Below are 57,465 nucleotides of genomic sequence, written 5' to 3' on the forward strand. Positions count from 1 at the left end.
GGCCGGTCCCTGGGCCGGTCAGACGCTTGCGGATCTGGGCGCGGGCGTGATCAAGGTCGAGGCGCCGGAGGGTGACGATACCCGGCGCTGGGGGCCGCCATTCATCGACCGTGACGGCGACAGGTCTGCCGCCTATTTCCACGCCTGCAATCGCGGCAAGCGATCGGTCATCGCCGATTTCCGCACCGCTGAGGGACAGGCCTTCGTTCGCGATCTGGTACGCGACGCCGACATCGTGATCGAGAATTTCAAGGTCGGCGGGCTGGCCAAGTACGGGCTGGACTACGCGGGCCTGCGCGCGGTCAACCCGCGGATCATCTACTGTTCGATCACCGGGTTCGGGCAGGACGGCCCCTACGCCCACCGCGCCGGCTATGACTACATCATCCAGGGCATGGGCGGCCTGATGAGCGTGACGGGCGATCCCGCAGGACAGCCGCAGAAGGTGGGTGTCGCGGTCGCAGACATCTTCACCGGCGTCTATGCGGCGACCGCGATCCTCGCGGCCGTCCACCAGCGGGCCACGACCGGCGTCGGCCAGCAGATCGACATGGCGCTTCTGGACGTCACCGTCGCCGTCATGGCGAACCAGGCGATGAACTACCTTGCCACCGGCAAGACCCCCGGCCGGATCGGCAACGCGCACCAGAACCTCGTGCCCTACGCGGTCTTCGACTGCGCGGATGGCTGGATCATCCTGGCGACAGGGAACGACGCGCAGTATCGCCGGCTGTGTGCCATCCTCGGCGTCGCGGACCTGGGAGAGATGCCGGAGTACCGGACGAATGCCGACCGCATCGCCAACCGCGTCGCACTGACCGAACGGTTGACGGCGCGCACACGGCTCTGGAAGAAGGCCGACCTCTTGGCCGCTTGCGAGGCAGAGGGCGTGCCCGCAGGGCCGATCAATGACCTGTCGGAGGTCTTCGCCGATCCGCAGGTCGTCGCGCGCGGGATGAAGATCGAACGCGACGGTGTGCCCGGCGTGCGCGCGCCCTTCCGCTTTTCCGGCGCCGACCTGGCGCTGGACCGGCCGTCGCCCAAGCTTGGCGAACACGATGCCGAGGTGAAACGCGGCCGCGGCTGAAAGCGGCGGAAGCGGGGGGCCGTCTGCCCCCCGCACCCCCCGAGAGTACTTGGACCAGACTGAAAGGGTCAAAGACCGAGGTCTGCGAGGCGCCGGTCGATCTCGGCCCAGTTCTCGATATGCAGGCGGACCGGTAGAGTCACCACGTCGCGACGGAAATCGTCGGGCAACCGGACTGCATCCTTCTCCGTGGTCACAAGCTGGAGGCCGCGCGCCTGCGCTTCGGCGGAGAGCCGGTGCAGGAGCGGCGGGCTGAAGCTCTGGTGATCCTCGAGCGCCTCGGCCCGCACGATCTCGGCGCCGAGCGCGCGCAGGGTGGCGAAGAACTTTTCCGGGTGGCCTATGCCTGCGAAGGCAAGGACGCGAAGGCCGTCCCAGTCCATGCCCGTGGGGAGCGGGCGAAGCTCTCCAGTCACCGGCGGGGCGTGCAACAGGCCACCCCAGCGCCCGAGGAACCCGACCCGGGCCGCGGCAGGGCCGATCGAGAGGACGAGGTCGGCGCGGGCAAGGCCGACCGGCACGGGTTCGCGCAAGGGGCCCGCGGGCAGGCAACGGCCGTTGCCGAACCCCCGTTCCGCGTCCACCACCACGATCGACAGGTCCTTGGCCAGCGCAGGGTTCTGGAAGCCGTCGTCGAGGATGACTGCCTGAGCCCCCGCAGCCACGGCCGCGCGCGCGCCGGCGGCGCGGTCCCTTGCGACCCAGGTCGGAACAAAGGCCGCGAGGAGCAGCGGTTCGTCGCCGGTATCTGCGGCGGTGTGGAGACGTTCGTCGACGCGCACGGGGCCTGCCAGCCGTCCGCCATGGCCGCGGCTGACCACATGCGCGGCGATACCGCGTTCGGCCAGTCTTTGGGCCAGCGCGATTACGGTCGGCGTCTTGCCGGTTCCGCCGACGTTAAGATTGCCCACGCACAGGACCGGCACCCCGACCTGTTCGGGCCGTCCCCTTGCCAGCCGGAGCGCCGTGAACGCGGCATAGATCCGTCCGACGGGGCCGAGCGCGCGGGCGCGCCAGCCGGGGTGATCGGGATCGGTGAACCAGAAGGCAGGTGCTCCCATCAGGCCGCCTCCGTCGTCCGGTCGCGGCGGGAGGCGAGCGTCTCGAGGATCGCCTGGGCGACACGGTCGGTGACCTCGGCGCCGCCCGAACTGACAGCCCAGGCATTGTGCGCCAGAAGGGCCGCGCGGTCGGGGGCCATCAGTTCCGATATCGTCGACGCCAGCGCCTCGGGCGTGGCGGCGCAGCGCGTCGCGCGCGCCTCGGCCAGACGGCCGTAGGCATCAGGGTAGGGATTCAGGTGCGGGCCATGCATGATTGCCGAACCCAAGGCGGCGGCCTCGAACGGATTGCGCCCGGCGCCGCCCGGCAGAAGCGTGCCGCCCATGAAGGTCACCGGTGCCAGCCTGTACCACAGGCCCATCTCGCCTTCGGTATCCGCGATGTAGGCCTGAACCTCCGGATCGGGTTCCTCGTCCGCGGACCGGCGCGCGACCACCCACCCCTCGCGCGAGAGCCGTTCGGAGAGCGCGGGCCCGCGCGAGGGGTTGGCCGGCGCGATGATGAGGAGCATGCGGTGCGAAAGCCGCATCGCATGGGCATGCGCCGCGATCACCGCTTCTTCCTCGGCCTCGGGACAGGCGGCGGCGAACCAGACCGGCCGCGCCTGCAGAAGCTGCGCCAGCACCTCGCGTTCCGCCTCGTTGCAGGTGAGCGGTTCGCTCGTCTCCTCGATCCGGCCGGCGATCTCGATGCGCCCGACGGGGGCGCCAAGGCGTTGCAGCCCCCGGGCGCTGTCGGGATCCTGGGCGAGAAGCCGCGAGAAACGCCCCAGCAGCGATGCGGTCATTCCACGCCGCAGACGTGCGCCGAGCGAAAGCCTGGCCGGGGCAGAGGCATCGACCAGAAGCAGGGGCACCCCGCGCCCGTGCGCCGCGACCACAAGGGCGGCGGGCAGGTCCGACCCGGCGAGGACGGCGACATCGGGTGCCCAGTGGTCAAGGAACCGGTCCGCCTCGGCCGGGGCCTCCGGCGGCAGCGCATCGGCCCTGGTCGCCTTGGGAAATCCGGCCAGGGCCGGCGGCGCGGCCTCCGTCGTCACCAGCAGGTGCAGCGATTTCTGTTCCCGCACGAGGCGCTGCGCCAGTTGCGCGAGGCTCGCGAGCGAAGCGGAGCGGCCGGCATGGAGCCAGACCAGCGCGCCCTTTGGGCGGGCCTCACGATCGGGCCGCGCCTCGGGCTGGGACCGCCGCGCGGCCAGAAGGTAGGCCCAGAGCAGGAGGGAACGCCCCATTGCGCGGCCTCAGGAACCGAGTTCCTCGGTCGGGCCGGCGGACAGTTCCTCATCGCGAAGGCGATGGATATGCGCGATGAAATAACGCATGTGCGCGTCGTCCACCGTGCGCTGCGCCTCGGCCTTCCAGGCGTCGTAGGCACTGGCGTAGTCGGGAAAGATGCCGACGACATGGATCTTCGAGACATCGCGGAAGACACTTTTCGTCGGCGTCACGAGTTCCCCGCCAAATACGAGGTGAAGGCGCTGGGTCATCCCGGACTCCCTTGAGGTCGGTCGGCGGTCAACCTAGTGCATGCGCCGGGGGGGCTCAAGCCAAGCCGTCACCGGGGATGGTTGGATTTCCCCGCGGTTTGTCGGAATATGCCCGCCAGTCATGGCGATCCCCGTGACCAAGAGGGCCCTGATGGCGCGACGCAAGACCATAGCAGATGTTGCCGTAGAGGCGGGCGTCAGCGTCGCGACCGTCGACCGCGTGCTGAACGGGCGCGAGGCGGTGCGGGAAATCACCGCGCGCCGGGTCTATGAGGCCGCCCACAGGATCGGCTACCATGCCGCGCCGCTGATCGGTCAGAGGATGCAGACCCGGCTGCCCGCGATGCGCTTCGGCTTCGTGCTGCACAAGGAAAAGCAGACCTTCTATCAGAACTTCGCCAGCGAGATCGCGAATGCCGTGCGGGGGGCGCAGACAGTCCGGGGCGAACACCTCATCGAATTCGCGGCATCGCAGGCACCCTCCGATTTCGCCGCGCTCATGCGCGGGATGATCGGGCGCGTGGATGCGATTGCTGCAACCGCCGTCACCCACCACGAGGTCACCGAGGCGGTCCAGGAACTCAAGGCGGCGGGCATACCGTGTTTTGCGCTGCTGAACGACTTCGCCCAGGGGGTGAGGCAGAACTACGTCGGGCTGAACAACCTGAAGGTGGGGCGCATCGCCGCCTCCATGCTTGTCACCGCGATCCACCGTCCGGGCAAGATCGCGGTCTTCGTCGGCGGCTATCGCTGGCACGGGCATGAGTTGCGCGAAACCGGACTGCGCAGCTATTTCCGCGAAAGCGCGCCGCAGTTCACGATCCTCGACACGCTGGTGAACCTGGAGACGCGTCAACTGACCTACGAGGCGACGCTCGACCTCCTGGCACGTCACCCGGACCTGCGCGGCATCTACTGCGCCGGCGGCGGGATGGAGGGCGCGATCGCCGCCCTGCGCGAGGTGCGGAAACCTGGCGACGTCGCGCTTGTCGTCAATGAACTGACGCCGGAATCGCGCAGCGCGCTTCTCGACCGCTACGTGACGCTGGTGATCTCGACCCCGCTTGGCGACCTGTGCCGGGACGTCGTGGCGCTCATGGCCGACGCCGTGGCGAACGGGATGTCGAACATCGCCGGGCAGCATTTCCTGCCGCCCGACCTTTTCATCCCCGAATCCGTGTGAGCGGCCTCAGCGCCCCTTCCAGACCGGATCGCGCTTTTCGGCGAAGGCGCGCGCGCCCTCAAGCTGGTCTTCGGAGGAATAAAGCCGGTCCACCGTCGGCATCTGCCGCTTGGTAATGCGGTTGAGCGCGTCCTGAAAACGCATGTTCTCCGCCTCGCGCACGACCTCCTTGATCGCCGCATAGACAAGCGGCGGGCCGGATTCGAGCAGCCGCGCAAGCTCCCAGGCCTTGTCCAGAAGCGACTCGCGGGTCGTGATCTCCTTCACGATCCCCCAGCGGTGCGCCTCTTCGGCATCGAACCAGCGCCCGGTCAGAAGCAGGTCCATGGCGACGTGGTAGGGTATGCGCTTGGGCAGCTTGATCGAGGCTGCGTCGGCCACCGTGCCCGAGCGGATTTCCGGCAGCGCGAAGGTCGCGTTGTCCGAACAGAGGATGAGGTCAGCCGACAGCGCCAGTTCCAGCCCGCCGCCGCAGCAGATGCCGTTGACCGCGGCAATCACCGGCTTGTTGAGGTTGGGCAGTTCCTGCAGCCCGCCGAACCCGCCCACGCCGTAATCGCCGTCGACCGCATCGCCCGCCGCCGCCGCCTTCAGGTCCCATCCGGGGCAGAAGAACTTGTCCCCTTCGGCCCGGATGACCGCCACGCGCAGGCTGTCGTCGTCGCGGAAGTCGCGAAAGGTCAGCCCCATGATCCGGCTGGTGACGAGGTCGATCGCATTGGCCTTCGGCCGGTCGAGAGTGACCTCGAGAATGCCGCCTTCGCGCCGGGTCCGGATCGGCCCCTCCGTCCGCATCTGCATGTCCGCCATCAGAACGCCTCCCTTATCAATGCATCTACCGCGACCGCCCCGGTTTCGCGCACGAGGATCGGGTTGATCTCGATTTCTTCCAGCTCCGGCCGCGCGGTCATCAGCGCGCCAAGCCCGACCGCGATATCGGCCACCGCCTCCATGTCGGCCCGCGCCCGCCCGCGATAGCCGTCCAGAAGCGGCCAGAGCCGCAGGCCCCGCATCGCGGCCAGGATCTCCTCCCGGCCCGCGGGCAGGACCAGCGTCACGGTATCGGCCATGATCTCGGCCGTCACGCCGCCAAGGCCCAGCGTCAGCGTCACGCCGTAGACCGGATCGCGCCTGAGGCCGAGCAGGATTTCGGCCACCGTTCCGGTGACCATCTCCTCGGCTAGATAGCCCTGCGCGCCTGGCATCTCTGCCTGACCGTCCAGCGTCGCCAGGCCCAGACGGACAGCCCCCGCCTCGGTCTTGTGGGCAAATCCAAGCCCCTTGAGCGCCAGCGGCGGCCTCAACCCTTCCGCCTTCTGCCGCACTTCGTCGAGCGTGCGGCCGAGAACGCCCTTGGGGATCGCGACCCCGGCAACCTGCAGAAGTCGCTTGCCCTCGGCCTCGTCCAGCATCCGTGCCTCGCGCGGCGCGACGGCCGCCAGCGGGCGCCACCCCGGCGCACACGCCGGCGTCATCGCGGCCTTCAGCGCGCCCAGCGCGGTCTCCAGCCCCATTAGCGGCGCCACCCCCGCCTCGATCATCGCGATCGCCCGGCCCTCGTCAAAGTTCTCTGGCAGCGAGGCGACCGGAAAGGCCGGCTTTCCGGTGATCCGCCCGGCCGCGACGATGGCATCGAGCGCGGGCTGGAACGAGGACGGGTCACAACGGTCCGGCCGGGGCGGGTCGATGACGTAGATGCCGGCGTCATAACCCTCCAGCATGGTGGAAAAGACCGCCTCGGTCCGCGGCCCGTCCCCCCAGATGAAGGTGTGATAATCAAGGGGATTGGCGATGGTGACGATGGGCCCCAGGATATCGCCCAGCCGCCGGCGCTGGTCGTCGGTCGGCGGCTCGAACACATGGCCGAAGGGCGCGGCCAGATCGGCGACAAGCCCCGCCTCGCCCCCGGAACAGGAACAGGAACAGATCCGCGAACCGATCTTCGGGCCGTGAACGTGAAAGATCTTGAGCGTCTCGAGCAGTTCGGACAGCGTGTCGACCTCGGCCACGCCCGCCTGCCGCAGGAAGGCCGAGGACGCCGCACCACCCCCCGCAAGCGAGGCGGTGTGTGAGGCCGCCGCCGTCCGCGAGGCTTCGGTCTTGCCGGACTTGACGCAGACAATCCCCTTGCCCGCCGCGCGCGCCGCCTCGGCAAGGGCCGCAAAGGCGGGAGCGTCGTCGATCCCCTCGACATACATGCCGATGGCGGTCACGCGGTCGTCGGCCAGTAGCGCACCGGCAAGCTCCGCCAGGCCGATCTGCGCCGCGTTGCCAAGGCAGGCGACATAGGCCACCGGCAGCCCGCGCGCCTGCATGGTCAGGTTGATCACGATGTTGGAGGACTGCGACAGCAGCGCCACGCCCCGCTCCACCCGCCGGCCGCCATGCTGGTCGGGCCAGAGCAGGGCCCCGTCGAGGTAGTTGATGACGCCGTAGCAGTTGGGGCCGAGAATCGGCATGTTCCCCGCCGCCGCCACAAGCCGCGACTGCAGCTCCGGCTCACCGGCCTCGGTCCAGCCGGAGGCGAAGCAGATCGCACCACCCGCCCCGCGCGCCGCAAGGTCGGCCACCACATCGATGCTCGCGTACCGGTTCACGCCGATGAAGGTGGCATCCGGCGCCTCGGGAAGATCCGCGACAGAGGGATAGGCCCGCAGCCCGCCGATTTCGGCCTTCGTCGGATGAACCGGCCAGACTGGCCCCTCGAAGCCCATCTTCCGGCACTGCTCGATAACATTCGCCGCCCAGCCGGAGCCGAGAACGGCGATGCTTCGGGGCCGCAGAAGCCGACCAAGATCGCGGCTCATGCCCGGCGTCCTTGCAGGCGGCGCTCGCCGGGGGCGCTGCCCCCGGACCCCCGGGATACTTGGAAAAAGAAGAAGAAGGGCACGCTTCGCCCCCGCAGGGACGAAGCGCCTTCTCCTTTTACGGTCATCGGCGTCCCCGCCTGTACCGTGAACCGAACATTGCGCATGAAGGTTAACATTCTCTTGCTTCTTCTTTTTCCAAGTATCCTCGGGGGGAGCTCCGGGCCTGCCCGGAGCCGGGGGGCAGACAGCCCCCCGCCTTACGCTCCGAACGGACGCAGGAGTTCCCGGCTGATGATGTGGCGCTGGATCTCGGACGTGCCTTCCCAGATCCGCTCCACCCGCGCGTCGCGCCAGATACGTTCGAGCGGGAGTTCGTCCATCAGTCCCATTCCGCCGTGAATCTGGATCGCCTCGTCGGCGATCATCGCCAGAACCTCGGTCGCTTTCAGCTTCGCCATCGACATGTCGGCCTCGGTCACCGACCTCTGGTCATACTTCCATGCCGCCTCGCGCGTCAGCAGTTCGGCGGCCTTCAGTTCCATCGCCATGTCCGCCAGCTTGAAGGAAATGCCCTGGAACTTGCCGATCTTCTGGCCGAACTGCTCGCGTTCGGCCGCGTAAGCAATCGCGTGCGCGAGCGCCCTCTCGGCCCGGCCGAGGCAGGTCGAGGCAACCTGGAGGCGGGTCGCGCCGAGCCAGGCGTTGGCAACCTCGAAGCCCTTGTGCACCTCGCCGAGGATCTGACGCCGGTTCAGCCGGCAGTCGTCGAACTCCAGCACCGCATTCGTATAGCCGCGGTGGGAAACGTTGCGATACCCCTCCCGGACCGTGAACCCCCTGGTACCCTTGTCGACGAAGAAGGCGGTGATCTTCTTTTTCGGGCCGCGCGGTGTCTGCTCCTCCCCCGTGGCCATGAAGACGATGGCGAAGCCCGCGATGTCGGCGTGGCTGATGAAGTGCTTCGTCCCGTTCAGGATCCAGTCATCGCCGTCCTGCCGCGCGCTGGCCTTCATGCCGCGAAGGTCCGACCCCGCGCCGGGTTCGGTCATCGCGAGGCAATCCCAGGTTTCTCCGCGGATGCAGGGGTAAAGGTACTGCTCGCGCTGTTCATCGTTCCCGGCCAGAAGGATGTTGGAGGGGCGCGCGACGCAGGTCCAGTGCAGCGCGTAATTGGCCCGGCCCAGTTCCTTTTCGTAAAGAAGCCAGGTGAGCGTATCGAGACCGGCACCGCCGACCTCTTCGGGCATGTTGGCGGCGTAAAGGCCCGCGGCCATCGCCTTGGCCTGCAGTTCCCTGATCAGCTCGATCGGCAGATGGCCCGTCCGCTCAATCGTCTGCTCGTGCGGGTAAAGCTCGTTCTCGACGAAGGCGCGCGTCGTGTCGACGATCATCTGCTGTTCTTCGGTCAGACCGAAATGCATGGCATGTCCTTCCAGCATGGGGCGATTTGCACTGGTTAGCAGGGATTGCACCCGGTTTTCGTGCAGATTATGACATCAATCATGCCGATCTGGATGAAAAACACCGACCGGAGCTGCCAGGTTCTGCTGTGGCTGTTCGAGCGTTTCTCGATGCATTGCCTGGCCAATGTCGTCGAACCGCTGCGCGCGGCCAACACCATCGCCCGACGCCAGGTCTTCGACTGGCGGTTCGTCACCCTGGACGGCCGGGGTGTCGCCTCCTCTTCCGGTCTGCCGGTGCTGCCACATGCCGCAATTGCCGAAGCGGAGCGCGCGGACCTGCTGTTCGTCCTGCCAAGCTATGACGCGCGGAGCCACGCCACACCGCGCTGCCTTGCGGCCCTGCGCGAAGCGGCACAACGTCACGAGGTCGTGGCCGGCATGGACATGGGAAGCTGGCTGATGGCGCGGGCGGGCCTGCTGAAGGGGCGTCGGGCGACAATTCACTGGGACGAGATCGACGCCTTCGCCGAGACCTTTCCGGATGTCGAGGTCGAGCATCGGCGTTATGTCATCGACGGCAACCTGATGTCCTCGGGCGGCGCGATGACGGCCTTCGACCTGACCACGCGGCTGATCGGGGATCTCTTGGGCGAGGGCATGCGGCTCGAGGTGGCGGCCTTGTTCATGTCCGCGGACGTCGAGCGTCCGGATGAGCCGCTGCGCCATCGCCCGCGCGGGCGCCTTGTCGAATCGGCGATCGCACTGATGCGGTCGCATGTCGAGGAACCTCTGGCCTTGCCGGAGATCGCACGGCGGCTGGGCGTCGGCCTGCGCGAACTGGAGGCACGGTTCGATGCAGAACTGGGTGCGGGACCGCGCAACGTGTACCGGAGCCTCAGGCTCTCGACCGCGCGCAGATATGTCGAGCAATCCGCCTACCCCGTATCCGAGATCGCCTTGCGCTGCGGGTATCGTGACGCTTCGGCCATGACGCGGGCCTTTCGTGCCGAATTCGGGGTGACGCCCCGCAGCCTGCGCAGGGGTTGAGCATTTCTCTCGGTGTCACAACCAGATGTTGACAGGGACTGGGGGCTGCTGAACAAGATGCAGTCCGGGAATTGGCGCATGCCATCGGGACATTTGAAGCAGGATTACGCGCGGATGAGCGACCCATTGACCAGACTGGCCATCGTCTACGGCACCGACAAGTTCGGCTATCATGACTACACGCCGAATTATCACAAGCTCTTCGCGCATCTGCGGGACAGCCCTGTCAGGATGATGGAAATCGGCGTCGGCGGGTACGGCGACAGCGACCGGGGCGGGCAATCGCTCGAGGTCTGGCGCGACTACTTCCCGCAAGGCGAGATCACGGGCATCGACATTCAGAAGAAGGTGATGGACCTCGGGCCGAGGGTCCGGATCCTGCAAGGCAGTCAGGTTGACGAGGCGTTCCTGCGCACGGTCGAGGCGGAGAGGGGCCCTTTCGACATCATCCTGGACGACGGCAGTCACCGCAACGAACACGTGGTCGAGAGCTTCCGGATCCTGTTTCCGACCCTGAAGGCGGGTGGCATCTATGCCGTGGAGGATGTGCAGACCTCGTTCTTCCCGCGGTTCGGCGGGTCGATCACCCTTGATGCGCCGAACAGCGTCGGTCTGTTCGCGCGGCTGATGCGCAGCCTCGACGGGGATCATCCAGAGGTCGCGGACATCGTCGCCATCGAACGATTTCACAACATCGTCGTGGCGCACAAGCGCAGCGCCGGGGGGCAGGAACCCGACATGTTTGCCTCGCCCATCTTCGAGGCCGTGGCCGGGCCATCGGCGAAAGTCCTGGTCGTCGGGGACACCGGCTTCGACGCCGGCTGCCTTCCGTTCGCGACGGGAAGCGTTGCCCATGTCGCCACGCTCACGGCTGGCGCGCCCGCGCTCGATGGCTTTGACGTCGTGATCCTTTCGGTGTCGGGTGACGGGGCCGAGGCCGTTGCGGCCATCGAGACGGCACTTGCGGGCATGCGGGACGATTCGGTTCTGGCGGTCCGATGCACGGGCGGTCTGTCCGGGTTCGGGGCAGAGGGCGCTGTCATGGACTACGCCGCGCGGCGCTTCGTCGAGGTCGACCATCGCGAGATTGCGGTGAACTTCCCGACCTACGACTGTGCACCGATCGCGAAATCGATCTATGCCATCGAAAGGTTCAGGGGCGGTCTGATCTTCCGCAAGGCCGCGAACGATTATCCCTCTAACGTCGCCTTCGATCCCGATCATCCCGGCGCCGCACGCGCGCTTGCGTTGATGGAGGCTGTCCTGGATGGCGAGGCGAAGGAAGGCGGGCTTGTCACCTACGCCGACATGATCATCCGACTCCGATCAAGGGAAAGCGCCTCAGCGCTCATCGAGCGCCTGACGGCAATCGGGGCGACCTCACGCAGGTATTTCCTGATGGCGATCGCCCAGGCCAAGGGGGCGCGCGACCACGAAGAGGCGCTCCGGATATCCGAGAAGGCCCTCGAACACTTTCCGAACGATCCGCAGTTCGTCACCTGGCTGGCCGACGCGCTTGTCGGGCTACACGATCTTGACCGGGCAGAGCGCGAACTCCGCTCGCTGCTTGAAATCGACCCGCGTGCGCGCACAGCCGTTGCGGGACTGACGCGTGTCCTGTCGATCAAGGGCGCGCTGGAAGAGGCCGCCACGCTCACGCGGAAGACGATGTCGCTGTTTCCCGCGGCGGGGCGGGTCGCCCGCTTCCGCTTCCTGGCCAGCCTGCTTCGGCGCATGAACGACCCGGAGGGTGCCGAAGCCGCCATGGCTGCCGCGCTTGAATGGGAGGAAAAGGCCGCTTCGAAAGCCGCCGCGGCGAAGCCCGCCTGAGGGAACCGACCGTCGCCCCGATCGCTCAGCCCCGAAGGGCCGAAGCGTCGGGCGTGTCCGGAACCGGTGTGAATATCGCGGTGGCTGTGTCGCAGGCGTAGTGGCCCAGGTAGGCTTCCGCGTTCCGGGCCAGGTCCGCGACCGCGTCGATCACCCGGTCGGCCTCTGCATCCGTGAAGAGATAGCTGAAGTTGAGCCGGACGAACCCTGGCTTCGCGATCTCGTCCCCCGACAGGATGGCCGCACGCAGCGCACCGGAGGCGTCGGCATCGATGCCGAGCAGGCGGTGAACATAGGGCCCGGCACAGGCGCAGCCGCCGCGAGCCTGGATCCCGTGCAGGTCCGAGAGCATGCGCGTCGCGAGTTGCTGGTGGATGTATCCGCCGCGACCGTCTCGGATGCGGAAGGAAAAGATCGGCAGCCGGGGGGCTTCGGGATTGCCCAGAATCTCCAGTCGCCCCTCGGCGCGCCATCGCGCCATGGCGCGGTCACGCAGCGCGGCGTTGCGCCGGTCGATGAACGTCTGGCCGATCGCGTCCTTGAGGATGAAGCAAAGCGCGGCGCGGATATCCCCGATGACGTTCGGCGTTCCCGCCTCTTCCCGCGCCTCGACGCTGGTGGAGTAGTCGTGGAACGCGGGCGATACGAAGCGCACGGTGCCCCCGCCGGGAAGGGTGGGAACCGTGGAGGCCACGGCATCCTTGCGCATCAGCAGGAGACCCGACGCCGCCGGGCCGCCGGCGAACTTGTGCGGCGAGGTGACGATGGCGTCGATCGCGGCATCAGGCGCCGGGGTCATGCGGATGGGCAGGTAGGGGCCTGCCCCGGCATAATCCCAGACGACCTTCGCGCCCGCCTGCCTGAGCTGGCGGCTGATCCCCTCGACATCGGTCAGGATGCCGGTCACGTTCGATGCCGCCGAAAAGCTTCCCACCACCAGGCGCCGGCCCGAAGCTGCGGCAAGGGCGTCTGCAAGGGCCCTCCGATCCGGCCCACCGGCAGGGTCTTCGGGAATCTCCACGACCTCCGCCCCGCTTTCGCGCCAGGGCAGGATGTTGGAATGATGCTCATAGGGGCCGAGGATGACCAGCGGCACCTCGCCACGCCGCACCGCCGCGTCGATACCGAGCAGGTGGACAAGCCGGTTCAGGCCGGATGTCGCGCCTGAACCGGTAAAGATCACCGCCGTCTCCTCGCCCGCGCCGCACATGGCGCGGATGATGCCGCGCGCCTCACGGCGCATCCGTGTCATCACGCCGCCGCAGTGCGACGCCTCGGTGTGGCTGTTCGAATACCAGGGCAGGACTTCTTCCATGATGAAGTCCTCGACCGGCCGGACGGCGCGGCCCGAAGCCACGTAATCGGCGTAAAGAAGCGGGCGCGGCCCGAACGGTCCGTCGATGCGCGCGTCGCGCCCGATCTCCGCGGCATGGATGCGCCCGGCTACGTCATCGGAACCGAGGGCGGCGCGAAAGCGGTCGAAGGCGGAAAGGGTCATGGTCGGTCGTGATCTCCATCGGGTGCAGGTTCAATGATGATTGGACAATTGGCATGTTTCATCACATATATTACTCAACAATGTTTCATATTTGGGTCATATGATCTACAAAGCCAGAAAATCGATGCGATCGACAAGGCCATCCTCGATTGTGTCCAGGCCGACGGCACGCTGTCGCAGCGCGAGGTGGCGGATCGCATCGGGTTGTCGCAGAACGCCTGCTGGCGCCGGATGCAGCGGCTTGCGCAGAGCGGCATCCTCCAGGGGGCGGCGGCGCGGGTGAATGCGCGCGCACTTGGCCTCGACCTGACAGTGATGGTCTTCGTCAAGACGCGCAATCATTCGCCGGACTGGTCGAAACGGTTCCGCCAGAAGGTCGAGGCGATCCCGGAGATCACCGAGTTTCACCGCATCGGCGGCGAATGGGATTACTTCCTGAAGGTGGTGACGACCTCGATGTCCGGCTATGACACGGTCTATCAGCAACTGATCACCGTGGGCGATCTTGAGACCGTCACCGGCCACTTCTCGATGGAGACCATCCTTGAGGGGCGCCCGCTGCGGGTGCGCATTTCGGCCTGACAACCCCGCCCGTTCGTCACGGATTGCCGCGATCCTCCATTGTCCGGACGGGCCGCAGCGTCTACATCGCAAGGCATGAAACGTCTGATGAATGTCTTTCGCCCCAAACCGCGCGTCGCCGTCCTTCGCCTGCAAGGTGTCATCACCGCGGGCGGACGGGGCGGGCTGTCGGATCATGCCCTGGCCCCGGTGATCGAGCGCGCCTTTCGCAGGGGCAAGCCGAAGGCCGTCGCGCTGATCATCAACTCTCCCGGCGGGTCGCCTGTGCAGTCCGCCCTGATCGCGGCGCGCATCCGCCGCCTGGCAGAGGAGCGCAAGATCCCGGTTCACGCCTTTGTCGAGGATGTGGCCGCGTCGGGCGGCTACTGGCTGGCGACGGCGGCGGATGACATCTGGCTTGATGCCAATTCGGTCGCGGGCTCGATCGGCGTGATTTCGGCGGGGTTCGGCTTTGCGGAGCTGCTGGCCCGGCACGGGGTCGAACGGCGGGTGCATACGGCGGGCGCCTCGAAAAGCTTCCTCGACCCGTTCCGCCCGGAAAAGCCGGAGGATGTCGAACGCCTGCACGCGATCCTTGGCCCCATACACGAGTCCTTCAAGCAGCAGGTCGCCGCCCGTCGGGGCAGCCGGCTTGCCGCCGACCGCGACCTGTTCACCGGCGACGTATGGGTCGGGCAGGGCGCGGTCGACGTGGGCCTTGCCGACGGCATTTCGCACCCGGTGCCGAAGCTCAAGTCGCTTTACGGAGACAAGGTCCGGCTGATGCCCTATGGTGTCAGGAGATCGATCTTCCAGCGGTTCACGGGCCGCCTGATCGGCGCGGCAGTGGACGAGATCGAGGAACGCGCGCTGTGGTCGCGCTACGGGCTTTGAGGGCATGGTCAAGATCGTCACCCTCTTTCTGATCGCGATGGCCATTCTCGCCGTCTTCGGCCGACTCAGGGTGCCACGCATCGGCTCGCGAAGCTCCGAAGTGCGGCGCTGCCGCACCTGCGGAAGGCCGCTGATCGGCAAGTCGGACTGCGACTGCGGCAGGGGTGCCTCATGACAGTGATCGCGGGACGCGCGCTCGTGACAGGCGGTGCCCGCCGCCTTGGACGCGAGATGGTCCTGTATCTGGCCGGTCGCGGCCTCGACGTCGCCATCCATTACGCAGGGTCCGAAAGCGCGGCCAAGGAAACCGCGCGGGAGGCGCGTGCGCTGGGTGTGCGGGCGGAAACCCTTCAGGCGGACCTGCTGGACGAGGCGCAGAGCCAGGCGCTGGTCCCCCGCGCGACCCAGACGCTGGACGGGCCGCTTACGGTCCTGGTCAACAACGCGTCGATCTTCGAATACGACAACATCCGCACCGCGACCCGGCAAAGCTGGGACCGGCACTTCGAATCCAACCTGCGCGCGCCCTTCGTCCTGACACAGGCCTTTGCCGCCCAGGCACCCGGCGCCCTGCGCGGGCCCGGCGGCGCGCGGTCGCAGGCGCTGGTGGTCAACATGCTGGATCAGCGCGTGCGCAAGCTGACACCGGAATTCATGAGCTACACCCTGGCCAAGATGGGGCTTTGGGCTTTCACCCAGACTGCGGCACGGGCGCTTGCGCCGGATGTGCGGGTGAACGCGATCGGTCCGGGGTCGACGCTTCGGGGCGAACGGCAGAGCGCGGAACAGTTCGAGGCACAGCGCGCGGCGTCGGTTCTGGAGCGCGGCGCCAACCCTGACGACATCTGCGGCGCGCTTGGATATTTCCTCGACTCACCGTCCGTGACCGGCCAGCTTCTTTGCGTCGACGGCGGCCAGCACCTGGGCTGGAGGACCGCCGATATCCTCGGAATTCAGCCCTGAAGCAGCATCTGTGACAGCCCGCACCCTTGACTTGTCCACGTCTGCATCGGCAGTCACAAGGTTGTTACGATTCTCTCAATATTTTCAGATGTTTGCAGCACATGAAGTTTTTTATTCAATGATTTCATAGCCTTGCATAACTGCCTAAAAAACAGGCAATTCCCGGAACGGGGCAAAATCAAAGGAGAATTTCCGCGTGCCCGAAAACTTTCACCAGACTTATCCACAGAAACCGTGGACAGGTTTCCTCTTGCGCGCATCTGCGTAACATTGCAGCCGCAGACCGGAATCAGCCGCAGATGACAGAGCATCCACCCCCCCCCGCCGACGGGCCGCTGAAAGGCCATGCCGTGGTCCAGTCCTATCTGCGGACGCTGACCGCGCAGCCGGGCGTCTACCGGATGCTCGACGCGGAAGGGCGGGTTCTTTACGTCGGCAAGGCGCGCAACCTCAAGGCGCGGGTGTCCAATTATGCGCGGCCTTCGGGGCATTCGGCGCGGATCGCGCGAATGATCCATGCCACCGCCTCGATGATGTTCCTGACCACCCGGACAGAGACGGAGGCGCTGCTGCTGGAGCAGAACCTGATCAAGCAGCTGAAGCCCCACTTCAACGTGCTTCTCAGGGATGACAAGTCGTTCCCGAATATCCTGGTTTCCAAGGAATCCGGCTTTCCGCAGATCAAGAAGCACCGGGGCGCGAAGAAGGAAAAGGGCAGCTACTACGGCCCGTTCGCCAGCGCCGGCGCGGTGAACCGCACGCTGAACCAGTTGCAGAAGGTGTTCCTGCTCAGGAACTGCTCCGACGCGATGTTCGCCAGCCGCACGCGGCCCTGCCTGCTGTTCCAAATCAAGCGCTGCGCGGCGCCCTGCGTGGGCCGGATCGACGAAGCGGGCTATGGCGCGCTGGTCGCGGATGCCGAACGGTTCCTGCAAGGCAAGTCCACGCAGGTCCAGGCAAAGCTGGCCGAGGAGATGACGGCCGCCGCCGATGCGATGGAATTCGAGCGGGCCGCCGCGCTGCGCGACCGCATCCGCGCACTGACACAGGTGCAGTCGTCGCAGGGCATCAACCCGCGCGGCGTGGCGGAGGCCGATGTCATCGCGCTGCACATGGAGGGCGGCCAGGCCTGCGTGCAGGTCTTCTTCATCCGCGCCAACCAGAGCTGGGGCAACCGCGACTTCTATCCCAGGACCGGGTCAGGCGCGGAAGAGGCGGAAGTGCTGGAGGCCTTCCTCGGCCAGTTCTACGCCGACAAGGAGCCGCCCCGGCTCCTCCTGCTCTCGCATCCGATCGAGGATGCGGACCTGATGACGGAACTGCTGTCGGACCGCGCGGGCCGCAAGGTGGAGATCAGCGTGCCCCAGCGCGGGGAAAAGGCGGAACTGGTCGAAAACGCACTGCGCAATGCGCGCGAAAGCCTCGGCCGCAAGATGAGCGAGAGCGCCGCGCAGTCGAAGCTGCTCGAAGGGCTTGCGGAGACTTTCGACCTCGACACCCCGCCGCGCCGGATCGAGGTCTACGACAACTCCCACATCATGGGCACCAATGCGGTCGGCGGCATGATCGTCTCCGGCCCCGAGGGGTTCGAGAAAGGCCAGTACCGGAAGTTCAACATCAAGGGTGCGGATCTGACCCCCGGCGACGACTTCGGGATGATGAAGGAGGTTCTGACCCGGCGCTTCCAGCGGCTTCTGAAGGAAGACCCCGACCGGGAGACCGGCGCCTGGCCGGACCTGATCCTGATCGACGGCGGCGCCGGGCAGGTTTCGGCCGTAATGGGGATCATGGAGGAGATGGGGGTCGAAGACGTGCCGATGATCGGCGTGGCCAAGGGCATCGACCGCGACGCGGGGAAGGAGGAGTTCCACCGCCCGGGTCGGACCCCATTCGCCCTGCCGCACAATTCGCCCGTCCTCTACTTCGTCCAGAGGCTCAGGGACGAGGCGCACCGCTGGGCCATCGGCGCGCACCGCGCCAAAAGGGCGAAGACCGTCGGCGCCACGCCGCTCGACGAGGTCCCCGGGGTCGGCGCGACGCGAAAGCGCGCGCTGTTGCAGCACTTCGGATCGGCCAAGGCGGTCAGCCGCGCCGGCCTCGACGACCTGAAGGCCGTCGAGGGGATATCGGAAAAGGTTGCGCAGACCGTCTACGACTTCTTCCACGCAGGCGGGTGAGGCGCCTTAGCCCTTGTGGTGCTCGCAGGTCACCGCCGGGTTGAAGGGCACGTCGACCCCGTTGGGATTCTCGCGGAACAGCCAGACATGCTGGTCGAAATGCGGCATGAAACCGTGTGCCTCGTCCCCGGCTGTCGCGGGATCGTCGGACATGTGATCCCAGTGTCGGCCGTTGAACATGGGCGGGCCATTGCCGCCCGCGTCCATCCAGGCCTTCTCGAACACGAGGTTCTCGATCCCGACAAGCGCAAGCGATCCGTCCGCTTGCGGCTCATAGAGCAGGATCGCGGGCGCTGCGAAATCGGTATGCATGCCGACGCCGTCCACCCGTTCGCCCCCCTGCGCGATCCCGAGAAGGTCGGGCCGCAGATAGTGAATCCCCATCGCGCCCCATTCGGGCGGCAGCCCCTCATGCCCAGCGTCGATGCAGTGACCGGACGGATCGGGGATGAACCCGTCAGCCAGGGCGGCATTCACGTCCATGTACTTCTCGGTCGCCGCCCTCAGGGCATCAAGGTCATAGTCGTCGGCGTCGGCGGCCAGGGGCAGCCAGGCGGCACCCGCCAGCACCGCCGCAATCATCACGCGCTTCGTCATGGTTCCCTCCCATCAGGCCGGAACACGTGCCGTGATCCGGCGGCGGGATACTACCACCGATCGCGGGGTTTCGGTCGGGCCAAGGTGCCGGCCGGGGCAGGGAATCCACTCGTTTCGAGGGGTGCCGCGCTACCGGGACGGGAGGAGCGATCACGCCTGCACGCGCAGGCGGCGTGGTGCGCCTAGTGCAGGTGCCCGCGGAACTCCGCGACGACTCGCTCATAGACGTCGCGCTTGAACGGGACGATGCCGGCAATCAACTCGTCAGCGGTGATCCAGCGCCACTCGGAGAACTCCGGATGCTCGGTCGCGATGTCGATCTGGTCGTCGCGGCCCAGATAGCGGAACAGGAACCAACGCTGCTTCTGCCCGCGGTACTTGCCGCCCCAGACCTTGCCCAGAAGCTCGGGCGGCAGATCGTAGGTCAGCCAGTCGCTGCTGCGCGCGACAAGGCTCACCAGCTCGGGCGCGATCCCCGTCTCTTCCCGAAGTTCGCGCAGCGCCGCAGCGCGCGGCCTTTCGCACTTGTCGATGCCCCCTTGCGGCATCTGCCAGGCGGCAACCGGGCTGTCGAACCTTTGTCCGGCAAAGATCCGTCCCTCCGCATTGATCAGCATCACCCCCACGCAGGGGCGGTAGGGAAGATCTTCCGCCTTCACCGGCTACTTCGCCTCGGCGATGGCTGACAGGCCCTTGAGGATGTCGATGGCATAGGCCAGCTGATAGTCTTCCTGCCGCAGCTTCGCCGCCTGCTCCGCGCGCGCCTGTTCTTCCTCCAGCACGCGCTTCTCGTCCTCGGTGACGGAATCGTTCGTCAGGCTTCCGCGCAGGGTGGCCTCGGTGCGGGCGCGATCGGCCGCGCTTGCGTCTTCCTCGGGCTCCTGCGGGGCGACCTTGGGCTGCTCGACCAGGATGTCGGGCGCGATGCCCAGCGCCTGGATCGAGCGCCCCGAGGGGGTGTAGTAGCGCGCCGTGGTCAGGCGCATGGCGCCGTTGCCACGCAGCGGAATTATCGTCTGGACCGACCCCTTGCCGAAGCTCTTGGTGCCGACGACGATGGCGCGGTGGTGATCCTGAAGCGCCCCCGTCACGATCTCGGACGCCGAGGCGGAGCCGCCATTGATCAGCACGACGATAGGCTTGCCCTCGGCCAGGTCGCCCGGCTCGGCGTTGAAGCGTTCGCTGTCTTCCGGGTTGCGGCCGCGCGTCGACACGATTTCTCCCTTGTCGAGGAAGGCGTCCGAAACCTCGATCGCCTGGGTCAGCAAGCCGCCGGGGTTGTTGCGCATGTCGATGACGAAGCCGTTGACCTTGTCCATGCCGCCGGCATCGCTGACCGCCTTCTTCAGCCCTTCCTCGAGGTTGACATAGGTCTGGTCGTTGAACGTCGTCACGCGGATCACGACGGTATCGCCCTCAAGCCTGGCGCGGGCGGCGGTCAGCTTGATCGTGTCGCGGATGATGGAGACGTCGAACGGCTCCTCGATATCCTTGCGCACCACGGTGACCACGATCTCGGACCCGACCGGCCCGCGCATCATGTCGACGGCCTGGTCGAGCGTCAGCCCGAGGACGCTTTCGCCGTTCACATGGGTGATGAAGTCCCCCGCCTGAATCCCCGCCTCGGCCGCCGGCGTGCCGTCCATGGGCGAGACGACCTTGATGAAGCCCTCTTCCTGGGTCACCTCGATCCCAAGCCCGCCGAATTCGCCGCGCGTCTGAACGCGCATGTCGCTGAACTCGTCTGGCGGCAGATAGCTGGAATGCGGGTCGAGCGAGGTCAGCATGCCGTTGATCGCGGCCTCGACCAGTTCGCCCGGCTTGACCTCTTCGACATACTGCGAGCGGATGCGCTCGAAGATGTCCCCGAACAGATCCAGTTGTTCATAGACCGATCCCTCCTGATCAGCCTCCTGGGCGAGGAGGGGGCCGGCGACCTGGGTTGTGAAGACCGCCCCGGCCAGCGTGCCGCTCATCACGGCCATCAGATATTTCCTCATCGCCTACTCTTCCCTTGTTTCCACAAACCACGGCGCGGGGTCGATCGGCTCCGCATCCTGTCTCAGCTCTATATAGAGCGTTTCCGTCCGCTCTGCGCCAGTCCCTTCCACGGCGGCCAGATCCCGCCCGCCCATCAGCCCGACCGGAGCGCCGGCCTCGAGCACGTCGCCGGTTTCACCATAGACAGTCGACAGGCCCGCGAGAATCAGAAGATAGCCCGCTGCGGGTTCGAGGATCATCACGTTTTTGTAGTCTAGCAAGGGTCCGCGATACCGGATCGTCGCGGGCCACGGGGTGACAACCAGGGCTTCGGGGCGCGTGGCGACAAGCAGGCCGGGGCGCACGATCCCGGCTGCATCGGCTTCGCCGGCGCGGCGCAAGAGAGTCCCGACGACCGGAAGGGGCAGCGCGCCTTTTGCCCCCGCGAAATCGGCAATGGGCGGGCCGACGTCGGATTGCAGGCGCGCGACCCCACGGGCGAAGGCTTCGAGCGTCTCGGCATTGGCGACCAGCGCCTGAAGTTCCTCGGGGTCTTCAAGGAAGCGTTGCGGCAGATCAGTGCGGTCCTGGACCGCCTGGCTGAGCGCCGTGCGCGCCGCCTGCGCGGCGGCAAGCCCGTCTTCGAGTGCGCCAAGCGCGCTGTCCTGCAACGCGCGCATCCGGGCGATTTCCTGCAGATCGCGGCGCAGATCGGCCGCCTCCGCCTCCAGCGCCGGCCCGACAGAGGCCATGATCATGCCGCTGCGCGCCGCAGCTTCCGGCCCGCCGGGATGCAGCAGCACGAGGGGCCCCGGCGCGTCGTCCATCGCGACCATGGCGGCCAGGACCTGCTCGATCCTCTCCCGCTTGGCCTCGAAGGAGCCGCGAATCTCCGCCTCCCGCAGGGCGGAACTGCGCAGCCCCTCGCGCAGCGCCGTCAGGCCGAGTTCATAGGCCCTGATCGTCTCGGTCAGCGCGGCGATCCGGTTCCGCGCCCCCTCTGCCTGGTTCAGCACGTCGATGGCCGCGCGCAGACCGGCCGCCGCCTTCTCGGCGGCCTCGGTCGCGGTGTCCGCGCAAACGGACTGCGCGAAAAGGACGCAGCCCAGCAGGATCGCGGCGCGGGTCTTCATCTTTCGATCAGCGTCCGTCCCGTCATCTCGGGCGGCAGCGGCAGCCCCATCAGGTCAAGCAGCGTCGGCGCGAGATCCGCGAGCCGCCCGTTCCGGAGCCGGGCACCGGCGGGGCCTCCGACCAGGATCACCGGCACCGGGTTCGTCGTGTGCGCGGTGTGCGGCCCGCCGGTCTCGGGGTCGACCATCGTCTCGCAGTTGCCATGGTCGGCGGTCACGATCATCGCCCCGCCCGCCTTGCCAAGCGCGACAATTGCGCGTCCCAGACCCTGATCGACTGTTTCCACCGCCTTGATGGCCGCCGCCAGAACCCCGGTATGCCCCACCATGTCGGGATTGGCGAAGTTCACCACGATCAGGTCATATCCCGCGCCGATCGCCTCGACCAGTTTGCCCGCCACCTCGGGCGCCGACATCTCGGGCTGGAGATCGTAGGTCGCGACCTTGGGCGATGGCGCCATGTAGCGGTCTTCGCCCGGCTCGGGCGCTTCCTTGCCGCCGTTCAGGAAGAACGTGACATGCGGATATTTCTCGGTTTCCGCCAGGCGGAACTGCCGCAGCCCGTGCGCGGCCACCCAGGCGCCCAGCGTGTTGACCACGGGCCGCTTCGGATAGGCCGCCGCCATGAAGGTGTCGTGGGTCTTGGAATAATCCACCAGCCCCAGGATCGACGCCCAGTGCGGCCGGCGCTTCCGGGCGAAACCCGCGAAGTCGTCCTCACCGACGGCAAGAAGGATTTCGCGCGCACGGTCGGCGCGGAAGTTCAGGCAGAAGAACCCGTCCCCATCCCGCGCACCGGCATAGTCGCCGATCACGGTCGGCTGGATGAACTCGTCGGTCTCCCCGCGCTGATAGGACCGGGCGACAGCCTCGGTCGCGTTCGGCGCGTGCTGTCCCGCCGCTCCGATCATCGCGTCATAGGCCCGCTCGACCCGATCCCAGCGGTTGTCGCGGTCCATGGCGAAGTAGCGACCCGTCACCGTCGCCACGCGCACGCCGGCGGGAAGCCGGGCCATCAGGTATTCGACAAAACCCGCGGCGGAGGACGGCGCGACATCCCGCCCGTCCGTCACCGCGTGCAGGGAGACCGGCACCCCCATGTCCGCCGCCAGCCGGCAGGCGGCCAGGACGTGGTCGATATGCCCATGGACGCCGCCATCCGAGATGACGCCCATCATATGCGCCGTGCCGCCCGAGGCCTTCAGTGATTCAAGGAACGCAAGGATCGCGGCATTCGAAAAGAAGCTCCGGTCCTCGATCGCAAGGTCGATCTGCCCCAGGTCCATCGCAACGACGCGCCCCGCGCCGATGTTGGTGTGGCCGACCTCGGAATTGCCCATCTGCCCGGAGGGCAGGCCGACGTCGGGCCCGTGCGTCACAAGTTGCGCATGCGGGCAGTCGGCCATGATCCGGTCGAAGGCGGGCTTGAGCGCCTGCGCGACGGCATTCGCCTCCCGCTCGGGGCGCAGGCCCCAACCGTCGAGAATGCACAGGACCACGGGTTTCGGTCGGGTCATCGGCGGCTTCCTTTCGCTTTGCGCAACCTTCTAGGCCCCTTGGCGCGGCGGGGCAACGGGGCGCAGGTTCCGGAGTCGCAGGGGGACGTTCACGCCCGGTGATAGGGCAGGCCCGACAGGATGGAAGCCGCGCGATAGAGCTGTTCGGCCAGCATCGCGCGCGCAAGGGCATGGGGCCAGACCATCCGCCCGAGCGAGATCGCCAGATCCGCCCGGTCGCGCAGGTCGGCGGCGATCCCGTCGGCGCCGCCGATGACGAAGGCGACATCCTGACGCCCTTCGTCGCGCCACCGCGCAACGCGTTGCGCGAATTCGGGGGAGGTCAGCATGTCCCCGCGCTCGTCCAGAACCACGAGCACGGCACCGGCGGGGACGGCGCGCGACAGAAGTGCGCCCTCTGCCTCCTTGCCGCCGCCCTTCCTGTCCTCGACTTCATGTTCAATCGCAGGCCCAAGGCCCAGGGCTTTTCCCGTCCGGTCGAAGCGCCCGAGATAGTCGTCGATCAGATCGCGCTCCGGCCCCGCCCGGAGACGGCCGACCGCGCAAATGTGGAGCCGCATCAGACCTTGCGTGTCGCAAGCCCGGTTCCGGCGGGCATCCACATCTTTTCGAGCTGGTAGAAGTCCCGCACCTCGGGGCGGAAGACGTGGACGATCACGTCCGAAGCGTCGATCAGCACCCAGTCACCCTGGTCCTTGCCCTCGATCTTGCAGGTCCGGCCAAGGTCCTGCTTCAGCCGCTCGGTCAGTTTTTCGGCGATGGCCGCGACCTGACGCGACGACCGGCCGGAACAGATGACCATGTAATCGGCAACGCTCGAACGCCCGCGGAGATCGATCGTCACCACGTCCTCGGCCTTGTCATCGTCAAGGGAAGCAAGAATCCGCGCGAGCAGGCTATCGCTCGAAACCTCGGAGGACATGGCCTTCATCGGCATCGCCCCCGCAGCCATACCGCCGGCTGCCGGCACTTGGGAAAACAGGACATCGTCCTCCTTGGGTTGCGCGCCTGGAACGAGCCCCGGCGCCGGGCCTTGCAAAAGAAGTAGCATCCGCAAGGTGAAATCTCAATGACACGCGGCATTTTCGTCGGTATCGCCGGCGCGATGTCGCGTTTTCCGCGCAGTCGGCGGCCGCCGACGTGATCGCCGCGCCACCCGCGCCGACCTCGCCCCGGTCCGGCAGTCCTCGAAGGCGTAACGCGCGCGTTCCCTTCGCCCTTGCGGGAAAGGGGTGCAAGGAGTATCTGAACCGCCATGAACCGCTTTTTCGACATGGATGACCGCGCGCGCCTGCCTTGGCGCTTCTACGGGTCCACCGTATCGATCCTCGCGCGCGCCTGACTGGCGTTACCGCGCGCCCGACCCTGTATTTGCCCTTCGATCTGAGAGAAAGCCATGCCCGGCCCGAAAACGCTTTACGACAAGATCTGGGATGCCCATGTCGTCCATGAGGACGCCGACGGCACCTGCCTGCTCTACATCGACCGCCACCTGGTCCACGAGGTCACCAGCCCCCAGGCCTTCGAGGGCCTGCGGATGACCGGCCGCAAGGTGCGCGCGCCTGAGAAGACCATCGCCGTGCCCGACCACAACGTGCCCACGACGCCGGGGCGCGACAAGCACATCGACAACGAGGAGTCGCGCATCCAGGTCGAGGCGCTGGACAAGAACGCGCGCGACTTCGGCATCAACTACTACCCGGTCTCCGACATCCGCCAGGGCATCGTCCATATCGTCGGGCCGGAACAGGGCTGGACCCTGCCGGGGATGACGGTCGTCTGCGGTGACAGCCATACCGCCACGCACGGCGCCTTCGGCGCGCTCGCGCACGGGATCGGCACGTCGGAGGTGGAGCATGTGCTGGCGACCCAGACGCTGATCCAGAAGAAATCGAAGAACATGAAGGTGGAGATCACCGGGCACCTGCGCCCGGGCGTGACCGCCAAGGACATTACGCTGTCTGTCATCGGCGCGACCGGCACCGCGGGCGGCACCGGCTATGTCATCGAATATTGCGGCCAGGCGATCCGCGACCTGTCGATGGAAGGCCGCATGACCGTCTGCAACATGGCGATCGAGGGCGGCGCGCGCGCGGGCCTGATCGCGCCCGATGAAAAGACCTTCGACTACGTCAAGGGCCGTCCGCACGCCCCCAAGGGCGCCCAGTGGGAAGCCGCGCTGACCTGGTGGAAGACGCTGTTCACCGACGAGGGCGCCCATTTCGACAAGGTGGTGACCATCCGCGGCGAAGACATCGCCCCGGTCGTCACCTGGGGCACCAGCCCGGAGGACGTGCTGCCGATCACCGGCGCGGTCCCGGCCCCGGAGGACTTCCACGGCGGCAAGGTCGAGGCGGCGAAGCGGTCGCTTGACTACATGGGCCTGACGCCCGGCCAGAAGCTGACCGACATCGCCATCGACACGGTCTTCATCGGCTCCTGCACCAACGGCCGGATCGAGGATCTGCGCGCCGCCGCCGCGATCCTGAAGGGCAAGAAGATCGCCGTGAAGCGGGCGATGGTCGTGCCCGGCTCCGGCCTCGTCCGTGCGCAGGCCGAGGAAGAGGGGCTTGCCCAGATCTTCATCGACGCGGGCTTCGAGTGGCGGCTGGCCGGATGTTCGATGTGCCTGGCAATGAACCCCGACCAGCTTTCGCCGGGCGAACGCTGCGCCGCGACCTCGAACCGCAACTTCGAGGGACGCCAGGGCCGGGGCGGGCGGACGCATCTGATGAGCCCGGCCATGGCAGCGGCGGCGGCGATCACCGGGCACCTGACCGACGTCAGGGAGTTCATGTGATTCCCACGCAAGCGACTTGCGAGGCACAATCAGAAGACGAAAGCTGCATTGTCGCTTACACCGAAACGGCAACCGCCCACTTCCCATCGGCAAGTGGGCGTTTTTCTTGGGATTCCATGAAAAGGCGAAAATTCCGCTGCCACAAACTTGCCTTTTTTCATCCACGCTGACACATTCGCGACGTGTACTATACTTTAGCGTGTGCATTCCTCCTCTCGCCAACTTGGCGCTGGAACGGGCGGCAGGGCGTGGATGAAGGGTGTTAGGGGACGTCGGGAAATGAAAAAGTCGCAGATTCTTGCAGCCGCAGCGGTGTTCGCAGCATCATCCGCCAGCGCTGCCACCGTGACGATCGAGTCCGTCGAGGGAGCCTGGACGAGTGCGACGGCGGTCAACGGCGCCTATTCCAGCAAGATCACCGGCCTCGGCACCTCGGAACTGGGCTGGGGCATCCCGTTCTACAAGGGCGGCGCCCAGTCGGGATACGACTTCGTGGCGACCACGCCGCCGGCGGCGACGCTGTCCGAGGGGACATCGTTCGTCCTTGGCACCTTCACCCACAACAATTTCGTCATCCAGGGCGGAACCTCGATTGCCTCTGCGGTCCTGGAACTGACCTTCAACCTTTCCATCGACGGGGTCATGCACAGCTTTGCGCAGGCCTACGACTTCCTGCACTGGGAAACGCCGAACCTTGACAAGGTGTGCGCCAACGGCGCGGCGAACGGCAGCGGCGTGAACTCCAAGGGTTGCGCGGACCGGGTGCAGGCGGTCAACAACCCCGCGCTCAGCCCCAGCTTCATCGCGGACGGGATCGAGTACATCATCGAGATATCCTCCTTCGTCGGCTTCGGCACCGACAACAGCGGCATCCCGACCTTCTGGACGCGCGAGACCTACGCCAACTCCGCGCAGCTGACGGCCACCTATCACACCGTCGCCGCCGTCCCGCTGCCGCCCGCGGGCCTTGCCCTGCTGGCCGGACTTGGCGGTCTGGCGCTGCTGCGCCGGCGCCGCAAGATCGCCTGAAGCGGCTCTGAAGCCATTGGCAGCACGCGCCCCGCAGGGGGCGCGTTTGTCGTTCAGGGACCGCTTGGCGCGCCCGGCGCGTTGCGCTAAGAAGGCCCGCGTTCGGTCACGCCGTTCGTCTGGCCGCCGGCACTCCGTGCCCCTGAAAGGAGCGAATATGGACAAGTTCACCACGCTGACGGGAATCGCGGCGCCGATGCCGCTGGTCAACATCGACACCGACATGATCATCCCGAAGCAGTTCCTGAAGACCATCAAGCGGTCGGGCCTGGGCAAGAACCTGTTCGACGAAATGCGCTACAACGCGGATGGCAGCGAGATCGAGGGCTTTGTCCTGAACCAGCCGGCCTATCGCGACGCCCAGATCCTGGTGGCGGGCGACAACTTCGGTTGCGGCTCCTCGCGTGAGCATGCGCCCTGGGCGCTTCTGGATTTCGGCATTCGCTGCGTGATCTCGACCTCATTCGCCGACATCTTCTACAACAACTGCTTCAAGAACGGCATCCTGCCCGTGGTTCTGCCGCAAGACGCGGTGGAAGTGCTGATGGAAGACGCGCGCAAGGGCTCCAACGCCCGGATGACCGTCAGCCTTGAGGATCAGACCGTCACCACTTCGGACGGCCGGAGCTTCGGCTTCGAGGTCGACCCGTTCAAGAAACACTGCCTTGTCAATGGCCTGGACGACATCGGCCTGACCCTTGAAAAGGTCACCGCGATCGACAGCTACGAACGGACCGCGGCGCAGTCGCGCCCCTGGGTCTGAGCCCGAAAAGGCAGGGGAAAGCGGGCCGCCCTTCCGGGGGCGGCCTTTTGCATTCCGGTGCCCGCCAGATTCCTGCGCGGAAAATGATGCAATGCCGCACCAGTTAGGACACGAAAAGGCCGCATTGCCCCCGTTACTTGGTCAGCAAGATTGCGAGGGGAGCGGAATGTGGGCAAAAATGTGTCAGGAATGAGGCAGCCCGCCACAATCGCGGGAAGAGAACTGGAACAATGGGGTGGCGGTGCATCACCCCTGGCCAAGTCGAGGGACTGAGCAGTGATGTCGCGATTCACAGGCGCTCTGGCGCGCGCTGTGCTGGTGATGGTTCTCGTCGCCATGCCTTCGCTGATGCTGCCGGGCGTGCACCGCGACACGACCCAGATCGTCGCGCTGGTCGCCATCTTTGCCTCCCTGCTTACCTTCATCGAGTACGTTGCCACCTATCCTTCGCTGATGGAGTTCCGTGACGCGCCGCCATTCAACCGGCTGCGCTTCCTGTCCCTGTTCATCACCGTATTCCTTCTGGCCACCATCGTTCGCGGCCAGAACGAGCAGACCGCGCTGACGCTTTTCGTCGAAACCATCGGCAACCGCCTGGGCGAAATGATCGACGTGCCCTACAGCCCCGTGCGGCTTTTCGTGCTGATGCTGCCCGACGACATGAGCCTGTACCATATGATCCTGATCAGGACCGCGGCCGGCATCTCCTACACCGTCTCGCTTGTAACGCTCATCGTTTTCGTGATCGCGCTGCGCGTCATCGACTGGCCGGCCCGACTGGGCACCTTCAACGTGTGGATCAACCTGCCGACGTTTGACCCGACGACGGGGGGTGATGTCGTGCAGCGCCTGCGACGCGACGCGCGATTCAACATCGTCCTGGGCTTCCTGCTGCCGTTCTTCATTCCTGCGGGCATCCGTGCGGTGGCTTCGTCGTTCGAACCCGTCTCGCTGGAAAGCCCCCAGACGCTCATCTGGACAATGACGGCCTGGGCCTTCCTGCCCGCCTCGCTCCTCATGCGCGGGATCGCGATGGGCCGCATCGCCGGCATGATCGCCGAAAAGCGCCGCCGCAGCGAACGGCCCGCGCAGGGCGAGCTTCAACCCGTCTGACAATCGGGGCGGCTTGACCGGGCGCGCGCCTTTGGCTAGGCCAGCCCCGATCATCCTGTGTCAGCGCCGGAGTGCAACCCGTGGCCAATCCTTCCCTTCTCATTCTTCCCGGCGACGGCATCGGGCCCGAGGTCATGGCCGAAGTCCGCAAGGTCATCGGCTGGCTCGGCGAAAAGCGCGGCCTGAACTTCGACGTGTCCGAGGATCTGGTGGGCGGCGCGGCCTATGACGTTCACGGCGTGCCGCTTGCCGACAGCACCATGGCCAAGGCGCAGGCGGTTGACGCGGTGCTTCTGGGCGCCGTCGGCGGGCCGAAGTACGACAAGCTCGACTTCTCCGTCAAACCGGAGCGCGGACTGCTGCGCCTGCGCAAGGAAATGGACCTTTATTCAAACCTTCGCCCGGCCCAGTGTTTCGATGCTCTGGCGGATTTCTCGTCCCTGAAGAAGGACGTCGTTGCCGGTCTCGACATCATGATCGTGCGGGAACTGACCTCCGGCGTCTATTTCGGCGAGCCGCGCGGCATCTTCACCGAAGGGAACGAGCGGGTGGGCATCAACACCCAGCGCTACACCGAAAGCGAGATTGCCCGTGTCGCGCGGTCGGCCTTCGAGCTTGCCCGGCGGCGCAGCAACCGGGTCTGCTCGATGGAGAAGGCCAACGTCATGGAATCGGGCATCCTCTGGCGCGAGGTCGTGCAGGAGATCCACGACAAGGAATACCCGGATGTCGAGCTTTCGCACATGTATGCCGACAACGGCGCGATGCAGCTTGTCCGCTGGCCGAAGCAGTTCGACGTGATCGTGACCGACAACCTTTTCGGCGACGTTCTGTCGGACTGTGCGGCGATGCTGACCGGCTCGCTCGGCATGCTGCCCTCGGCCAGCCTTGGCGCACCGATGGCGAACGGCCGGCCCAAGGCGCTTTACGAACCGGTGCACGGTTCGGCCCCCGACATCGCGGGGCAAGGCAAGGCGAACCCCATCGCCTGCATCCTGTCCTTCGCGATGGCGCTGCGCTATTCCTTCGATCAGGGCGCCGAGGCAGACCGCCTCGAAAAGGCGGTCGAGAAGGTTCTGGCCGACGGCGTCCGCACCGCCGACCTGATGCAGAAGGACGGGGGAACGCCGGTCACGACCTCGCAGATGGGCGATGCCATTGTGGCGGCCCTCGAAGCGAGCCTCTGAGACCTGCCCGCGGGGGTGCCGGGGGCGGCTTTCCGCCCCCGCCGCGTCTGGATCTTGCGTTGACGCCGCGGACGGTTCATTGAGCGGGCGCAGTCACGGGGCGGGTTCATGAGCACACATGCCGGCAACAACATGCGCGCCGCACTGGTGATGCTCGCTGCCATGGGCGTGTTCGCGACGCATGACGTCGTGGTGAAGCTGCTGGGGGCGACCTATGCGCCGATGCAGCTTCTGTTCTTCGGCTCGCTTCTGGGCTTTCCCATCGTCGCCGTCATCCTTCTCAACGACCGCCGCCACGAAAGCCTGCGCGCGAAGCACCCCGGATGGGTTCTGGTCCGCACGGCCTGCGCCATCGTCACAGGGGTGAGCGCGTTCTACGCCTTTTCCGAACTGCCGCTGGCGCAGGTCTACGCAATCCTTTTCTCGACCCCCCTGCTGATCACGATTCTCGCGATCCCGATCCTTGGCGAACGGGTGCGGCTCAGGCGATGGGCGGCGGTGATCACGGGCCTGATCGGGGTTCTGGTCGTGCTCAGACCCGGACAGGCCGATCTGTCGCTGGGCCATCTGGCGGCCCTGACCGCAAGCATCTGCAGCGCGGCGGTCTCCGTCATTGCCCGCAAGATCGGCAAGGACGAACGCTCCGTCGTGCTGCTGCTTTACCCGATGGTCGGCAATTTTCTGGTGATGGGCGCGATGCTGCCCTTCGTCTACGTCCCGATGCCGATGGAGCATCTGGGCCTGATGGGCGTGATCGCCGTTTTCGGCCTTGCCGGGTCGTTCCTCGTGATCGTCGCCTACCGCGAGGGCGAGGCGGTGATCGTGGCACCCATGCAGTATTCCCAGATCCTCTGGGCAACCGGCTACGGCTACATCCTGTTCCGCGAGGGGCTTGACCTGGCGACCGCCATCGGCGCCGTCATCATCATCGCGTCAGGCGTCTACATCGTCTTGCGCGAAGCACGGCCAGGCACGTCCGGCAACCGCCCCGTGCTTGAAACCCGCGGGCGGGCAGAGGTCGTCACCGCGCCGCGATCCAGCGTGCTGCAACGGATCCTCTCGAACCGGACGGTGGGGGATCGCTGACACGACCGCCGACCACCGGCCCGAAAAAACCGCGCGTGAGCGGTTGTCACCGTTCACGCGCAGAAATGGCCTGAAATGGATCGGGTTCAATGTCCGCGAAGAATTCTTCGGGTGGCATTACCGGGCCGGCCGTCAGCCCTTGAAGCTCGCAATATCCTTCACCTGCGCTGCAGCGGCCTTCACCTTCTTGGTCGTGATGTCCGCGAAATCCGGCGACTTCGTGTCGATGTTCATCCGGCCCAGATCGAAACCTTCGAACTTCTGGAACTCCTTCCAGAAGACGCGGTTGTAGTTCTCAAGCTCCTTGACCGAGTTCGACACGCTCCGCCCGGCCTGCTTGATGTGCTTGTCCCAGTTTTCCGGCGTCGGGTCCGACAGGAAAGCCTTTGCGCCGATCACGAACTTCTTCAGCGAGTCGTTCATGTGGATCCTCGCCAGCTCCTGGCGCCGTTCGATCCTCTCGACCATCGCCTTGATGTCTGCTTCCAGATCAAGGCTCTTCAGTGTTAAGCGCTGCGTCTTGGCTTCCTTCACGATCGCCTCGATCGCCTTCACGACCGAACCGGCACCGATCATCTTCTTGACGTCCTTGATCGCGCTTTCAGCGGTATCGGCGACTTCGGTAAGGGCCTTTTCGTAGGGAACGATCGCCTTGGCATAGTAGTTCTTGACGGACTGGATCGCCGTCTTCAGCTCTTCCATATTGGCGGGGTTGTCCTTGCTGACCGCCATATCGGCCCAGTCGATCTTCTTGTGAACGGCCTCGGCCTTGTCGAGGGCATCCCCGATCCCGGTCTTTTTCATCTTGCCGATAAGGCCCTTCTTCTTTTGCCAATCCTTGTTGGTCAGAATGTCGGGGTATGCGAGATAACCGATCTTGACGCCTGCCAATGCACTTTCCTCCGTCACAGTCAAAGTTCAACACACGCAACGCTACGCGGCTGGCGCAATGCTTCACGGGGAAAAATGGAGTGTTGAAGGCAGAAATGCGTCCTTCGACGACTTGGTCGATTCCCCCTTGTGCTGCGCGGCCATAGGCATTAAACGCCACCCCGTCGGAGCGTAGCGCAGCCTGGTAGCGCACCTGCTTCGGGAGCAGGGGGTCGGAGGTTCGAATCCTCTCGCTCCGACCAGAATTCCCGAGATCACCGGACCGATAACCCGATTGAACGCGTTGAAGGTCGCTTTCGGCCCAGACGCAACCTGTCGGGGGTATAGCCTCCCGCGCAGGAGGATCGATCATGCGCAGAGTCGACCGGGCCCGGGGAGCCGGCGCCACAGGAAGCCAGGGTGCGCGCGGTGTGGACTACGGTCAGTTGTCCCACCCTTTCGCGCCGCAGTCCGTCTTTTCGGACGACGCGATCGCGGCGATGCATGAAACCGCGCTCAAGGTGCTCGAGAATCTGGGCATCCGGTTTCTCCTCCCCGAAGCTCGAAGCATCCTCGCCGCCGCGGGGGCGGTCGTCGATGAAGACAGCCAGATGGTGAGGATCGGCCGCGACATCGTCGCCGCCGCGCTGGCAACCGCGCCGCGTTCGTTCCGTCTGCGCGCCGCCCACCCGCGACATGAACAGGTCTACGCGCCGGGCCGGCTTCTGTTCGGCGGCTCGGGCGGATGCCCGAATGCCACGGACGCGGTCAGGGGCCGACGGCCGGGCCGGCTGACCGATTTCGAGGAGGCACTGAAGCTTCAGCAGCACTTCGACGTGATCCACATCCTCAGCCCCTCGGCCGAGCCTCAGGACGTGCCCGTTCATCTGCGCCACTACGCCATGATGCGGTCGCAGATGATGATCGGGACGAAACCCTTCTTCGTCTACGCACGCGGCCGCCGGCAGGTCGCCGACAGCTTCGAGATGATCCGCCTCGCGCTTGGTCTGGACGAGGCCGCGTGGCAGGACGGCGTCTGGGGCAAGACGGTGATCAACTCGAACTCGCCGCGACTGATCGACGTGCCGATGGCCGAAGGCATCATCGACTTTGCCCGCGCCGGGCAACTGACCATCATCACGCCCTTCTGCCTGGCCGGGGCGATGGCGCCCGTCACCGTCGCGGGGGCGCTGGTTCTCCAGCATGCCGAGGCGCTGGCCTGCATCGCGCTGGCCCAACTTGTGCGACCCGGCGCGCCGGTCAGCTATGGCGGCTTTTCGTCCAACGTCGACATGAAGTCGGGGGCGCCGGCCTTCGGCACACCCGAGCATCTGAAGATGCAGATCGGGTCCGGCCAGCTTGCCCGCCTGATCGGCCTGCCCTGGCGATCCGCCGCCGGGTCGGCGGGCAACGCCGCGGACGTGCAGGCGGCGACCGAGAACATCATGGGCCTCTGGGGCGCGCTGATGGCCAATGCGACGCTGACGATCCATGCCGCCGGCTGGCTCGAAGGCGGGCTGACCTTCGGCTATGAAAAGTTCATCCTCGATGTCGAGGCGCTCCAGACCATTGCCGAGCTTTGCGCACGTCCGGAGGACACACCTGCGGCCATGGCCTACGACGCCATCGCCGAAGTCGGCCCCGGCGGACATTTCTTCGGTGCACAGCACACGATGGAACGCTACGACCGTGCGTTCTATGTGCCGCTGGTGGCCGATCTCAGCAACTTCGGCACCTGGAGCGAACACGGCGCCCTGACCGCCACGGAGCGGGCCACCGCCATCTGGCAGCGGGTCCTGGCAGAGTTCCGGCCACATTCCGGCGCCGGGGACGTGGCAGAGCGGCTGGCCCCGTTCATCGAGCGGCGCACTGCAGAAGGGGGTGCCTCTCCGTCCGACTCATGATAGGCGCGGAGCCGGTTCGGTCGAAGCGACGACGCGAACAAGAGGGAGAAGACGGTGCGGCTGGACATCTTCGTGCTGATCCTCGGCTATGTGCTGAGCCAGTTCTATCGCGCTTTCCTGGCTGTCCTCGCCCCAGTGCTGGATCGGGAAATCGGCGTCACCGCCACCGATCTCGCGACCTCGTCTGGGTTGTGGTTCTTTTCCTTCGCGGTGATGCAGATCCCTGTCGGCATCGCGCTTGACCGGATCGGGCCGCGTGTGACCGCATCCGTTCTTCTGGCGGCGGGCGGGGCGGGCGGCGCCGCGATCTTCGCGCTGGCGCAGGGACCGCTCGCGATACACGGTGCGATGGTCCTGATCGGCATCGGCTGCTCGCCCGTGCTGATGGCATGCTATTTCATCTTCGCGCGCGTCTACACGCCCGCGGTGTTCGGAACGCTGGCGGGTATGGTCATCGGCTTCGGATCGCTTGGCAACATCGCCGGATCGGCACCGCTTGCGATGCTGGTCGACGCGATCGGCTGGCGTGCATCCCTGTTCGGACTGGCGGCGACGACACTGGCGGTGGCGGCGGCCTTGGCGCTGGTCGTCCGCGACCCGGAACGTGTCACCGCAGAAGGCGGGGCACGCGGATCGCTCCTCGATCTCCTGCGGCTGCCGGGGTTCTGGGCCATCCTGCCGCTGATGGCGGTTGCCTATGCCCCTGCGGCATCGATCCGGGGGCTTTGGGCGGGCCCGATGCTCAGCGATCTTTACGACGCCGACACCGCGAGGATCGGAACCGCGACGCTGGCGATGGGTCTGGCCATGGTCGCGGGCAACTTCGCCTACGGCCCGCTCGACCGCCTGTTCGGAACCCGAAAGTGGGTCGTCTTCTGGGGCAACGCACTAGCCGCGGTGGCACTTGGCACGCTTGCCCTGAACCCGGATTCGGGTTTCTGGTCCGTCACCGCGCTTTTTGCGGCGCTCGGCCTTCTGGGATCGTCCTTCCCCGCGATCATGGCGCACGGGCGCGCGTTCTTCCCCCCGCATCTGATCGGTCGCGGTGTCACCTTCCTGAACATGTTCGGCATCGGCGGCGCAGGTATCCTGCAATTCGGCTCTGGCGCCGTGTTCGGGGCCGCGGCGCAGGGGGCACCCGGCAGCGGCGCCTATTCGGTGCTGATGGCATTCTTTCTGGCGCCCCTTCTGATCGGCCTTGTCGTTTACCTGCTCAGCCGGGAAACCCCGCATTGACGCTTTCTGCCAACGCCCCGTTGCGTTAGTCAGGCAGGCAAAGGAGGCCTCGTGCGCATCGACCCGTCGAAGATCGAAGTGATCGCCCCGAACCTGAAGCGCCGCCTGTCCGGCGTCACGGCGACGATCGCGCGGCTGGTCCCGATCCAGGCGGAGATGATCGGCATAGCCGCTACGGGTCCGGGCCTGCCTGCGGACGTGCCGCACCTGCCGCTCTGGCGCTGCTTCCTTCTGTCGCGTGACCGGGTGCGGGTCTGGCACGCGCGGCGCAACACCGAAATGCTTCTGGGCCTGGTGCTGCGCGGGGTCTTTCGCCGCCGCCTGCGGCTTCTCTTCACCTCGGCCTCGCAGCGCCGGCACAGCCGCTACTCCAAGTGGCTGATCGCGCGGATGGACCGCGTCATAGCCACGTCGCAGAAGACGGCCGCCTATCTGGACCGGCCCGCCGACGTGGTGCTGCACGGGATCGGAGCCGAAGGCTTCTCTCCACCCGGAGACCGCCGTGCGCTCCGCCGTGCCCTGGGCCTGCCCGAAGACGCGATCATCTTCGGCTGCTACGGCCGCATCCGCGCACAGAAGGGGACCGACGCCTTCGTGCACGCCGCCATCCGCCTGCTGCGCGACAGGCCGGGTGCCGTCGCGGTCGCGATGGGACGCGCCACGGCCGAACACGCGGCCTTCCTGTCGGCGTTGAAGGACGAGGTCGCCGCTGCGGGCCTTTCGGACCGGATCCTGTTCCCGCCCGAGGTGACGGTCGACCGCATCGCCGACTGGTACCGGGTGCTTGACCTTTACGTTGCGCCGCAGCGGTGGGAGGGCTTCGGCCTGACGCCGCTCGAGGCGATGGCCTGCGGGGTTCCGGTCGTGGCCACCCGCGTCGGCGCGTTCGAGGAACTGGTCGACGATGGAACAACCGGCACGCTCGTCCCGCCCGGAGATGTCGAGGCGCTCGCCGTGGCGATTTCGGGCTGGATCGACACCCCCGGGCGGATGGCCGACGCGGGTTGCGCCGCCCGCCAGCAGGTCCTGTCCCGGCACCGGATCGAGGGTGAGGCGGAACGCCTGGTCTCGATCTATCGGGAACTTCTGTCCCGCGAATGACCGCTTGTTGCATCCCTGCCGAGTTGCATGGGGGTGGGCCTTCGGCTACCAGAAGCGGGGAACGCCGACATCGGCGACATCCCCTGAGCCAGACCACCTGACGCCGTGACCGAGACAGCAAAGCTTTCCCAACGCCTGCGCATGGTGAACGACTGGATCAGCGACCGCCTGATCCGGGCGTTTCTTGCCGCGCTCCGCGTCCTTCCATTCGATCTGCGGCGTGCGCTCGGGGCGCGCTTCGTCTCGGGGGTGATCGCCCCGGTTGCGGGCTTTCGCCGCCGGGTGCGCGATAACCTGGCCCTTGTCATGCCCGATCTGCCGCAAGCCGAGGTGCGCAGGATGATGCGCGCGGTTCCCGCCAACATGGGTCGGGCACTGGTCGAATTGTATTCGCCCGAGGATCTGACGGCGCGGGTCAGGGACGAACCCTTCCAGGGTCCGGGCGTTCCGGCGCTGGAAGAGGCGCACCGGACCGGGCGCGGCGTTCTGCTGGTGACGGGACACATCGGCAACTACGATTCGCTGCGCGCCGCGCTGATCGGGCGCGGATATCGCGTCGGCGGTCTTTACAAACCGATGCGCAACCCGTTCTTCAACGAACACTATGTCGCGACCATTTCCCGCATCGGCCAGCCGCTGTTCTCCCGCAGCCGCCAGGGCATGGCCGCGATGGTCCGCTTCCTGCGGGAGGGTGGCATGGTGGGGGTGGTCCTTGACCAGCACACAGGTCTGGGAGAGCCGGTGATGTTCATGGGCCGGCCGGCGATGACCGGCCTTGCCGTCGCTGAGATGGCGCTGCGCTACGACGCCCTCGTGCTGCCCTGCTACGGCATCCGGCGCAAGGATGGCGGCTTCACGCTCTGGTTCTCGGAGCCGGTGGCGCATTCCGACGCCCACGCCATGACCCAGGCGCTGAACGACGATCTGGAACGCCAGGTCAGGGCGCACATGGACCAGTGGCTCTGGACCCACCGCCGCTGGAAGGGTGTTCGGATCGACGAGAATACCGAAGGCAACCAGGCATGACGCGCCTTGGCTTTCTCCTTGCGCGCACGCTGCGGCAAGAGGGGCCGCTGGCCTCGCTCTCGGTTGCGCAGGACGCACTCATGAAGGATCTGTCCGGGCGCCAGGTCGCCCTGGTAGGCAATGCCCGCTCGCTCGCGGAGGGCGAAAAAGGGGCGCAGATCGACGCGGCGGATGTGGTGATCCGGATCAACCGCGCGCCCATGCCCGACCCGCAGAGCCATGGCACCCGCACCGACTGGCTGGCGCTGGCCGTCCGCGCGGGCCGGGGCGACCTGCGCCGGCTGGCCCCCGGCCGCGTCCTCTGGATGTCGCACAAGCGCAAGCGCCTGACCTGGGCGGCCGCCTCCTCACCCGGATTCTACCTGCACCCGCTGTCCGACTGGGCGGCGCTGCGCGACGAACTTGGCGCGCCGCCGACCACCGGGCTGATGATGATCCGCCTGCTGGCCTCCAGCGACCTGGCGTCGCTTGAGCTGTTCGGCTTCGATTTCTTCGCCTCGCTGTCGCTGACCGGCAGCCGGACGCAGGCGCAGGTTCCGCACGACTTCACCGCCGAGCGCGCCTGGGTCGAGACGCTGATGGCGCGTGATCCGCGCATCCGCATGGCGGGCACATAGCGCGCAACGCGCGGATGCCGCAGTGCCGCAACTTGCCCTTTCATTGCGCGGCGCTTTCGGCTAAGGGGCCTCGTCCTTAACTTGAGGAGATCCCAATGGGCTACAAGGTCGTTGTCGCCGGCGCCACGGGGAACGTGGGCCGCGAAATGCTGAACATCCTCGCCGAGCGGGAATTCCCCGTCGACGAGATCGCCGCACTTGCCAGCCGCAAGTCGCTTGGCACCGAAGTTTCGTTCGGCGACAAGACCCTGAAGACCAAGGACCTCGACACCTTCGACTTCACCGGCTGGGACATCGCGCTGTTCGCAGTCGGCTCGGAGGCGACGAAGATTTATGCGCCGAAGGCCGCGAAGGCCGGCTGCGTCGTGATCGACAACTCCTCGCTCTACCGCTACGACCCGGAGATCCCGCTGGTCGTGCCGGAGGTCAACCCCGAGGCGGTGGAGCAGTACAAGAACCGCAACATCATCGCGAACCCCAACTGCTCGACCGCGCAGATGGTCGTCGCGCTGAAGCCGCTGCACGACCGCGCGCGGATCAAGCGCGTTGTCGTCTCGACCTACCAGTCGGTCTCGGGCGCGGGCAAGGCCGGCATCGACGAGCTTTGGGACCAGACCAAGTCGATCTACAACCCGGTCGACGAGAAGCCCCCGGTGAAGTTCACCAAGCAGATCGCCTTCAACGTGATCCCGCATATCGACGTCTTCATGGACTCCGGCGAGACCAAGGAAGAATGGAAGATGGTGGCCGAAACGAAGAAGATCCTCGACAAGTCGATCAAGGTCACCGCGACCTGCGTGCGCGTGCCCGTCTTCGTCGGCCATTCCGAGGCGATCAACCTCGAGTTCGAGGATTTCCTGGATGAGGACGAGGCCCGCGACATCCTGCGCGAGGCGCCCGGCGTCATGGTCGTCGACAAGCGCGAGAACGGCGGCTACATAACGCCGATCGAATGCGTGGGCGAATACGCGACCTATGTCAGCCGCATCCGGCAGGACAGCACGATCGACAACGGGTTGAACCTCTGGTGCGTCTCCGACAACCTGAGGAAGGGCGCCGCGCTGAACGCCGTGCAGATCGCCGAGACACTGGGCAACCGCTGCCTGAAGAAGGGCTGAGAGGTCCGGGCGCCGGAGATTGACCGGCGCCCGACAGAGTCGTAAGCAATGCCATGCGGCCGTTGATTTTGACGGCCGTGTCGTAAGTTTTTCTTGGGACATAACTGATGAAGATTGCAGTCTGCATTCCCACCCGGGCAAGGCCGGAACTTCTCGGATCATGCCTTGAGTCCCTGGCAAGACTGTCAGTGCCAGACGGGTGCGCGGTTCAAGTGATCGTGGTCGAAAACGACGTTTCCGCGCAGTGCCGGGAAATCGTCTCCGGCGCTTCCGAATTGTGGTCCCGGTTCGGAGAGATCACATATCATCATCAACCGCGCCTTGGGATCGCGATTGCAAGAAATACCTGCGTCAGGCTGTCGATCGATTCCGGTGCCGATTTCATCGCATTCATCGACGACGACGAAACCCCCGAGCCGGATTGGCTCCTGAAGCACATTTCGGCGCAGGAATTCAGCCACGTTCACTTGCGGGGCGGACCCGTGCGCCTCGCCAGACCTGACAGAACGCGCGGCCTGCTGGATCGGATGATGCAGGCATCCCTTCTCAATCGCTACGAAGCGGTGGAAAGAAAGGCGCGCAAGGTTTCCACACGAAGCGATTCCGGCGCGACAACCATCGTCACGAACAACTGGTTCTGCAGCGCCTCGGTGTTTGCAGAGCACGGAGTCTGGTTCAACGAAGCGCTTGGCATGGCGGGCGGAGAGGACACGGAGTTCTACAAGGACTGCAAGCGACGTGGACTTCGAACCGGCTGGGTCGAGGACGCCGTGGTCTGGGATCATCTGCCGGTGGAGCGGCTTTCACCCCTCTACCAGTTCAGGCGCGCAAGGGATCAGTCCAACTCTCATTTCCATCTGAAGCGGCGACTGGGAGAGCTTTCCAGACCTGCAACGCTCATCTCCGTGGTCGTCAAGGGCATCAGCCTCGTGGTCTTCTCACCCCTGGTCCTGATCGCTCCGACCCACTTCCTGCTCCGCTTCCTGCGCACCTCCGGCTGGATTGTCGGCCGCGTTCAGGGGGTTCTTGGGAAAAGATCGGCGCACTACGCGTCCGTCACGGGGTCTTAGGCCGCGCAGGGGACGCCGGGAATTTGCCGGCGCTCTGAACCAGAGTCAGGCCGTTAGTTCACCGTCACCGACACGGCCGCGCTTCGGCCTTCGGCGTCGATCACCGAGAGCCGGTAGAAGCCGCGCCCGCCGAGTGAAAGGTGCGTCTCGGGTCCGGTCTGGCCAAGGGCGGCAGGCGCCCCGTTCACCATCCACAGGAAGGGCGCCGCGCCGTCGCGGACGCGCACGGCAAGCGTGCCGTCGGGTGCCTCGACCTCGGCCCCGTCCGGGGGGAAGGCGACCTTGGGGGCGTCGGGTGTGGCCGATGCCAGCGCGGCACCTCGGGGCCGGAACGCGCGCAGCGGCAGCGGCAGGCGCGCGTTGGGCAGGATCAGCGTCGCGGGCGGGGGCGGCGGCAGCGGATCGAAGCGGGGCTTCAGCCGCCCGAAGACCTCGAACAGGATGGGCGCCGCAAGGTCGCCCCCGAAGGCGCCGGGCACCGGCGTTCCGTCCGCGCGCCCCATCCACACACCGGCCACATGCGCCCCGTCGAAGCCCACCGCCAGCGCGTCACGATGGCCATAGCTCGTGCCCGTCTTGTAGGCGAGCCTTCCGGGCGCGGCCCCGGCGGGGGGCGGCAGGCGGGACAGCGTGTCTGCGACCAGCCAGGCCGCCTCTGGCGCGACAAGGCGTTGGGAAAGATCGCCGGCCCCGCCCGGCAGGGCGGACAGGTGCACGGGCCGGCCCAGCCGCGCCAGCCCCGCGTACCCCTGCACGAGATCCTGGAGCGAGATGCCAAGTCCGCCGAGCGCGACGGCGAGCCCAGGCTGGCCGCCCGGCACCTCGACCCGGGCCCCCGCCCGCCGCAGGGCCGCCAGCAGGTTGGCCGGGCCCAGCGCCTCGGTCAGGCTGACCACGGGAATGTTCAGCGACTGGATCAGCGCCTCTCGCACCGGCAGGGTTCCGCGGAACCTGCGGTCGAAATTCTGCGGCGCGTAGACGCCGAAGGCCATGGGCCGGTCGTCGATCAGGGTCTCCGGATGGGCCAGGCCCTGATCGAAGGCCAGCGCGTAGACGAAGGGTTTCAGCGTCGACCCGGGCGAGCGCAGCGCCTGCGTCATGTCGACGAATCCGGTGCGCCCTTCGTCCGCCCATTCCGCGGTGCCGACCGAGGCCAGGATCTCGCCGGTGCGATGATCGGCCACCACGATGGCCACCGACAGCCGGTCGCCCGCCCTGTCCGCCGCCTCTTTCGCGAGCGTTTCCAGCGCGCTCTGAAGGCCGCCGTCCAGCGTCGTCAGGTGCAGCCGCGCCGCAGGATCGGCCCGCCGCAACGCCGCTGACAGGAGCGGCGCGCGATCGGGGAAATCGCGGCGGAGTACGGGGACCCGTTCCTTCCCCGCGGCCACGGCGCGTTCGGGCGACAGCATCTCCGCCGCTTCCATCCGCTGAAGAACGCGGGCGCGGGCCTCTTCCGCGGCGGCGGGGAAGCGGTCGGGGCGGCGCCGTTCGGGGCTTTGCGGGATCGCGACCAGAAGTGCTGCCTCCGCAGGAGTAAGATGGCGCGGTTCCTTGCCGAAATAGGCCAGCGATGCGGCGCGCACCCCTTCCAGATTGCCGCCATAGGGCGCCAGCCGCAGATAGAGATCGAGGATTTCGGGCTTGGTCAGCCGACGCTCCAGCGCAAGGGCCACACGGATTTGCCGAAGCTTTCCGGACCAGCGCCCGGTCCCGCTGTCCTCCAGCAACCGGGCGACCTGCATGGTCAGCGTGGACCCGCCGGACAGGATCCGTCCGTTCGCCAGCGCCTGCCCCGCCGCCCGCAGGAGCGCCATGGCGTCGACGCCCTGATGGTCGTGGAACCGCCGATCCTCATAGGCCACGAGCATGTCGAGGAAGAGCGGATCGACGGCGCCCGGGTCAAGCCGCCAGCGTCCGTCAGCGACGGTGAAGGCGCGCAAAAGCCCGCCGTCACGGTCGCGAACCTCGACCGAGGTTTCGACAGCGAGCGGCGGCAGGGCCGTCGCGGCCACCCAGCTATCGAAGCCATCGCGCGCAAGCCCGCCGCCGAACAGGAGCGCCGCCGCGAGGAAGAAGCCCCGGGCCCGCATCTACTCTGCCACCGTCACCCGGCCTTCGTCCGAACGCGCGCGGTAGTCGGGGCGATACATGTCCTCGACCGTGGCCGCCGGCAGGCGGTAGCTGCCCGGCGACACCGCACGGACGACATAGGCCAGCCGGAACGTCTCGGCAGAGGTCCAGTCGACCGCCGCAAGGAACCGGTCCTGGCGGAACTCGACCGACCGGGTATCGCCGATGGTGTCGAGCCAGTCGAATGCGGCGATGTCGCCGCCGCGCAGAAGGTTCGGGTTGTCGATCTCGAAACCCGCGGGCAGCGGATCGTTCACCATCAGCCGCGCGCCGCCGCCGCCAAAGGGCGTGACCTCGACCACGGCCACCAGTCGCGTGCCCTGCGCCACCGATGAAAGGTCCACCGCCTCGCCTTCCAGGGTGTACCAGGTCCGGGTGATGGCATAGCCGTTGCCCCCGGCAGGTTCGGGCGTAGAGGGAACGCCGAAGGTGGACAGCGTCAGCGTCGCCTCGGTCTGGCCGGCATTGGTGATGACCTGCGCCTCACCCTCACCCGCCCCATCGGCCAGCGCGCGCACCAGGGGGCCCGTCAACGGCTCCCCGTTGGCGGTGAAGCGGACCCCGGCATCGGTCGCAAGGATCGCGTGCGTCGCCAGCAGCGCCCAGGTCGCCTCTTGCGTGGACAGCCGGCGAGAGGCGAGATGGGCGGCCACCGATTGCCCGATGGCATCCTGTGGCACCGCCTCCGACCCCGCCTCTGCCGCCAGTGCCAGAAGCGCCGTCGCGTCACGCAGGCCGGATCCGTAGTCCGCCCGCCAAAGTTGCGCCTCCTGCCCCGAACCCGCCAGCGTTCCGTCGCGCGACAGGATGTCGGCGGCCTGCCGGAACATCGCGTCCGCCCGGCGCTGGTCGCCGTAGAAGGCCAGTGCCGCGCCAAGCTGCGCCGCCGCAATCGGGGTGTCGAAGGCATCCGCCTTGACGTCGGCGTAATAGCGCAGATCGCCCAGGACCGCCGCACCCTCGCGGGCCAGAACCATCATCGCATAGGCGAAAGGCCCGCCATCGGAGTCGAACTCCGCCGCGTAGTTGAGCTGGTTGCGGAGGTTGTCGAGCGCGTTTCGGAACGCCGTGTCCGGCACGTCGTAGCCTTGCGCGCGGGCGCGGCTGAGAAAGTCGGTCACGAAGGCATCGAGCCAGAGATCGCCCGAGTCCGGGTACCAGAGGCCGAACCCGCCCGAGGAGGACTGATTCAGCAGAACCTGTCCGACTGCCTCCTGCAGGCGCTGACGGATACCACCGGCATCCCCGGCGTTGCCCAGGGCAGAGGCCAGTTCCTCGAAATACAGAAGCGGCAGCGCCCGCGACGCAATCTGTTCGGTGCAGCCGTATGGGTAACGGTCCAGCGATGCCAGGATGCCGGGCGCGTTGAACCGGGCGATCGGGCCCAGCGCAAGGGTCGCGCGCCCCGTTCCCGGAACGAAATCGGCGAAGACGTTGTCATCGAGCGTGAAGGACGCCCCCGCGGCCAGCGTGAACTGGTGCTGCCGGATCGTCTCGGGGTCGTTGGAGCGGACGGGAACCGTCAGCACCTTGGTCAGCTGGCGGCCATCCGGGGTTGTCAGGGCAATCCGGACTGACGCATCCCCCTCGCCCGCGGGGGCGGTCAGGGGGATCGACAGCTTTGCCTTGCCTTGGTCTTCCAGATCGACGCCTGAGGGCGCCGCGCCCAGCCCCAGCCCCTCGGCGGTGACGTCCAGCCCCATCCGGCCGGACGGGCCGGTGGCATGCACGATCTCGAGCCTGAGCGTGCTTTCGTCGCCCGGCGCAAGGAAGCGCGGGACCGAAGCCGTGACAACGACCGGATCGCGCACCAGCACATCCTGTTCGGCCTTGCCCACCCCCGATTTCGACCACGCCACGGCCATGACCCGCACGGTGCCGTTGAACGAAGGCAGCGCGAATTCCGTGCGGGCGTAGCCATCCGCGCCGACGGTCAGCGGGCCGGAGAAGTAGGCCACAAGCTCTTCGGTCGGGGGCGGCGCCTGAAGCCGCGCAGCCCCGGCATCCCCGCCCGAACGGACCTGCCCCATGGCGCCGTTCTGGCCGTCGATCAGGCGGCCGTAGACATCGCGGATCGCCATGCCAAGGCGCTGTTGGCTGAAGTAGTGGTCCACCGGATCGGGCGCCTTGAAGGCGGTCAGGTTCAGGATGCCCACATCGACCGCAGCGATGGTGACCTGCGCGGTTTCGCCCGGGGTAATCCCCTCCACCCTGACCGCGACCGGCAGCGGGCCGCGCGGGTCGACCTCTCCCGCAACCTCGATCTCCGTGGCCAGGCGCCTGATCCCCGGATCGACCTTGGCGTAGGACAGGCCCAGCGCGCGCGCGGGTGTCCGCCCCGCCGCCACATCCATCGGCCTGAGGACCGAGGCCGTCACATAGGCCCCTGCCCCCCAATCGTCCGTCACCGGCAGATCGACGGTGTTTGCCCCCTCGACGACGGGCACCGCCTTCATCGCGATCAGCCGGTTCGACACGACATTGACCAGCGCCACGCCAGCCGCGCGCGCCGTGATTTGGACGCGGGCGGTATCGCCCGGCCGATACTCCGCCCGGTCCAGCGCAAGCTCGAGCGTGTCGGGCGTGCTGGCGGTATCGGCGGGAACGTACCAGCCGGCGTAAAAGGACACCGACGCCGCCCCCGCGCCGCCATCGGCGGCTTCGACGACCAGTTCGTATTCACCCCAGTCGACACGGCCCGCGACACGGACCGGCTCACTCCCCAGATCCGCCACGCCCTCGTCGGCGACGGTTCGCGTCGTGGTCACGTCCCAGTTCCATTCGCCGTAAAGCGCATACCACTGATAGCGCCGTTCCAGCCGGTTGAGCCGCCACTTGACCCGAAGCGGCGCGGGCCGGGCGTCCGGCCCGACCGCGATCAACTGGAACTCGGCCGGCACGCCCTGCGGCGAAACGCCATCGGCAAAGGCGGGGCGAATGCCGATGACCGGCACATCGGGCAGCACCAGCCGATCGATGGTCCGTTCGACCGGACGGCCCGATCCTTCGGACAGGCGAATGCCGTAGCGCACCGACAGCGGCCGCATCGCATCGGCCCCAAGCTCGGGCAGCGACACCCGAAGCGATGCCTTGCCCTCGGCGTCGGTGGCGCCGGGGTCGGCGATATAGTCGTAATAGATCGGGAACTCCGCATCCTCGCGGCCGAAGCGGAAGCCGGGATGCCCCGGCAGTTCGCCCGCCGCGCTGATCCGGTAGTCGCCCTCGATCGGCAGGTCGGCGCCCGGCGCGCCGAACAGGTAGCGCGCGTCGATGTCGATTGCGGCGGCTTCACCCAAGCGCAACGGCCCCTCGGCCATCGACAGGACGAAATCTATCCGCTCGGGCAGGAAATCCTCGACCAGGAAGGCCTGCGAGGCCAGGACCGGCCCGTCCTCCTCGGCGCGCGCCTCCATGCGCCAGGTGCCGCGCGGGGCCGAACCGGCCAGCGCGAACGTCACCGCGCGCCCCCCTGCGCCCGCGTCCGGGGCGAGGCTGCGGGCATATTCCACACCATCCGGGCGCAGCAGCCGAACGGTCAGGGGAAGTCCCTCTATCGCGACGGTGTGCGCGTCGCGCGCCAGGATCGTCGCGTTCACCACCTCGCCCGCGCGGTAGGCGCCACGGTCGGTGGACAGGAACACGTCGATCGCCGGCGCCGCCGCCCGGCCGGCCACCCCACGGTCGGACAGGTCGAACTCCGGCTCGGTCAGCGACAGGTAGGAAAAATCCTCGTCCCTCTCGACGGTCAGCAGGGCGGGGGCAAGCCCGCCCGTGCCGGACACGAGGCCGGGCGGGAAATGGGCATAGCCGTCTGCATCGGTCTCAGCCGACGCGATCTCGGCGTTCGCGCGCGAATAAAGCCGCACGGTCGCGCCGGCCTTGGCAGACGCGTCGTTCAGGCTGCGCGCAAAGACATGCAGCCCGTCCGCCCCCTGCATCGTCGCAAACCCGATGTCGGAGATCACGAACCACTGCGTCGCCGATGGAATGAGATCGGGGTCGGTGTCCTTCACCGCCGCCCGCAGCGCGTAGATGCCGGGCCCGAGGTCCTTGAGCACCGCGTCGAGCGGCAGGCGCGTGGTCACATCGCGGTTCGTATCGGCCCGGGCGGTATCCGCCTCTCCGCGCCAGACCTCGGCGGCGTACTGGCTGGTGAAGTATTCGGCTGTCCAGTAGTCAAGCGGCCGGCCGATGAAATCGTCCCGGAAGGCGCCGACCAGGTTGCGATCCGAGACGCTCCAAAGGCTGAGCGTGAGGGCCGGCGCATTCACGGTTTCGACCGGAATGCCCGTCTCGGCCGCGCGCGGCAGGATGTAGGCGCGCCCGGGGAACCGGACCGCCGGCGCACGATCCCGGACGTAAGCCTGGATCGTGACATCCTTCATCAGGACTTCGCCATCGTCGGCGGGCAGGCCCTGCCGGAAGGTGATCGCGTAGCGCCTGCCATGTTCGACACCGCTGACGCAGATGTTATCCGCGTCGCTTTCGACGGCAAGCCCCGCCTCGGGCAGGGCGACGAAGGGCGCATAGTCGACCCCGTCGCCGTTCAGGTAATCGGTGAAGGTCACGCAGATGCGCGGAATGGCGCCTTCGCTCTCGACCCGGTGCTCAAGTATCCTGAAGCCGTACTTCCCGACCGCCACATCAAGCAGGGCGGCTGCCTCGTCGCGTGGCTGAACTTCCTGCGCCAGTCGCAGCGCCGGGATCATGTCGCGCCCGCGGTCTGCCATTTCCAGCGCGCGCGCCAGGACATGCAGGGCATTGGCGCGGTGCGCGGATCTGTCGGCGCGAAGATAGGCGTTGACCGCAGCAGAAACGGCGGTGCGCGCCGCCCAGCCGCGATCGACGCCCTCCGTCTCGCCGAAGGCGAGCAGCAGGTCCGCATATTCTGTCCAGTCGGGAGTCGCATCCGTAAGGGTGAGCGCCGCGCCCTGAAGCCGCATCGCCGCGGCGACATCGCCCGTCGCACGGGCGGCAGCAGCCGCAGCCAGAAGATCGTCGGCCGGCATGGTCGCGCCGATGTGGCGCTGCGCCAGATCCCGCGCCAGGGCGAGCGCGTCGTCAAGGCTGATCTCCCCGAGAAAGCGCAGGTCCTGAGCGCGTGCCGGAGCGCGTTCCAGAACCTGCGGGTCCGTCGCGTAAACCCGGCCCGAGATCGCGCCCGCGTAGGGGCGTTCTTCCGTGACATCCGACTTGAGGAAACATGCGTTGGACCGGGCGTTGAACGTCAGCGCCTGGCAATCGGGCGTGGCCAGGCAGGCGGCAGAACAGGCCTCGCTTGTCGTGTCGAACAGCGCGCGCAGGTCCGACCCGTAGAAATCCACGTCTGCCGACAAGACCAGCCGCCGTTCGGGAATCAACTCCCGATCCTGGGCGAGCGCCGCCGTGCCGATGATCGCAAGAGTTGCAAAAAGACAGAACCCCGGCAGGCGCATGCGAACCTCCTGTAACCAACGGATCAAGGGTGCCATGGCCCGGATAGGGACGCAATCGCGAAGGGCCTAGGCGGGCGATTGAAATCCGAGACGGAAGGCGGCCCCCGACGGCGCGGGAAGCAGGACGATCTCGGCCCGATGGGCGGCCAGGATGTTGCGCACGATCGACAGGCCCATGCCGGTCCCGCCACTGTCCCGCCGCGTGGTGAAGAACGGCTCGAAAATCCGCGCGGCATTGCCGGGGGAAATTCCTCGCCCGTCATCGGCGACGGTCAGCGACACGCCTTCCCGGCCCCGCTCCAGACGCAGCGTCACTTGACCTGCCCCGCTTTCCGCCGCGTTTCGCAACAGTTGCCCAAGCACCACGCGCAGGCCACCGGCAGACATCGGCAGTACCCCTTCGCCGCCGATCGGTCTCAGGACAAGGTCCGGATGGTCCTGCTGCAGGGCGGGCACCAGATCGGCCAGCACGGTCTGTCCAAGATAGCGCGTTTCGCGGGCGCGGGCAGCGGCGCGCAGCGCGGCAAGCCGGTCCTCGATCTGTGCGCGCGCGCCGTCGATCTCGCCCAGCAGTCTCCGGTCACCCGGCGCCAGCGTGCCGCCATCCTCGATCAGTTCGACCGCCGCGCGGATTGCCGCGACCGGGGACTTCAACTCATGCGTGACATGGTCGGTATAACTTCGGATCGTCGCTTCGCGGTCGCGCAGGGTTTCGGCCATGTCCATGACGCTGCGTGCGGTGCGGTGCAGTTCCCGCGTTCCGAAATGCGCGGGCGGCGGCACCGGGCCGGAAAGGCCGCCGACAACCTGATCGGAGGCATAACGCTCCAGCGCCGCGATCGGGCGTAGCAGGAGCCGCACCAGAAGCCAGCCCAGCCCCGCCGTCAGCACTATGATCGCCGCCCCGAGAAGGTAGGCGGCATTTCGGAACCCGATCTCCGGTCCGAGGTATCTGAGCGCGATCAGCCCCGCGAAGGACATCGCCAGCGTTCCGGCCAGCGCCCCGCCGAGGACAAAGCCGAGCGAGGGTCGCCAGCGCCGGTTCATGCGCACGGCCCCATCCGGACACCGACCCCGTGCACGGTCTCGACGGCATCCGCGCAGCCCGCATCGGCAAGCTTGCGGCGCAGGTTGCGCAAGTGGCTGTCCAGCGTCCGGTCAGAGACCTGGCTGCGCGCGCCCCAGATCCCGGCGATCAGCTGCGCCCGGCCGACAAGCCGCGCCGGCTGGGCGAGGAGAAGGCCAAGCAGCCGGAACTCGGTCGCGGTCAGCGCAACATCGGCGCCGTCGACCCGGCAAACATGCGATAAGCGATCGAGGGAAACCCGGCCATGGTGCAAAGGCGCTGCCCGCGCCCCGCCATGCGTCCGCTTGAGGATGGCGCGCACGCGGGCCACCAGTTCGCGCGGACTGAAGGGCTTGGTCACATAGTCGTCCGCGCCCATCTCCAGGCCGAGGACGCGGTCGATCTCGTCATCGCGTGCGGTCAGGAAGAGGATGGGCACATCGCCTTGCGCGCGGATGCGGCGGCAGACCTCGAACCCCTCCATTTCCGGCAGGCCGACGTCGAGCACGACCAGATCCGGCGCCTCGCGCGCGACATGGATCAGCGCGCGCTGGCCGTCTGCCGCCGTGACGGTCGCGAACCCCGCGCGTTCGAGCGTCATGGTCACGAGTTCGCGCAACCGCGGGTCATCGTCGACGATCAGGATCTTCATTCCCCACGCACTCCGGTCAGGGTGGGCTGAAGATAGAGGGACACGCGCCAGTTGCGAAAGCCCCAATCCCGCCAGCCTTCGATCCGTGGCGCGGCGATCGTGCAGGGCAGCGGTTGAGGACTGGCCGCAAGGGCCGCGGCGGCGGTGGGGCCAAGAGCGCAGAGGTAGTCCCAGTCCGGCTCGGCACGGGTCAGGTTGTGCGTCGCGATGATCGCCGCGAAGTTGACGAAGGCGCAGGCGTAAAGCGTTCCGAAGCCAAGCGTGGCTGCGCGCGAGAGCAGCCAGCGGTTCGGCAGGCCGCGCCCGATCTGCCAGGCGGTCAGCGCAAGGCCCCCGGCGACAAGGCCCATCCAGATGAAGGCATGCAGGCGCAGATAGGTCAGGCCGTAGGCCGCCACGTAGAGGTCAAGGCGCAGGGCCGCGGACAGGCACAGGAGCAGGTTCTGCGCCAGCCACAGGTGCAAAAGCGGCCTGAGACTGCGCCTTGTGTCCAGATAGGGCCGCGCGGCCAGCGCGAAGGCGCCTGCCAGCAGCGCCGTCGCCAGCAGCGGATAGGCGCCCCGATGGGCATAGCTCGCATGCGACATCCCGTCGGGAAGCTCCGCGCCGGCGGTCAGGATCGCGAGATCCAGCACATTCTGGCCGCCGATCAGCAGGTTGAAGACCCAAAGCGCCCTGAGCGTGGATCGGGCGTTGATGCCAAGGTGCGGCAGGCGCCACGAAGGCCGCGGGGCATGGGCCGGGAACGGTGCCATGCGGTCGAGCAGCGGCCAGGCCAGAAGCCCGAACCCTATCCAGAACGCGCCGCGCTGCATCAGGCTCGGGAGGTCGAGATCCTGCGTCAGCGCCCGCGACAGGAGCGGGTTGGCCTCTGCCAACAGCGCGCCGAAGGCCACCAGCCCGGCAACCGGAAACCCCCAGTCGCGCAAGGCGCCCCGCAGCAACGCGTTGTCTGGGCCGGCACCGGCCTGTCCCGTGCACGAACGCAGGTCGAGGGTTCCGAGCCAGGCCACGAACGCCCCGAGACCGCCGAAGGGAAGGCGCGCGGCCAGGCGCAGCGCGGCCGTGCCAGACTGCCCGCCCCCTGCACCGGGCGCGCGGCACAGCACGATCGCGGCCGTCAGCCCCGCGATCAGGAACGCGACCGAAAGGGGCTGAGCCAGTTCGACCACGGGCGCGGCAGCCGCGGCCAGAAGGGCGGCTGGCCGAAGCAGCACCTTTCGCGGGCGCGCATCCGCGCAGGCCACAAGAAACACCCCCGCCGCGAAAAGCGCCATCGACAGGCCGGGGGTCTGGCGCCAGAAAAGCAGATCGGCCAGCCCCGCGATCAGAAGCAGGCGCAGGCCGTGGCCCTGCACCCGGCGCGACCCGCCCGACGCCGGGGGCGGCGCGGGTGGCCGCCCTTCGCGGCCGCCATCTTCTGTCGCCGCATCAAGCCACCAGCCATCCAGCGCGACTGACGCCGGCACTCCGGCGACGGAATAGTATCTGTGCATCACTTTCCCTCCTGCTGCGCGGGAAGGCTGCACCTGGCGCCGCGCAGAAGGTGGTGAGGGAACGTGCAGGAAATGCGCAGGACGGTGGTGACCGTCCGCGACAGGCCGCGCGGATCAGGCCGTTGCCGGGGTGTAACCGGCAGATGCAGCCAGGAGCGCCCGGGTATAGTCGGTTTCGGCCCGGTGCGCCGCCAGGGCAGCGCGCGTCAGCTCCTCGACCGCAAGCCCGTGCTGCATGACGATCAGCCGCTCGCACATGTGCGCAACGACGGCCAGATCGTGGGAAACCATCAGGTAGGTCAGGCCCCGTTCGGCCCTGAGCCGGTCGAGAAGGTTCAGAACCTCTGCCTGGATCGAGGCATCGAGCGCCGACGTGGGCTCATCAAGCAGCAGGATCTGCGGCTCGAGGATCAGCGCGCGGGCGACGGCGACACGCTGCCGCTGCCCGCCGGAAAGCTGGTGCGGATAGCGGAAGCGGAAGGAGGGGCCAAGGCCCACGTCCGCCAGCGCCTGTTCGATCCGCGCCTCGCGGTCGGAGAAGCCGTGGATCGCCAGCGGCTCGGACAGGACCTTGTCCACCGTGTGGCGGGGATGGAGCGAGGCGTAGGGGTCCTGGAACACCATCTGGACCTGCCGGTAGAAGGTCGCGGGCCTTGGCGTCGCGAGCGTCTGCCCGCCCAGCGCGATCCGCCCGGCACTGGTCGGCGCCAGCCCGCAGATCGCACGAAGCACGGTCGACTTGCCCGAACCCGACTCACCCACGATGCCGAAGCTTTCGCCCCTGGCCACATCGAACGAAACCCCGCGGACGGCGCGCACCGTATCGCCGCCACGGGTGAACGTGACCCCGAGCGACTCGACCGACAGCATCACCTCGCCCATGCGGCATCCCTTTCCAGCACCGGCAGCGGACGCTGGCCGCCCTCGATCTGCGGCAGGCAGTTCATCAACCCGCGCGTGTAGGGGTGTTGCGCCTGCTTGAGTTCCGACGCCTTCAGTTCCTCCACCACGCGGCCGGCATACATCACCAGCACCCGGTCGCAGAAGGACGACACCAGCCGCAGGTCATGGCTGATGAAAATCAGCCCCATGCCACGTTCGGCCACGAGGCGGTCGAGGATGCGCAGCACCTCGACCTGCACCGTCACGTCGAGCGCCGAGGTCGGTTCGTCCGCGATCAGGAGGTCCGGTTCGGTGACCAGCATCATCGCGATCATGGCGCGCTGTCCCATGCCGCCCGACAGCTCGTGCGGATAGGCGCGGAACACCCGTTCGGGGTCGCGGATCTGCACCGCCTCAAGCATGGCGATGGCGCGCGCCTTGGCCTCGGATCGAGGCTGCGTGGCGCCGAACTTCAGCGCCTCCATCAACTGCCGGCCTATCGTCATCACCGGGTTGAGCGAGAATTTTGGGTCCTGCATGACCATCGACATGCGCGCGCCGCGCAGGGTTCGCCACGTCGCGGGCGATGCGGCGCGCAGGTCGATCCCGTCGAAGTCCAGCACCTTCGCCATCGCCTTGCCCGGCGGCGGCGTCAGGCCCAGGATCGCGCGGCCGGTCTGGCTTTTGCCCGAACCGCTTTCCCCCACGATCCCCAGCCGTTCCCGCCCCAGCGTGAAACTGACGCCGCGCACAACCTCGGACGGGCCCTGCCGGGTCGGGAAGGTCACGCGCAGGTCTTCGACCGTCAGGAGTGTCGTCATCGGCGGGAGCCTCCGGCGGAGGTATTTCGGGCAAGATGAAAATGCGCGGTCATTTGCGGGCCTTCGGGTCAAGGACGTCGCGCAGCCCGTCGCCGAGCAGGTTGAAGCCGAGCGATACGATGAAGATCGCGATGCCGGGCACGGTCGCCACCCACCACTGGTCGATCAGGAACCGCCGCCCCGAGGCGATCATCGCGCCCCATTCGGGCTGCGGCGGCTGCGCGCCGAGGCCGAGGAAGCCGAGGCCGGCCGCGGTCAGGATGATGCCGGCCATGTCGAGCGTGACGCGGATGATGACCGAGGACAGGCAAAGCGGCGTGATGTGGTACCACAGGATGCGGGCCGAAGACGCACCCTGCAGCCGCGCGGCGCTGATGTAGTCGCTGTCCCGGATCGTCAGCGTCTCGGCCCGGGCCAGGCGGGCATAGGGCGGCCACGAGGTGATGGCGATGGCGATGATCGCGTTCTCGATCCCCGGGCCGAGGGCGGCGACGAAGGCAAGCGCGAGGATCAGGCGGGGAAACGCCAGGAAGATGTCGGTCACGCGCATCAGGACCGTATCGGTCCAGCCGCCGAAATAGCCCGAAGTGGTGCCGACCAGAAGCCCGATCGGGGTGGCGATGACCGCGACCAGAACCACGACCATCAGCGTCAGGCGCGATCCGTGCACGATCCGGCTGAAGATGTCTCGGGCCAGGTCGTCGGTGCCGAACAGGTGCCCCTCCGACAGGGGGGGCAGGAAGCGTTCCGTGCGCAGATCGCCCCCGATGACCGGATCGAAGGGGGCGATGACATCGGCAAGGACCGCCACGAGGATCAGGATGAGGACGATTGCTAGCCCGACCATGGCGAGCCAGTTGGACCGGAAGGCGAGCCAGGTCCGGTAGACCTGGCCCAGCCGCGCCTGCCGGCGTGACTTCGGCTGATCGGACAGGAGCCATTCCCGGCGGGAAAGCGCGGTCATGCCTGCCTCCGCACGCGGGGGTCGAGAAGGCTGTAAAGCAGGTCAGACAGCAGGTTCAGCCCGACGAAGATCGCGCCGATCAGCAGCGTGCCGCCCAAGACCGCGTTCATGTCCGAGTTCTGCAGCGAATTGGTGAGGTACTGGCCAAGCCCCGGCCAGGCGAAGACGGTTTCAGTCAGGACCGAGCCCTCCAGCAAGTTCGCATAGGAAAGCGCCACCACGGTGACAAGCGGCACGGCGGCATTCCGGAGCGCGTGCACCCAGATGATGCGCCATTCCGGCACGCCCTTGACGCGGGCGGTGATGATGTATTCCTGCGCCAGTTCGTTCAGCATGAAGCTGCGCGTCATCCGGCTGATGTAGGCCATGGAGAAATACCCCAGAAGCGAGGCGGGCAGGATGATGTGGGAAAAGACGTTGCGGAACGCCTCCCACTGGCCCTGCATGGCGCTGTCGATCAGCAGAAGGCCGGTCCTTGGCGTGATCGCGTATTCGTAGGCGATATCGACGCGGCCCGGACCCGCCACCCAGTTGAGCCGCGCGTAGAAGACGAGAAGCCCCAGCAGCCCCAGCCAGAAGATCGGCGCAGAATAGCCGACAAGGCCAAGGACGCGCACCACCTGATCGGCAAGCCGCCCCTGCCGCACCGCCGCCCAGACCCCCATCGGGATGCCGAGCGTCGTGCCGATGAGGATGGCCACGGTCGCGAGTTCCAGGGTAGCGGGAAAGACACGGGCGATATCCTCGACGATCGCGCGCTTGGTCAGGAAGCTTTCGCCGAAATCGCCAGTCAGAACCTTTTGCAGATAGATCCAGAACTGCTCGTAAAGCGGCTTGTCGAGGCCAAGTTCCACGAAGACGCGGTCATAGACCGATTTCGGTGCGCGGTCGCCGATGACCGCGAGCACGGGATCGACTGGCACCACCCGCCCGATCAGGAACGTGACGACAAGCAGACCCAGGAAGGTCAGCGCGACCGTGGCCAGAAGCTTTGCGGCCTTCACGAGGACATGAGGGAGGGCGCTGCCGCGCCCTCCGCCATCCGTTGAATTGCTCATGTCACTTGGTCACATGGGCATAGTTGTTGTCGTTGAACGACGGGCCGACGATGAAGCCGTTCACGTTGGCCCGCATCGCCGAAACCTCGATTTCCTGGAACATGATCACGAAGGGCGAGGTTTCCTGGCTTTCCTTTTGCAGATCGATGTACATCTGCGCGCGCTTGGCAGGATCGGATTCCAGCACCGCCGCATCTGCCATGGCCGTCATTTCCGGGATATCCCAGGCATTGCGCCACGCCAGCGGCTTCGATGCGGCTTCGTCCGAGTTGTCCGGGTTGCGCGCGAAGGTGTCGGCGTTGGTGTGCGGGTCCTGATAATCCGGGCCCCAGCGGCCGATGTAGATGTCGTGGTTGCGCGCGCGGTACTTGGTCAGCGTCTGCTGGCCGTCGCCCGGGATCAGTTCCATCTGGATGCCCGCCTGCGCCATCGTCTGCTGGATCGCCTGCGCGATGCCGGTGATTTCAGGCGTGTTGCGGGTGTCCATGGTCACCGAGAATCCGTCGGGCAGCCCCGCCGCGGCCAGAAGTTCCTTCGCCTTGGCGACATCGAGCGAGAACGGCGTCTCCTCCAGCGCGCCGAGGAAGCCCCGCGGCAGGAAGGCCTGGTGGACGATGACCTTGCCCTTCATGATCGTGTCGGCAATGGCCTGGTAGTCGACCAGATACTTCATCGCCTGCCGCACTTCCGGCTTGGCGAGGTTCTCGTTCTTCTGGTTCAGGCCAAGGTAGTAGATCGACCCCTTCGGCCCTTCCTGGATCTTGAGGTCCGGGTTCGCGCGCACCGCGTCGATCTCCTCGGCGGTGAGGGAACGCGCGATGTCGATGTCGCCCTGTTCCAGCAGCAGGCGCTGCGTCGCGCCTTCGGGGATGTGGCGGTAGATCACGCGGGCCATCGGCGCGGGATCGCCCGAATAGTTCGGGTTCCGCTCCATCACCACCGCCTCGTTCGCGCGCCATTCGCGGATGGTGAAGGGGCCGGAGCCGGCATAGTTGGTCTTCAGCCACTCATAGCCGAAGTCGCCATTCGCCTCATGCTCCATGACCAGCTTCTTGTCGACGACGAAGCCGACCGTGGCGGTAAGGCAGTAAAGCAGAAGCGTCGGCGCGTAGGGCTTGTCCATCTTGAAGACGACGGTGTCGTCGCCTTCCTGCACCACCATCTGGTCGACATTCTCGGCATTCAGGCCGAACTGGGTCAGGATGAACGCGGGCGACTTGTCGAGCTTGACCGCGCGGGTCAGCGAAAAGACCACGTCCTCGGCCGTGATCGGGTTGCCGGAGGCGAAAGTGCGGCCCGGCCGGATCTTGAAGCTGATCGACAGCCCGTCCGGGGCGACTTCCCAGCTTTCGGCGATCTTGCCGTAGATCTTGGTCACGTCGGCGGGGTCGTAGCCGATCAGCCCCTCATAGGCGTTGCCGGCGATTTCCGACGCTGTGAACTCGAATATCTCCGCCGGGTCGAGCGAGATGATATCGTCGATCGCCCAGGCCTGGATCAGCGTGTCGGCAGGTGTTTCCGCCCGGGCGCCGGGCGCGCCCAGAAGCGCGAAGACCGCGACAGTGGCAGCCAACAGTGTTCGACTGTGTAGCATTCCTTTTCTCTCCGCTGTTGATTTTGTTGTCTTTTGCCCCGCGCCCGGGTTCAGGGCGCCGCCTTGGGATTAACCGCCCGGTCAAATTCCAAGTCAAGGACAATCGCTGCGCCGGGGGCGGAAAGATATGGGCTCAGGAGGCAGGCCTGCGCGCCTGGGTGCCGGATGCAAGGACAAACCTCGGCTCGGGCAGTCCCGCGGCATCGATCGGTGCCGCGAAGGTCTGGCCCGCCAGCGGGAAGGCCGCCCGTTGCGCCTCATCCATGCCCTGTAGGGCCGTGGTGCAGCAGAGGGTGGTCAGGTCCGGGCCGGCAAAGGCCGGGCAGGACGTGTGTGGCGCCGGGAAGTCCACCGACCGCAACCGGCTTCCGTCCGGCCCGTAGCAGGACACCCGCGCCGCGCCCCATTCCGCCAGCCAGAACCGCCCCTGCGAATCGAACACCGCGCCGTCCGGGTTCAGCTCTTCCGCGGCGAGATCCAGCCAGACCTCGGGCTGACCTCGGGGCCAGCCATCAGGGCCCAGCGCAAGGCGCATCACCTTGCGCGTGGGCGTGTCGGTGAAGGTGGCGAAACGGCGGTCGGGCGCAAAGGCGATCGCGTTCGAGATGGTGACCCGGGCGACAAGCCGGCGGAGTTCGCCGCCATGGTAGCGGTAGATCGCGCCCCGTTCCGGTTGCGCCGCCTTTCCCATCGTGCCGATCCAGAAGCCGCCCCAGGGGTCGGCGCGGCCGTCATTCGAGCGGGTGACGGGGTCATCCGGTTCGAGCGCAACCATATCGGTTCTTTCTCCGCTGCCCAGATCGAACCGGAACAGCGCGCTTTCCGACGCGATCAGGAGCGTGTCACGGTCGATCCAGCCCGCGGCCGAGACATGTTCGTCGAAGAACCATTCGGCGGTGCCGTCCGCACTTTTCGACAGCAACCTTTTTCCGATGATGTCGAACCAGAACAGCGTCTCTCGCTCGGGGTGCCAGAGAGGCCCCTCGCCCAGGGTGCAGGGCCGGCTGTCAAAGACACCGCTCATGTCCAGGCCTCGTCGAAGGCTGCGACAACCCTTGCGGCGCGCTCCGCCGTCTCCGCCACGCCCTGACCGAGGCGATAGAGGGCCGTGCCCAAGCCGAAGCCGTCGGCCGAGGCCGCGCGCCATTGCGCAAAGTTTTCCGGGCCGGCGCCGCCGACGGCATAGACGCGGGTTCCGGCAGGCAGAACCGCGCGCAAG

Annotated in this window: 49 protein-coding genes and 1 tRNA gene (2 of these 50 only partly in view); 23 read left to right on the forward strand and 27 right to left on the reverse strand. The window is 67.0% G+C overall.

The features are described 5' to 3' along the window. Window positions 1-1,087: the 3' portion of a CaiB/BaiF CoA transferase family protein gene (locus N5I32_RS15495; RefSeq protein ID WP_261496824.1), read on the forward strand. It extends 47 nt beyond the left edge of the window; 1,087 of the gene's 1,134 nt are visible here — the last part of the coding sequence; the start codon falls outside the window, past its left edge; it ends in the stop codon at window positions 1,085-1,087. 68 nt (window positions 1,088-1,155) lie between these two features. On the opposite strand, the gene lpxK is transcribed toward N5I32_RS15495, so the two are convergent. Genes lpxK through N5I32_RS15510 form a run of 3 tightly spaced genes read right to left on the reverse strand, consistent with a single transcriptional unit; the run spans window position 1,156 to window position 3,635 of the window. Further along, on the reverse strand, window positions 1,156-2,148 hold the full coding sequence (gene lpxK, locus N5I32_RS15500) for a tetraacyldisaccharide 4'-kinase (RefSeq protein ID WP_261496825.1): 993 nt from the start codon (window positions 2,146-2,148) through the stop codon (window positions 1,156-1,158). Beyond that, window positions 2,148-3,380 (reverse strand): 3-deoxy-D-manno-octulosonic acid transferase, encoded by a 1,233-nt coding sequence (locus N5I32_RS15505; protein WP_261496826.1) that lies wholly within the window; start codon window positions 3,378-3,380, stop codon window positions 2,148-2,150. Before N5I32_RS15505 ends, lpxK begins: the two co-directional genes overlap by 1 nt. Before the next feature lie 9 nt (window positions 3,381-3,389). Next, complete coding sequence (locus N5I32_RS15510; RefSeq protein ID WP_261496827.1) at window positions 3,390-3,635, reverse strand: DUF4170 domain-containing protein; 246 nt, start codon at window positions 3,633-3,635, stop codon at window positions 3,390-3,392. Between the two features lie 151 nt (window positions 3,636-3,786). Between N5I32_RS15510 and N5I32_RS15515 the strand changes: the two genes are divergently transcribed. Continuing rightward, entirely contained in the window at window positions 3,787-4,818 is a 1,032-nt protein-coding gene (locus N5I32_RS15515; protein WP_261496828.1) for a LacI family DNA-binding transcriptional regulator, read from the forward strand. A gap of 6 nt (window positions 4,819-4,824) precedes the next feature. Here the strand turns inward: N5I32_RS15515 and N5I32_RS15520 are convergent, their stop codons facing one another. The 3 genes from N5I32_RS15520 to N5I32_RS15530 all read right to left on the reverse strand — a co-directional run bounded on the left by N5I32_RS15520 (window position 4,825) and on the right by N5I32_RS15530 (window position 9,049). Further along, window positions 4,825-5,628, reverse strand: coding sequence for a carnitinyl-CoA dehydratase (locus N5I32_RS15520; protein WP_261496829.1), 804 nt, complete (start codon window positions 5,626-5,628; stop codon window positions 4,825-4,827). Further along, window positions 5,628-7,625, reverse strand: coding sequence for an acetate--CoA ligase family protein (locus tag N5I32_RS15525; protein WP_261496830.1), 1,998 nt, complete (start codon window positions 7,623-7,625; stop codon window positions 5,628-5,630). The genes N5I32_RS15520 and N5I32_RS15525 overlap by 1 nt, the downstream gene beginning before the upstream one ends. A 260-nt stretch (window positions 7,626-7,885) precedes the next feature. Next, window positions 7,886-9,049, reverse strand: a complete 1,164-nt coding sequence (locus tag N5I32_RS15530; protein WP_261496831.1) for an acyl-CoA dehydrogenase family protein — start codon at window positions 9,047-9,049, stop codon at window positions 7,886-7,888. A gap of 81 nt (window positions 9,050-9,130) precedes the next feature. Between N5I32_RS15530 and N5I32_RS15535 the strand changes: the two genes are divergently transcribed. Both N5I32_RS15535 and N5I32_RS15540 read left to right on the forward strand, forming a co-directional pair. Next, window positions 9,131-10,078 carry a GlxA family transcriptional regulator gene (locus N5I32_RS15535; protein WP_261496832.1) on the forward strand — a complete coding sequence of 316 codons (948 nt, stop codon included), beginning with the start codon at window positions 9,131-9,133 and terminating at the stop codon, window positions 10,076-10,078. Between the two features lie 114 nt (window positions 10,079-10,192). Further along, window positions 10,193-11,908: a tetratricopeptide repeat protein gene (locus tag N5I32_RS15540; RefSeq protein ID WP_261496833.1), complete on the forward strand. Its 1,716-nt coding sequence runs from the start codon at window positions 10,193-10,195 to the stop codon at window positions 11,906-11,908. Window positions 11,909-11,933: 25 nt separating this feature from the next. On the opposite strand, the gene N5I32_RS15545 is transcribed toward N5I32_RS15540, so the two are convergent. Continuing rightward, window positions 11,934-13,406 carry an aminotransferase class V-fold PLP-dependent enzyme gene (locus N5I32_RS15545; RefSeq protein ID WP_261496834.1) on the reverse strand — a complete coding sequence of 491 codons (1,473 nt, stop codon included), beginning with the start codon at window positions 13,404-13,406 and terminating at the stop codon, window positions 11,934-11,936. Between the two features lie 129 nt (window positions 13,407-13,535). On the opposite strand from N5I32_RS15545, the gene N5I32_RS15550 reads away from it, so the two are divergent. The 5 genes from N5I32_RS15550 to uvrC all read left to right on the forward strand — a co-directional run bounded on the left by N5I32_RS15550 (window position 13,536) and on the right by uvrC (window position 18,001). Beyond that, window positions 13,536-13,988, forward strand: coding sequence for an Lrp/AsnC family transcriptional regulator (locus tag N5I32_RS15550; protein ID WP_500789591.1), 453 nt, complete (start codon window positions 13,536-13,538; stop codon window positions 13,986-13,988). A gap of 75 nt (window positions 13,989-14,063) precedes the next feature. Beyond that, on the forward strand, window positions 14,064-14,861 hold the full coding sequence (locus tag N5I32_RS15555; RefSeq protein WP_261496835.1) for a S49 family peptidase: 798 nt from the start codon (window positions 14,064-14,066) through the stop codon (window positions 14,859-14,861). Between the two features lie 4 nt (window positions 14,862-14,865). Further along, a complete protein-coding gene (locus tag N5I32_RS15560; RefSeq protein ID WP_261496836.1) occupies window positions 14,866-15,036 on the forward strand; it encodes a hypothetical protein in 171 nt (56 codons plus the stop codon). Next, a complete protein-coding gene (locus N5I32_RS15565) occupies window positions 15,033-15,824 on the forward strand; it encodes an SDR family oxidoreductase (RefSeq protein ID WP_261496837.1) in 792 nt (263 codons plus the stop codon). The genes N5I32_RS15560 and N5I32_RS15565 overlap by 4 nt, the downstream gene beginning before the upstream one ends. Before the next feature lie 299 nt (window positions 15,825-16,123). After that, on the forward strand, window positions 16,124-18,001 hold the full coding sequence (uvrC, locus tag N5I32_RS15570; RefSeq protein WP_261496838.1) for an excinuclease ABC subunit UvrC: 1,878 nt from the start codon (window positions 16,124-16,126) through the stop codon (window positions 17,999-18,001). A gap of 6 nt (window positions 18,002-18,007) precedes the next feature. Here the strand turns inward: uvrC and N5I32_RS15575 are convergent, their stop codons facing one another. The 7 genes from N5I32_RS15575 to rsfS form a co-directional block, all read right to left on the reverse strand. Beyond that, window positions 18,008-18,598, reverse strand: coding sequence for a hypothetical protein (locus tag N5I32_RS15575; RefSeq protein ID WP_261496839.1), 591 nt, complete (start codon window positions 18,596-18,598; stop codon window positions 18,008-18,010). 182 nt (window positions 18,599-18,780) lie between these two features. Beyond that, window positions 18,781-19,257, reverse strand: a complete 477-nt coding sequence (locus N5I32_RS15580) for an RNA pyrophosphohydrolase (protein WP_261496840.1) — start codon at window positions 19,255-19,257, stop codon at window positions 18,781-18,783. 3 nt (window positions 19,258-19,260) lie between these two features. Then, the gene (locus tag N5I32_RS15585; protein ID WP_261496841.1) at window positions 19,261-20,598 is read right to left on the reverse strand and encodes a S41 family peptidase; all 1,338 of its coding nucleotides are present in this window, start codon (window positions 20,596-20,598) and stop codon (window positions 19,261-19,263) included. Between the two features lie 3 nt (window positions 20,599-20,601). Next, on the reverse strand, window positions 20,602-21,711 hold the full coding sequence (locus N5I32_RS15590; protein WP_261496842.1) for a murein hydrolase activator EnvC family protein: 1,110 nt from the start codon (window positions 21,709-21,711) through the stop codon (window positions 20,602-20,604). Continuing rightward, window positions 21,708-23,228 carry a 2,3-bisphosphoglycerate-independent phosphoglycerate mutase gene (gpmI, locus tag N5I32_RS15595; RefSeq protein ID WP_261496843.1) on the reverse strand — a complete coding sequence of 507 codons (1,521 nt, stop codon included), beginning with the start codon at window positions 23,226-23,228 and terminating at the stop codon, window positions 21,708-21,710. The genes N5I32_RS15590 and gpmI overlap by 4 nt, the downstream gene beginning before the upstream one ends. Window positions 23,229-23,317: 89 nt before the next feature. Then, window positions 23,318-23,788, reverse strand: coding sequence for a 23S rRNA (pseudouridine(1915)-N(3))-methyltransferase RlmH (gene rlmH / locus N5I32_RS15600; protein WP_261496844.1), 471 nt, complete (start codon window positions 23,786-23,788; stop codon window positions 23,318-23,320). After that, window positions 23,788-24,159 (reverse strand): ribosome silencing factor, encoded by a 372-nt coding sequence (rsfS, locus tag N5I32_RS15605; protein ID WP_369414330.1) that lies wholly within the window; start codon window positions 24,157-24,159, stop codon window positions 23,788-23,790. Before rsfS ends, rlmH begins: the two co-directional genes overlap by 1 nt. Before the next feature lie 465 nt (window positions 24,160-24,624). Here rsfS and leuC point away from each other — a divergent pair, with 465 nt between their 5' ends. The 6 genes from leuC to N5I32_RS15635 all read left to right on the forward strand — a co-directional run bounded on the left by leuC (window position 24,625) and on the right by N5I32_RS15635 (window position 31,206). Next, window positions 24,625-26,028, forward strand: coding sequence for a 3-isopropylmalate dehydratase large subunit (gene leuC / locus N5I32_RS15610; RefSeq protein WP_261496846.1), 1,404 nt, complete (start codon window positions 24,625-24,627; stop codon window positions 26,026-26,028). Window positions 26,029-26,307: 279 nt separating this feature from the next. Next, window positions 26,308-27,057, forward strand: a complete 750-nt coding sequence (locus tag N5I32_RS15615; RefSeq protein WP_261496847.1) for a THxN family PEP-CTERM protein — start codon at window positions 26,308-26,310, stop codon at window positions 27,055-27,057. A 157-nt stretch (window positions 27,058-27,214) separates the two neighbouring features. Next, window positions 27,215-27,820 (forward strand): 3-isopropylmalate dehydratase small subunit, encoded by a 606-nt coding sequence (gene leuD / locus N5I32_RS15620; RefSeq protein ID WP_261496848.1) that lies wholly within the window; start codon window positions 27,215-27,217, stop codon window positions 27,818-27,820. A 279-nt stretch (window positions 27,821-28,099) separates the two neighbouring features. Then, on the forward strand, window positions 28,100-28,933 hold the full coding sequence (locus N5I32_RS15625; RefSeq protein ID WP_304504922.1) for a hypothetical protein: 834 nt from the start codon (window positions 28,100-28,102) through the stop codon (window positions 28,931-28,933). Window positions 28,934-29,013: 80 nt separating this feature from the next. Continuing rightward, complete coding sequence (gene leuB, locus N5I32_RS15630; RefSeq protein WP_261496850.1) at window positions 29,014-30,120, forward strand: 3-isopropylmalate dehydrogenase; 1,107 nt, start codon at window positions 29,014-29,016, stop codon at window positions 30,118-30,120. Window positions 30,121-30,228: 108 nt separating this feature from the next. Continuing rightward, window positions 30,229-31,206 carry a DMT family transporter gene (locus tag N5I32_RS15635; protein WP_261496851.1) on the forward strand — a complete coding sequence of 326 codons (978 nt, stop codon included), beginning with the start codon at window positions 30,229-30,231 and terminating at the stop codon, window positions 31,204-31,206. A gap of 132 nt (window positions 31,207-31,338) precedes the next feature. Here N5I32_RS15635 and N5I32_RS15640 read toward each other — a convergent pair whose 3' ends face one another. After that, window positions 31,339-32,097 carry a hypothetical protein gene (locus N5I32_RS15640; RefSeq protein WP_261496852.1) on the reverse strand — a complete coding sequence of 253 codons (759 nt, stop codon included), beginning with the start codon at window positions 32,095-32,097 and terminating at the stop codon, window positions 31,339-31,341. A 165-nt stretch (window positions 32,098-32,262) separates the two neighbouring features. On the opposite strand from N5I32_RS15640, the gene N5I32_RS15645 reads away from it, so the two are divergent. The 8 genes from N5I32_RS15645 to N5I32_RS15680 all read left to right on the forward strand — a co-directional run bounded on the left by N5I32_RS15645 (window position 32,263) and on the right by N5I32_RS15680 (window position 40,148). Then, window positions 32,263-32,339 (forward strand) — tRNA-Pro (locus N5I32_RS15645). A 108-nt stretch (window positions 32,340-32,447) separates the two neighbouring features. Beyond that, window positions 32,448-33,980, forward strand: a complete 1,533-nt coding sequence (locus N5I32_RS15650) for a trimethylamine methyltransferase family protein (RefSeq protein ID WP_261496853.1) — start codon at window positions 32,448-32,450, stop codon at window positions 33,978-33,980. Between the two features lie 54 nt (window positions 33,981-34,034). Further along, window positions 34,035-35,216 (forward strand): MFS transporter, encoded by a 1,182-nt coding sequence (locus N5I32_RS15655; protein WP_261496854.1) that lies wholly within the window; start codon window positions 34,035-34,037, stop codon window positions 35,214-35,216. A gap of 57 nt (window positions 35,217-35,273) precedes the next feature. Beyond that, window positions 35,274-36,317 (forward strand): glycosyltransferase family 4 protein, encoded by a 1,044-nt coding sequence (locus N5I32_RS15660; RefSeq protein ID WP_439648216.1) that lies wholly within the window; start codon window positions 35,274-35,276, stop codon window positions 36,315-36,317. Between the two features lie 105 nt (window positions 36,318-36,422). Then, entirely contained in the window at window positions 36,423-37,343 is a 921-nt protein-coding gene (locus tag N5I32_RS15665) for a lysophospholipid acyltransferase family protein (RefSeq protein ID WP_261496856.1), read from the forward strand. Continuing rightward, window positions 37,340-37,960 carry a glycosyltransferase family 29 protein gene (locus N5I32_RS15670; RefSeq protein WP_261496857.1) on the forward strand — a complete coding sequence of 207 codons (621 nt, stop codon included), beginning with the start codon at window positions 37,340-37,342 and terminating at the stop codon, window positions 37,958-37,960. The genes N5I32_RS15665 and N5I32_RS15670 overlap by 4 nt, the downstream gene beginning before the upstream one ends. Window positions 37,961-38,055: 95 nt before the next feature. Then, window positions 38,056-39,078 carry an aspartate-semialdehyde dehydrogenase gene (locus N5I32_RS15675; protein ID WP_261496858.1) on the forward strand — a complete coding sequence of 341 codons (1,023 nt, stop codon included), beginning with the start codon at window positions 38,056-38,058 and terminating at the stop codon, window positions 39,076-39,078. Window positions 39,079-39,185: 107 nt separating this feature from the next. After that, window positions 39,186-40,148 carry a glycosyltransferase family 2 protein gene (locus tag N5I32_RS15680; protein ID WP_261496859.1) on the forward strand — a complete coding sequence of 321 codons (963 nt, stop codon included), beginning with the start codon at window positions 39,186-39,188 and terminating at the stop codon, window positions 40,146-40,148. A 53-nt stretch (window positions 40,149-40,201) separates the two neighbouring features. Here N5I32_RS15680 and pbpC read toward each other — a convergent pair whose 3' ends face one another. The 12 genes from pbpC to N5I32_RS15740 form a co-directional block, all read right to left on the reverse strand. Next, a complete protein-coding gene (pbpC, locus tag N5I32_RS15685) occupies window positions 40,202-42,238 on the reverse strand; it encodes a penicillin-binding protein 1C (protein WP_261496860.1) in 2,037 nt (678 codons plus the stop codon). Further along, a complete protein-coding gene (locus N5I32_RS15690) occupies window positions 42,239-47,713 on the reverse strand; it encodes an alpha-2-macroglobulin family protein (RefSeq protein WP_261496861.1) in 5,475 nt (1,824 codons plus the stop codon). 66 nt (window positions 47,714-47,779) lie between these two features. Beyond that, entirely contained in the window at window positions 47,780-48,760 is a 981-nt protein-coding gene (locus N5I32_RS15695) for a sensor histidine kinase (RefSeq protein WP_261496862.1), read from the reverse strand. Then, window positions 48,757-49,431 carry a response regulator transcription factor gene (locus N5I32_RS15700; protein WP_261496863.1) on the reverse strand — a complete coding sequence of 225 codons (675 nt, stop codon included), beginning with the start codon at window positions 49,429-49,431 and terminating at the stop codon, window positions 48,757-48,759. The genes N5I32_RS15695 and N5I32_RS15700 overlap by 4 nt, the downstream gene beginning before the upstream one ends. Further along, window positions 49,428-50,927, reverse strand: a complete 1,500-nt coding sequence (locus tag N5I32_RS15705; protein WP_261496864.1) for a DUF4153 domain-containing protein — start codon at window positions 50,925-50,927, stop codon at window positions 49,428-49,430. The genes N5I32_RS15700 and N5I32_RS15705 overlap by 4 nt, the downstream gene beginning before the upstream one ends. A gap of 114 nt (window positions 50,928-51,041) precedes the next feature. Next, window positions 51,042-51,797, reverse strand: coding sequence for an ABC transporter ATP-binding protein (locus N5I32_RS15710; RefSeq protein ID WP_439648217.1), 756 nt, complete (start codon window positions 51,795-51,797; stop codon window positions 51,042-51,044). After that, entirely contained in the window at window positions 51,797-52,630 is an 834-nt protein-coding gene (locus N5I32_RS15715) for an ABC transporter ATP-binding protein (protein ID WP_261496866.1), read from the reverse strand. The genes N5I32_RS15710 and N5I32_RS15715 overlap by 1 nt, the downstream gene beginning before the upstream one ends. Window positions 52,631-52,679: 49 nt before the next feature. Beyond that, window positions 52,680-53,594, reverse strand: a complete 915-nt coding sequence (locus N5I32_RS15720; protein ID WP_261496867.1) for an ABC transporter permease — start codon at window positions 53,592-53,594, stop codon at window positions 52,680-52,682. Then, window positions 53,591-54,652 (reverse strand): ABC transporter permease, encoded by a 1,062-nt coding sequence (locus N5I32_RS15725; protein WP_261496868.1) that lies wholly within the window; start codon window positions 54,650-54,652, stop codon window positions 53,591-53,593. The genes N5I32_RS15720 and N5I32_RS15725 overlap by 4 nt, the downstream gene beginning before the upstream one ends. Window position 54,653: 1 nt before the next feature. Beyond that, window positions 54,654-56,246, reverse strand: a complete 1,593-nt coding sequence (locus N5I32_RS15730) for an ABC transporter substrate-binding protein (protein ID WP_261496869.1) — start codon at window positions 56,244-56,246, stop codon at window positions 54,654-54,656. Window positions 56,247-56,379: 133 nt separating this feature from the next. Then, window positions 56,380-57,270, reverse strand: a complete 891-nt coding sequence (locus N5I32_RS15735) for an SMP-30/gluconolactonase/LRE family protein (RefSeq protein WP_261496870.1) — start codon at window positions 57,268-57,270, stop codon at window positions 56,380-56,382. Beyond that, window positions 57,267-57,465, reverse strand: the 3' end of a protein-coding gene (locus N5I32_RS15740) for a 2-dehydro-3-deoxy-6-phosphogalactonate aldolase (protein WP_261496871.1). 407 nt of this gene lie beyond the right edge of the window; 199 of the gene's 606 nt are visible here — the last part of the coding sequence; the start codon falls outside the window, past its right edge; it ends in the stop codon at window positions 57,267-57,269. Before N5I32_RS15740 ends, N5I32_RS15735 begins: the two co-directional genes overlap by 4 nt.

This window comes from Albidovulum sediminis (assembly GCF_025380365.1).
GTDB classification, from domain to species: Bacteria; Pseudomonadota; Alphaproteobacteria; order Rhodobacterales; family Rhodobacteraceae; genus Albidovulum; species Albidovulum sediminis.

Coding starts and splice junctions, on each gene's coding strand:
- lpxK (WP_261496825.1), bottom strand. CDS start 2,148: ATGGGAGCACCTGCCTTCTGGTTCACCGATCCCGATCACCCCGGCTGG.
- N5I32_RS15505 (WP_261496826.1), bottom strand. CDS start 3,380: ATGGGGCGTTCCCTCCTGCTCTGGGCCTACCTTCTGGCCGCGCGGCGG.
- N5I32_RS15510 (WP_261496827.1), bottom strand. CDS start 3,635: ATGACCCAGCGCCTTCACCTCGTATTTGGCGGGGAACTCGTGACGCCG.
- N5I32_RS15515 (WP_261496828.1), top strand. CDS start 3,787: ATGGCGCGACGCAAGACCATAGCAGATGTTGCCGTAGAGGCGGGCGTC.
- N5I32_RS15520 (WP_261496829.1), bottom strand. CDS start 5,628: ATGGCGGACATGCAGATGCGGACGGAGGGGCCGATCCGGACCCGGCGC.
- N5I32_RS15525 (WP_261496830.1), bottom strand. CDS start 7,625: ATGAGCCGCGATCTTGGTCGGCTTCTGCGGCCCCGAAGCATCGCCGTT.
- N5I32_RS15530 (WP_261496831.1), bottom strand. CDS start 9,049: ATGCATTTCGGTCTGACCGAAGAACAGCAGATGATCGTCGACACGACG.
- N5I32_RS15535 (WP_261496832.1), top strand. CDS start 9,131: ATGCCGATCTGGATGAAAAACACCGACCGGAGCTGCCAGGTTCTGCTG.
- N5I32_RS15540 (WP_261496833.1), top strand. CDS start 10,193: ATGAGCGACCCATTGACCAGACTGGCCATCGTCTACGGCACCGACAAG.
- N5I32_RS15545 (WP_261496834.1), bottom strand. CDS start 13,406: ATGACCCTTTCCGCCTTCGACCGCTTTCGCGCCGCCCTCGGTTCCGAT.
- N5I32_RS15555 (WP_261496835.1), top strand. CDS start 14,064: ATGAAACGTCTGATGAATGTCTTTCGCCCCAAACCGCGCGTCGCCGTC.
- N5I32_RS15560 (WP_261496836.1), top strand. CDS start 14,866: ATGGTCAAGATCGTCACCCTCTTTCTGATCGCGATGGCCATTCTCGCC.
- N5I32_RS15565 (WP_261496837.1), top strand. CDS start 15,033: ATGACAGTGATCGCGGGACGCGCGCTCGTGACAGGCGGTGCCCGCCGC.
- uvrC (WP_261496838.1), top strand. CDS start 16,124: ATGACAGAGCATCCACCCCCCCCCGCCGACGGGCCGCTGAAAGGCCAT.
- N5I32_RS15575 (WP_261496839.1), bottom strand. CDS start 18,598: ATGACGAAGCGCGTGATGATTGCGGCGGTGCTGGCGGGTGCCGCCTGG.
- N5I32_RS15585 (WP_261496841.1), bottom strand. CDS start 20,598: ATGAGGAAATATCTGATGGCCGTGATGAGCGGCACGCTGGCCGGGGCG.
- N5I32_RS15590 (WP_261496842.1), bottom strand. CDS start 21,711: ATGAAGACCCGCGCCGCGATCCTGCTGGGCTGCGTCCTTTTCGCGCAG.
- gpmI (WP_261496843.1), bottom strand. CDS start 23,228: ATGACCCGACCGAAACCCGTGGTCCTGTGCATTCTCGACGGTTGGGGC.
- rlmH (WP_261496844.1), bottom strand. CDS start 23,788: ATGCGGCTCCACATTTGCGCGGTCGGCCGTCTCCGGGCGGGGCCGGAG.
- rsfS (WP_369414330.1), bottom strand. CDS start 24,159: ATGAAGGCCATGTCCTCCGAGGTTTCGAGCGATAGCCTGCTCGCGCGG.
- leuC (WP_261496846.1), top strand. CDS start 24,625: ATGCCCGGCCCGAAAACGCTTTACGACAAGATCTGGGATGCCCATGTC.
- N5I32_RS15615 (WP_261496847.1), top strand. CDS start 26,308: ATGAAAAAGTCGCAGATTCTTGCAGCCGCAGCGGTGTTCGCAGCATCA.
- leuD (WP_261496848.1), top strand. CDS start 27,215: ATGGACAAGTTCACCACGCTGACGGGAATCGCGGCGCCGATGCCGCTG.
- N5I32_RS15625 (WP_304504922.1), top strand. CDS start 28,100: ATGTCGCGATTCACAGGCGCTCTGGCGCGCGCTGTGCTGGTGATGGTT.
- N5I32_RS15635 (WP_261496851.1), top strand. CDS start 30,229: ATGAGCACACATGCCGGCAACAACATGCGCGCCGCACTGGTGATGCTC.
- N5I32_RS15650 (WP_261496853.1), top strand. CDS start 32,448: ATGCGCAGAGTCGACCGGGCCCGGGGAGCCGGCGCCACAGGAAGCCAG.
- N5I32_RS15670 (WP_261496857.1), top strand. CDS start 37,340: ATGACGCGCCTTGGCTTTCTCCTTGCGCGCACGCTGCGGCAAGAGGGG.
- N5I32_RS15675 (WP_261496858.1), top strand. CDS start 38,056: ATGGGCTACAAGGTCGTTGTCGCCGGCGCCACGGGGAACGTGGGCCGC.
- N5I32_RS15680 (WP_261496859.1), top strand. CDS start 39,186: ATGAAGATTGCAGTCTGCATTCCCACCCGGGCAAGGCCGGAACTTCTC.
- pbpC (WP_261496860.1), bottom strand. CDS start 42,238: ATGCGGGCCCGGGGCTTCTTCCTCGCGGCGGCGCTCCTGTTCGGCGGC.
- N5I32_RS15690 (WP_261496861.1), bottom strand. CDS start 47,713: ATGCGCCTGCCGGGGTTCTGTCTTTTTGCAACTCTTGCGATCATCGGC.
- N5I32_RS15695 (WP_261496862.1), bottom strand. CDS start 48,760: ATGAACCGGCGCTGGCGACCCTCGCTCGGCTTTGTCCTCGGCGGGGCG.
- N5I32_RS15700 (WP_261496863.1), bottom strand. CDS start 49,431: ATGAAGATCCTGATCGTCGACGATGACCCGCGGTTGCGCGAACTCGTG.
- N5I32_RS15705 (WP_261496864.1), bottom strand. CDS start 50,927: ATGCACAGATACTATTCCGTCGCCGGAGTGCCGGCGTCAGTCGCGCTG.
- N5I32_RS15710 (WP_439648217.1), bottom strand. CDS start 51,797: ATGCTGTCGGTCGAGTCGCTCGGGGTCACGTTCACCCGTGGCGGCGAT.
- N5I32_RS15715 (WP_261496866.1), bottom strand. CDS start 52,630: ATGACGACACTCCTGACGGTCGAAGACCTGCGCGTGACCTTCCCGACC.
- N5I32_RS15720 (WP_261496867.1), bottom strand. CDS start 53,594: ATGACCGCGCTTTCCCGCCGGGAATGGCTCCTGTCCGATCAGCCGAAG.
- N5I32_RS15725 (WP_261496868.1), bottom strand. CDS start 54,652: ATGAGCAATTCAACGGATGGCGGAGGGCGCGGCAGCGCCCTCCCTCAT.
- N5I32_RS15730 (WP_261496869.1), bottom strand. CDS start 56,246: ATGCTACACAGTCGAACACTGTTGGCTGCCACTGTCGCGGTCTTCGCG.
- N5I32_RS15735 (WP_261496870.1), bottom strand. CDS start 57,270: ATGAGCGGTGTCTTTGACAGCCGGCCCTGCACCCTGGGCGAGGGGCCT.